The 56477-nt window shown below is 72.7% G+C and carries 56 protein-coding genes and 2 pseudogenes (1 of these 58 running past the window's edge); 31 read left to right on the top strand and 27 right to left on the bottom strand.

The genetic code is table 11. The annotated features are described in order from the left end of the window. Positions 1-767, top strand: the final stretch of a protein-coding gene (locus IE308_RS33660) for a hypothetical protein (protein WP_190220793.1). It extends 868 nt beyond the left edge of the window; 767 of the gene's 1635 nt are visible here — the last part of the coding sequence; the start codon falls outside the window, past its left edge; the stop codon is at positions 765-767. A gap of 495 nt (positions 768-1262) precedes the next feature. On the opposite strand, the gene IE308_RS33655 is transcribed toward IE308_RS33660, so the two are convergent. Further along, the gene (locus tag IE308_RS33655) at positions 1263-1676 is read right to left on the bottom strand and encodes a VOC family protein (RefSeq protein WP_190220792.1); all 414 of its coding nucleotides are present in this window, start codon (positions 1674-1676) and stop codon (positions 1263-1265) included. Positions 1677-1782: 106 nt separating this feature from the next. Then, positions 1783-2670, bottom strand: a complete 888-nt coding sequence (gene ypfJ, locus IE308_RS33650; RefSeq protein WP_190220791.1) for a KPN_02809 family neutral zinc metallopeptidase — start codon at positions 2668-2670, stop codon at positions 1783-1785. 270 nt (positions 2671-2940) lie between these two features. Between ypfJ and IE308_RS33645 the strand changes: the two genes are divergently transcribed. The 3 genes from IE308_RS33645 (at position 2941) to IE308_RS33635 (ending at position 6055) form a co-directional block, all read left to right on the top strand. Then, positions 2941-4539 (top strand): ABC-F family ATP-binding cassette domain-containing protein, encoded by a 1599-nt coding sequence (locus IE308_RS33645; protein WP_190220790.1) that lies wholly within the window; start codon positions 2941-2943, stop codon positions 4537-4539. A gap of 335 nt (positions 4540-4874) precedes the next feature. Continuing rightward, on the top strand, positions 4875-5096 hold the full coding sequence (locus tag IE308_RS33640) for a helix-turn-helix domain-containing protein (protein WP_190220789.1): 222 nt from the start codon (positions 4875-4877) through the stop codon (positions 5094-5096). Positions 5097-5236: 140 nt separating this feature from the next. Further along, positions 5237-6055, top strand: coding sequence for an enoyl-CoA hydratase/isomerase family protein (locus IE308_RS33635; RefSeq protein WP_190220788.1), 819 nt, complete (start codon positions 5237-5239; stop codon positions 6053-6055). A gap of 222 nt (positions 6056-6277) precedes the next feature. Here IE308_RS33635 and IE308_RS37520 read toward each other — a convergent pair whose 3' ends face one another. Then, a complete protein-coding gene (locus IE308_RS37520) occupies positions 6278-7432 on the bottom strand; it encodes a hypothetical protein (protein WP_190220787.1) in 1155 nt (384 codons plus the stop codon). A gap of 104 nt (positions 7433-7536) precedes the next feature. Between IE308_RS37520 and IE308_RS33625 the strand changes: the two genes are divergently transcribed. Genes IE308_RS33625 through amaP form a run of 5 tightly spaced genes read left to right on the top strand, consistent with a single transcriptional unit; the run spans position 7537 to position 9929 of the window. Continuing rightward, the gene (locus IE308_RS33625) at positions 7537-8034 is read left to right on the top strand and encodes an Asp23/Gls24 family envelope stress response protein (RefSeq protein WP_162655465.1); all 498 of its coding nucleotides are present in this window, start codon (positions 7537-7539) and stop codon (positions 8032-8034) included. Positions 8035-8065: 31 nt separating this feature from the next. Further along, entirely contained in the window at positions 8066-8251 is a 186-nt protein-coding gene (locus IE308_RS33620) for a hypothetical protein (protein WP_110627255.1), read from the top strand. Beyond that, positions 8248-8631, top strand: coding sequence for an Asp23/Gls24 family envelope stress response protein (locus IE308_RS33615; protein ID WP_110627254.1), 384 nt, complete (start codon positions 8248-8250; stop codon positions 8629-8631). The genes IE308_RS33620 and IE308_RS33615 overlap by 4 nt, the downstream gene beginning before the upstream one ends. Continuing rightward, entirely contained in the window at positions 8628-9344 is a 717-nt protein-coding gene (locus tag IE308_RS33610; protein WP_110627253.1) for a DUF6286 domain-containing protein, read from the top strand. Before IE308_RS33615 ends, IE308_RS33610 begins: the two co-directional genes overlap by 4 nt. Positions 9345-9350: 6 nt before the next feature. Then, a complete protein-coding gene (amaP, locus tag IE308_RS33605) occupies positions 9351-9929 on the top strand; it encodes an alkaline shock response membrane anchor protein AmaP (RefSeq protein WP_190220786.1) in 579 nt (192 codons plus the stop codon). Positions 9930-9974: 45 nt separating this feature from the next. On the opposite strand, the gene IE308_RS33600 is transcribed toward amaP, so the two are convergent. From IE308_RS33600 to IE308_RS33580, 5 genes are all read right to left on the bottom strand, one after another. After that, complete coding sequence (locus tag IE308_RS33600; protein WP_190220785.1) at positions 9975-10730, bottom strand: SDR family oxidoreductase; 756 nt, start codon at positions 10728-10730, stop codon at positions 9975-9977. Between the two features lie 4 nt (positions 10731-10734). After that, positions 10735-12522, bottom strand: a complete 1788-nt coding sequence (locus IE308_RS33595; protein WP_190220784.1) for a glycoside hydrolase family 15 protein — start codon at positions 12520-12522, stop codon at positions 10735-10737. A gap of 103 nt (positions 12523-12625) precedes the next feature. Further along, a complete protein-coding gene (locus IE308_RS33590) occupies positions 12626-13420 on the bottom strand; it encodes an SURF1 family cytochrome oxidase biogenesis protein (RefSeq protein ID WP_110627249.1) in 795 nt (264 codons plus the stop codon). 85 nt (positions 13421-13505) lie between these two features. Further along, the gene (locus IE308_RS33585; protein ID WP_078947469.1) at positions 13506-13739 is read right to left on the bottom strand and encodes a metallothionein; all 234 of its coding nucleotides are present in this window, start codon (positions 13737-13739) and stop codon (positions 13506-13508) included. Between the two features lie 136 nt (positions 13740-13875). Then, on the bottom strand, positions 13876-14880 hold the full coding sequence (locus IE308_RS33580; RefSeq protein WP_110627248.1) for a DEDDh family exonuclease: 1005 nt from the start codon (positions 14878-14880) through the stop codon (positions 13876-13878). Positions 14881-15035: 155 nt separating this feature from the next. On the opposite strand from IE308_RS33580, the gene IE308_RS33575 reads away from it, so the two are divergent. Next, on the top strand, positions 15036-15758 hold the full coding sequence (locus tag IE308_RS33575) for a VIT1/CCC1 transporter family protein (protein WP_190220783.1): 723 nt from the start codon (positions 15036-15038) through the stop codon (positions 15756-15758). A 128-nt stretch (positions 15759-15886) separates the two neighbouring features. After that, entirely contained in the window at positions 15887-16930 is a 1044-nt protein-coding gene (locus IE308_RS33570; RefSeq protein WP_110627246.1) for a zinc-dependent alcohol dehydrogenase family protein, read from the top strand. 21 nt (positions 16931-16951) lie between these two features. Here IE308_RS33570 and IE308_RS33565 read toward each other — a convergent pair whose 3' ends face one another. The 4 genes and pseudogenes from IE308_RS33565 to IE308_RS33550 form a co-directional block, all read right to left on the bottom strand. Continuing rightward, positions 16952-17962: a CopD family protein gene (locus IE308_RS33565; protein WP_190220782.1), complete on the bottom strand. Its 1011-nt coding sequence runs from the start codon at positions 17960-17962 to the stop codon at positions 16952-16954. A 107-nt stretch (positions 17963-18069) separates the two neighbouring features. Then, positions 18070-19459, bottom strand: a pseudogene (locus IE308_RS33560) (CoA transferase). 61 nt (positions 19460-19520) lie between these two features. After that, a complete protein-coding gene (locus IE308_RS33555; RefSeq protein WP_190220781.1) occupies positions 19521-21038 on the bottom strand; it encodes a S8 family peptidase in 1518 nt (505 codons plus the stop codon). 65 nt (positions 21039-21103) lie between these two features. Then, entirely contained in the window at positions 21104-22630 is a 1527-nt protein-coding gene (locus IE308_RS33550; RefSeq protein ID WP_190220780.1) for a S8 family peptidase, read from the bottom strand. Between the two features lie 255 nt (positions 22631-22885). On the opposite strand from IE308_RS33550, the gene IE308_RS33545 reads away from it, so the two are divergent. From IE308_RS33545 to moaA, 3 genes are all read left to right on the top strand, one after another. Beyond that, positions 22886-23242: a DUF485 domain-containing protein gene (locus IE308_RS33545; RefSeq protein WP_110627241.1), complete on the top strand. Its 357-nt coding sequence runs from the start codon at positions 22886-22888 to the stop codon at positions 23240-23242. Next, positions 23239-24858 (top strand): monocarboxylic acid transporter, encoded by a 1620-nt coding sequence (locus IE308_RS33540; RefSeq protein WP_110627240.1) that lies wholly within the window; start codon positions 23239-23241, stop codon positions 24856-24858. The genes IE308_RS33545 and IE308_RS33540 overlap by 4 nt, the downstream gene beginning before the upstream one ends. A gap of 181 nt (positions 24859-25039) precedes the next feature. Then, positions 25040-26029 (top strand): GTP 3',8-cyclase MoaA, encoded by a 990-nt coding sequence (moaA, locus tag IE308_RS33535; RefSeq protein WP_190220779.1) that lies wholly within the window; start codon positions 25040-25042, stop codon positions 26027-26029. A gap of 224 nt (positions 26030-26253) precedes the next feature. On the opposite strand, the gene IE308_RS33530 is transcribed toward moaA, so the two are convergent. Next, positions 26254-26472 carry a hypothetical protein gene (locus IE308_RS33530; RefSeq protein WP_190220778.1) on the bottom strand — a complete coding sequence of 73 codons (219 nt, stop codon included), beginning with the start codon at positions 26470-26472 and terminating at the stop codon, positions 26254-26256. 234 nt (positions 26473-26706) lie between these two features. Next, positions 26707-27084, bottom strand: coding sequence for a DUF3099 domain-containing protein (locus IE308_RS33525; protein ID WP_110627237.1), 378 nt, complete (start codon positions 27082-27084; stop codon positions 26707-26709). Positions 27085-27329: 245 nt separating this feature from the next. Between IE308_RS33525 and IE308_RS33520 the strand changes: the two genes are divergently transcribed. Then, positions 27330-27608, top strand: a complete 279-nt coding sequence (locus IE308_RS33520) for a GlsB/YeaQ/YmgE family stress response membrane protein (protein ID WP_110627236.1) — start codon at positions 27330-27332, stop codon at positions 27606-27608. Positions 27609-27691: 83 nt separating this feature from the next. Here the strand turns inward: IE308_RS33520 and tyrS are convergent, their stop codons facing one another. From tyrS to IE308_RS33505, 3 genes are all read right to left on the bottom strand, one after another. Further along, complete coding sequence (gene tyrS / locus IE308_RS33515; RefSeq protein ID WP_190220777.1) at positions 27692-28960, bottom strand: tyrosine--tRNA ligase; 1269 nt, start codon at positions 28958-28960, stop codon at positions 27692-27694. Between the two features lie 81 nt (positions 28961-29041). Then, positions 29042-30436 (bottom strand): metallopeptidase TldD-related protein, encoded by a 1395-nt coding sequence (locus tag IE308_RS33510; protein WP_190220776.1) that lies wholly within the window; start codon positions 30434-30436, stop codon positions 29042-29044. Next, entirely contained in the window at positions 30433-31956 is a 1524-nt protein-coding gene (locus IE308_RS33505; protein ID WP_190220775.1) for a TldD/PmbA family protein, read from the bottom strand. Before IE308_RS33505 ends, IE308_RS33510 begins: the two co-directional genes overlap by 4 nt. Before the next feature lie 240 nt (positions 31957-32196). Here IE308_RS33505 and fabG point away from each other — a divergent pair, with 240 nt between their 5' ends. From fabG to IE308_RS33490, 3 genes are all read left to right on the top strand, one after another. Next, positions 32197-32901 carry a 3-oxoacyl-[acyl-carrier-protein] reductase gene (fabG, locus tag IE308_RS33500; protein ID WP_110627232.1) on the top strand — a complete coding sequence of 235 codons (705 nt, stop codon included), beginning with the start codon at positions 32197-32199 and terminating at the stop codon, positions 32899-32901. Positions 32902-32905: 4 nt separating this feature from the next. Next, entirely contained in the window at positions 32906-33673 is a 768-nt protein-coding gene (fabI, locus tag IE308_RS33495) for an enoyl-ACP reductase FabI (protein ID WP_110627231.1), read from the top strand. A 150-nt stretch (positions 33674-33823) separates the two neighbouring features. Continuing rightward, complete coding sequence (locus tag IE308_RS33490; protein WP_110627230.1) at positions 33824-34174, top strand: hypothetical protein; 351 nt, start codon at positions 33824-33826, stop codon at positions 34172-34174. On the opposite strand, the gene IE308_RS33485 is transcribed toward IE308_RS33490, so the two are convergent. Then, positions 34152-34847, bottom strand: a complete 696-nt coding sequence (locus IE308_RS33485; RefSeq protein WP_110627229.1) for a FadR/GntR family transcriptional regulator — start codon at positions 34845-34847, stop codon at positions 34152-34154. The genes IE308_RS33490 and IE308_RS33485 overlap by 23 nt on opposite strands. An 82-nt stretch (positions 34848-34929) precedes the next feature. Here IE308_RS33485 and IE308_RS33480 point away from each other — a divergent pair, with 82 nt between their 5' ends. The 4 genes from IE308_RS33480 (at position 34930) to IE308_RS33470 (ending at position 37465) form a co-directional block, all read left to right on the top strand. Next, positions 34930-36300 carry a CynX/NimT family MFS transporter gene (locus tag IE308_RS33480; RefSeq protein ID WP_229909329.1) on the top strand — a complete coding sequence of 457 codons (1371 nt, stop codon included), beginning with the start codon at positions 34930-34932 and terminating at the stop codon, positions 36298-36300. Positions 36301-36343: 43 nt separating this feature from the next. Next, the gene (locus IE308_RS37285) at positions 36344-36460 is read left to right on the top strand and encodes an SGM_5486 family transporter-associated protein (RefSeq protein WP_268256499.1); all 117 of its coding nucleotides are present in this window, start codon (positions 36344-36346) and stop codon (positions 36458-36460) included. Between the two features lie 221 nt (positions 36461-36681). Beyond that, complete coding sequence (locus tag IE308_RS33475) at positions 36682-36888, top strand: hypothetical protein (protein ID WP_110627226.1); 207 nt, start codon at positions 36682-36684, stop codon at positions 36886-36888. 58 nt (positions 36889-36946) lie between these two features. Further along, positions 36947-37465: a SixA phosphatase family protein gene (locus IE308_RS33470; RefSeq protein ID WP_190220773.1), complete on the top strand. Its 519-nt coding sequence runs from the start codon at positions 36947-36949 to the stop codon at positions 37463-37465. A gap of 109 nt (positions 37466-37574) precedes the next feature. Here IE308_RS33470 and serB read toward each other — a convergent pair whose 3' ends face one another. Together serB and IE308_RS33460 are read right to left on the bottom strand one after the other, a co-directional pair. Further along, on the bottom strand, positions 37575-38795 hold the full coding sequence (serB, locus tag IE308_RS33465; RefSeq protein WP_190220772.1) for a phosphoserine phosphatase SerB: 1221 nt from the start codon (positions 38793-38795) through the stop codon (positions 37575-37577). A 123-nt stretch (positions 38796-38918) separates the two neighbouring features. Then, positions 38919-40871: a streptophobe family protein gene (locus IE308_RS33460; protein ID WP_190220771.1), complete on the bottom strand. Its 1953-nt coding sequence runs from the start codon at positions 40869-40871 to the stop codon at positions 38919-38921. A 239-nt stretch (positions 40872-41110) separates the two neighbouring features. On the opposite strand from IE308_RS33460, the gene IE308_RS33455 reads away from it, so the two are divergent. Continuing rightward, a complete protein-coding gene (locus IE308_RS33455) occupies positions 41111-43690 on the top strand; it encodes an FHA domain-containing protein (protein ID WP_190220770.1) in 2580 nt (859 codons plus the stop codon). 82 nt (positions 43691-43772) lie between these two features. Here the strand turns inward: IE308_RS33455 and IE308_RS33450 are convergent, their stop codons facing one another. From IE308_RS33450 to IE308_RS33440, 3 genes and pseudogenes are all read right to left on the bottom strand, one after another. Further along, a complete protein-coding gene (locus IE308_RS33450; protein ID WP_110627221.1) occupies positions 43773-44558 on the bottom strand; it encodes a transglycosylase SLT domain-containing protein in 786 nt (261 codons plus the stop codon). Between the two features lie 300 nt (positions 44559-44858). Continuing rightward, positions 44859-45973, bottom strand: a pseudogene (locus IE308_RS33445) (S-adenosylmethionine:tRNA ribosyltransferase-isomerase). Beyond that, a complete protein-coding gene (locus tag IE308_RS33440) occupies positions 45970-46668 on the bottom strand; it encodes an SDR family NAD(P)-dependent oxidoreductase (RefSeq protein WP_190220768.1) in 699 nt (232 codons plus the stop codon). Before IE308_RS33440 ends, IE308_RS33445 begins: the two are co-directional and overlap by 4 nt. A 222-nt stretch (positions 46669-46890) precedes the next feature. Here IE308_RS33440 and IE308_RS33435 point away from each other — a divergent pair, with 222 nt between their 5' ends. The 4 genes from IE308_RS33435 to IE308_RS33420 all read left to right on the top strand — a co-directional run bounded on the left by IE308_RS33435 (position 46891) and on the right by IE308_RS33420 (position 49507). After that, a complete protein-coding gene (locus IE308_RS33435; protein ID WP_110627218.1) occupies positions 46891-48036 on the top strand; it encodes a GAF domain-containing sensor histidine kinase in 1146 nt (381 codons plus the stop codon). Beyond that, positions 48029-48670, top strand: coding sequence for a response regulator (locus IE308_RS33430; protein ID WP_190220767.1), 642 nt, complete (start codon positions 48029-48031; stop codon positions 48668-48670). Before IE308_RS33435 ends, IE308_RS33430 begins: the two co-directional genes overlap by 8 nt. Positions 48671-48816: 146 nt before the next feature. Next, positions 48817-49062 carry a chaplin ChpE gene (gene chpE / locus IE308_RS33425; protein ID WP_110627216.1) on the top strand — a complete coding sequence of 82 codons (246 nt, stop codon included), beginning with the start codon at positions 48817-48819 and terminating at the stop codon, positions 49060-49062. Between the two features lie 205 nt (positions 49063-49267). Further along, complete coding sequence (locus IE308_RS33420; protein ID WP_190220766.1) at positions 49268-49507, top strand: chaplin; 240 nt, start codon at positions 49268-49270, stop codon at positions 49505-49507. Between the two features lie 364 nt (positions 49508-49871). On the opposite strand, the gene IE308_RS33415 is transcribed toward IE308_RS33420, so the two are convergent. Beyond that, complete coding sequence (locus IE308_RS33415) at positions 49872-50663, bottom strand: Rv1486c family protein (RefSeq protein ID WP_229909328.1); 792 nt, start codon at positions 50661-50663, stop codon at positions 49872-49874. 161 nt (positions 50664-50824) lie between these two features. Here IE308_RS33415 and IE308_RS33410 point away from each other — a divergent pair, with 161 nt between their 5' ends. From IE308_RS33410 to IE308_RS33400, 3 genes are all read left to right on the top strand, one after another. Then, entirely contained in the window at positions 50825-51622 is a 798-nt protein-coding gene (locus IE308_RS33410; protein ID WP_190220764.1) for an ABC transporter ATP-binding protein, read from the top strand. A gap of 68 nt (positions 51623-51690) precedes the next feature. Next, complete coding sequence (locus IE308_RS33405; RefSeq protein WP_190220763.1) at positions 51691-52122, top strand: NfeD family protein; 432 nt, start codon at positions 51691-51693, stop codon at positions 52120-52122. A 144-nt stretch (positions 52123-52266) separates the two neighbouring features. Then, the gene (locus tag IE308_RS33400; RefSeq protein WP_110627211.1) at positions 52267-53220 is read left to right on the top strand and encodes an SPFH domain-containing protein; all 954 of its coding nucleotides are present in this window, start codon (positions 52267-52269) and stop codon (positions 53218-53220) included. A 114-nt stretch (positions 53221-53334) separates the two neighbouring features. On the opposite strand, the gene IE308_RS33395 is transcribed toward IE308_RS33400, so the two are convergent. From IE308_RS33395 to IE308_RS33385, 3 genes are all read right to left on the bottom strand, one after another. Continuing rightward, the gene (locus IE308_RS33395; RefSeq protein ID WP_110627210.1) at positions 53335-53838 is read right to left on the bottom strand and encodes an HNH endonuclease; all 504 of its coding nucleotides are present in this window, start codon (positions 53836-53838) and stop codon (positions 53335-53337) included. Positions 53839-53995: 157 nt separating this feature from the next. Beyond that, the gene (locus IE308_RS33390; protein ID WP_190220762.1) at positions 53996-54535 is read right to left on the bottom strand and encodes a YbhB/YbcL family Raf kinase inhibitor-like protein; all 540 of its coding nucleotides are present in this window, start codon (positions 54533-54535) and stop codon (positions 53996-53998) included. 40 nt (positions 54536-54575) lie between these two features. Next, positions 54576-55358 (bottom strand): sporulation protein, encoded by a 783-nt coding sequence (locus IE308_RS33385; protein ID WP_110627208.1) that lies wholly within the window; start codon positions 55356-55358, stop codon positions 54576-54578. A 144-nt stretch (positions 55359-55502) separates the two neighbouring features. On the opposite strand from IE308_RS33385, the gene IE308_RS33380 reads away from it, so the two are divergent. Beyond that, the gene (locus IE308_RS33380) at positions 55503-56147 is read left to right on the top strand and encodes a DNA-3-methyladenine glycosylase (RefSeq protein ID WP_190220761.1); all 645 of its coding nucleotides are present in this window, start codon (positions 55503-55505) and stop codon (positions 56145-56147) included. The last annotated feature ends 330 nt before the right edge of the window (positions 56148-56477 follow it).

Below are 56477 nucleotides of genomic sequence, written 5' to 3'. Positions count from 1 at the left end.
AAGCGGTCGCCTCCGCCGCCGCCGACCCGGCGGAGGCCGTGGGCGAGGCCGAGCTGGCGCCGCTGCTGGACTGGGCGCTGCGTGCGCTCGCCTCCGTCGGCGCCCTGACCTACGGCGACGGCCAGGCCACGCTCACGCCGCTGGGCAGCTGGGCGGTCTGGGTCAAGCTGGAGCAGATCTGCGTCGCCGCGCAGAGCCCCGCCGGCAACATCGAGCAGTCGGCCGAGGACATGCTGCGCGGCTGCGCCCAGCTGCGCCCCAACGCCGCCCGCGCCGAGTACCGCGCCTGGCTCGCCGCCCGCCCCGTCGGCAGCGCCGTCACCGAGCTGCTCGAGGCCGCCCGCGGCGACGACGCCCTGCTGCGCGGCCTCGCCTTCGAGGCGCTGCGCGTCGTCGGCGCCCCCGCCGAGCCCGACGTCCGCGCCGTCGTCGACGAGCCGGCGCTGCGGCCGTACGCCCTGCTGTGGCTGGCCGAGCACGACGGGGTCGACCCGGAGGACGCCCACGAGGTGCTCACCCGCGAGGAGGCCACCTGGCTGTGGGTGGACACGGCCGCCGCGGTCGCCGACCACGGGGAGGCGCCGATGCTGGTGCGGCACCTGGAGTCCGCGCTCCAGCCGACCGTCCCCGCACTGCTCGACGAGGTCCGCGCCGTCGGCCACCCGCGCACCGTGCAGGTCCTGGTCGCCCTCGCCGCCGCCCACCCGGACCCGGCCCTGGCGAAGGCCGTACGCCGGGCGGCGTTCCAGGTCCACACGGGAGGCTGACCCGCCCGGGCCCAGGCTGACCCGCCCGGGCCCAGGCCGACCCGCCCGGGCCCAGGCCGACCCGCCCGGGCCCAGGCCGACCCGACCTCGTGCGCCCCGGGCCCGGCCGACCCGATCTCGGGCGCCCGGGATCCCGGATCTCGGATCCCCGGGCCCCAGGCGGCCCCGGGTCCCGGAGTGCCGGTCAGGCCTCAGCGCAGGGCCGGCCAGGGCCTCTCAGGCACCGGTGCGGGGCCGGGGAACGTTCGGGCGACACGCGGTCTACGCGATCGACGCGGCGCCGGCGCCCCCTGGTCACTGCGGCCGGGGCCGGGTAACAGCGCGGTGAGCTGCCTCCGGCACCGGGGTGCGGCCCGCGGTCCGCTGTTCGGGCCCCGACACGCACCGGCGCACCCGCTCCGCCCGGGCACCGCCCGATCCCACCCCGGCCCGGCACCGCCCGTCGCCCCGGCACCACCCCCAGGCCCGCCCCGGCGGCACCCCCGCGCCTCAGCCTCAGCCCGGTATCTCCGGCGCATACGTCCCGAAGCTCCACACATTGCCCTCGGCGTCCCGCGCCATGTAGTCCCGCGAGCCGTAGTCCTGGTCCGTCGGGGGCATCAGGATCTCCGCGCCGTGCTCCACCGCCTGGCGGTGGTGGGCGTCGACGTCGTCCACCACGACGTACACCCCCGTCGTGCCCGCGTCCTTCATCGCCGCGTCGAAGACGCCGCCGCGGCCCTTGGAGCCGAGCATCACCACGCCGTTGCCCTGCGCCAGCTCGGCGTGCAGCACCGAGCCGTCCTCGCCCTCGTACACCGCCAGCTCCGTGAACCCGAAGGCCTCCGTGAGCTGCCGGATCGCCGCCTTGGCGTCCGCGTACAGCAGCGTCGGGAAGACGCTCGGACGTCCGCCGCTCATGCCCGCCATGCCGATCACTCCCTTGTGACCACCGCCGTTCCGGGGGCCGGATCCCGACCCACAGCCAGCATCGCAGCCACCACTGACAACGGCCCGCGGCCGGCGGACCCGCCCCTCACCGGAACGTGTCGCACCGCCCCATGTCCCCGCTGCGGTACCCCGTGTCGAACCACTGCTGCCGCTGCTCCGCCGACCCGTGCGTCCACGTCTCCGGCGTCACCCGGCCCTGGAACCGCTCCTGGATCCGGTCGTCGCCCACGGCCGCCGCCGCGTCCAGCCCGTCACGGATGTCGGCGTCGGTGAGGCTGCTGATCAGGGGCCGCCCGGTCGACTCGTCCGGCGTCGTCGTCGCGTGCCGCGCCCACACCCCGGCGTAGCAGTCGGCCTGCAGCTCCACGCTCACCGAGCCGCTGCCCGTGCCCGTCCGCCCGTCCTGCGCGCGCCCGAGCGTGCCCGTCAGGTCCTGCACATGGTGGCCGTACTCGTGCGCCACCACGTACGCCTGCGCGAACGGGCCCCCGCTCGCCCCGAACGTCGTCCGCAGCTCCTCGAAGAAGTCCAGGTCCAGATAGACCTTCCGGTCCCCGGGGCAGTAGAACGGCCCCACCGCCGAGGTCGCCGTCCCGCACGCCGTCCCCACCCGCTGACTGAAGAAGACCGTAAGGGAGCGGCCGTAACTCCCGCCGCGCCGCGCCAACTCCGCGTCCCAGAAGTCCTGCACGCTGTTGACCACGGCGACCATGCGGCAGTCGTCCCGCGTGTTCGCGTCCCGCCCGCTGTGGCAGCTCTGCCGCACCTCGGCGAACGAGGACGCGGCCGGGGCCGGCTGATCGCCGGAGGACAGCCCGAGCTGGTCCGGGCCGACGCCGAGGAACAGGCCGAGCAGCAGCGCGATCAGCCCCACGACGCCACCGCCGACGGTGGCCCGCCCACCCGGGATCCGGCTGCCGCGCACATCCTGCACCTCGGAGGTGTCCAGACGGGCGTCGTCGTCGAACTGCACCGGTCACCACCCTCTGCGCACGGAATCCTTCGGGGCATCCTCGCCCGCCCGTCCGCCCCCGGCGCCGTGCGCACGGCCGAACGGGCGAACGGGCGAACGGTCGCGACCGCTACCGGATGCCCGGAGCGAGACGAACCGAACACCCGGACACAGAAAAAGTGGTTGCATCGCACCGTTAGACTGGCCGCATGGCCATTCTCCTCGCGCATTAGACAGCGGGTACGACCTCAGCCGCCCACCCGCCCATTCCATTCGCCCTGGAGTCTGTCCGTGATCTCCGCCTCCGGTATCGAGCTGCGTGCCGGTGCCCGCATCCTCATCGAGAACGCCAGTTTCCGCGTCGCCAAGGGCGACCGCATCGGCCTGGTCGGCCGCAACGGCGCCGGCAAGACCACCCTCACCAAGTGCCTGGCCGGTGAGGGCATCCCCGCGGCCGGCACCATCACCCGCTCCGGCGAGGTCGGCTACCTCCCGCAGGACCCCCGCACCGGCGACCTCGACGTCCTCGCTCGCGACCGCATCCTCTCCGCGCGCGGCCTGGACGTCCTGATCCGCAAGATGCGCGAGAACGAGCAGCGCATCGCGGGCGGCCAGGGCGCCACCCGCGAGAAGGCCCTCAAGCAGTACGAGCGCCAGGAGACGGAGTTCCTCACCAAGGGCGGGTACGCCGCCGAGGCCGAGGCCGCCACCATCGCGGCCGCGCTCAACCTGCCCGACCGGGTGCTCGGCCAGCCCCTGCACACGCTCTCCGGCGGTCAGCGCCGCCGCGTCGAGCTGGCCCGGATCCTCTTCTCCGACGCCGACACCCTGCTGCTGGACGAGCCGACCAACCACCTCGACGCCGACTCGATCATCTGGCTGCGCGACTACCTCAAGACCTACCGCGGCGGCTTCATCGTGATCTCCCACGACGTCGACCTGGTCGAGACGGTCGTCAACAAGGTGTTCTACCTGGACGCCAACCGCGCCCAGATCGACATCTACAACATGGGCTGGAAGCTCTACCAGCAGCAGCGCGAGGCCGACGAGAAGCGCCGCAAGCGCGAGCGCGCCAACGCCGAGAAGAAGGCCGCCGCGCTCAACGCGCAGGCCGACAAGATGCGCGCCAAGGCCACCAAGACGGTCGCCGCGCAGAACATGGCCCGCCGCGCCGAGAAGCTCCTGTCCGGTCTGGAGGAGGTCCGCCAGAAGGACAAGGTCGCCAAGCTGCGCTTCCCGGAGCCCGCGCCCTGCGGCAAGACCCCGCTGATGGCCGAGGGCCTGTCGAAGTCGTACGGCTCCCTGGAGATCTTCACCGACGTCGACCTGGCGATCGACAAGGGCTCCCGGGTCGTCATCCTCGGCCTCAACGGCGCCGGCAAGACGACCCTGCTCCGCCTCCTCGCGGGCGTGGAGCAGCCCGACACCGGCGCGGTCGTCCCCGGCCACGGCCTCAAGCTCGGCTACTACGCGCAGGAGCACGAGACCCTCGACCCGGACCGCACGGTCCTGGAGAACATGCGCTCCGCCGCGCCCGACATGGACCTCGTCGAGGTCCGCAAGGTGCTCGGCTCGTTCCTGTTCTCCGGCGACGACGTCGACAAGCCGGCCGGGGTCCTCTCCGGCGGCGAGAAGACGCGGCTGGCGCTGGCGACCCTGGTGGTCTCCTCGGCGAACGTGCTGCTCCTGGACGAGCCCACCAACAACCTCGACCCGGCCAGCCGCGAGGAGATCCTCGGCGCGCTGCGCACCTACACGGGCGCGGTCGTCCTGGTCACCCACGACGAGGGCGCCGTCGAGGCGCTGCAGCCGGAGCGGATCATCCTGCTGCCGGACGGCGTCGAGGACCTGTGGGGCGCGGACTACGCAGATCTCGTCGCCCTGGCTTGATCGAATGGATGATCGCCCGCGTATGGATCATTCGGCCCATCGGTGATCCATCATCTGTGTGAGATCTCCTCGTACCGAGGTGTGTCCTACATTCACCTTCCGGCCGAGCCCTTGTCTCCCAAGGGCTCGGCCGTCCCGCATCCCTGACCTGGCACTTCGCGGAAGAACCCGTTCGGCCGTACGGACACCCGTGTCAGGAATCACAAGTTCCGCTTGTGGGGACGCGCTCCTGTCGTCAAAACCCTCTCGCACCGACCTTGCCGAATGGGTGGCCATCGGGCCGGGAAGGGGTGATCATGAGGGGACCAGAGCGCACTTCCCATGAGGAGGCACGGGTGGCCGAGACTCTGAAGAAGGGCAGCCGGGTGACCGGCGCCGCGCGCGACAAGCTCGCGGCAGACCTGAAGAAGAAGTACGACGCCGGTGCGAGCATCCGGGCGTTGGCCGAGGAGACCGGCCGCTCGTACGGATTCGTGCACCGGATGCTCAGTGAGTCGGGCGTCACGCTCCGAGGGCGTGGCGGGGCGACACGGGGCAAAAAGGCCCAGACGGCCTGACACCCCGGGCGGCCCATCGGCTTCGATGGTGGCCACCCGGTCGGTGTCCTCCGCGGTCCTTCAGGGGCCCGGTGGGACGCCGTACCGACCGGGTGGTTACTGTGCAGTCACTTAGCTGACCGCACCCACCGGAGGCGCACATGGCTTCGCCCGCCCAGCCCGACACGGAACAACACCTCGTTCCCCTGCTCGACAAGGACGGCGTACGGCTCACCGTCGACGACGCGATCGCCACGGTGACGCTGACCAACCCGGCCAAGCGCAACGCGCAGAGCCCCGCCCTGTGGCGGGCGCTCACCGAGGCCGGGCGGCTGCTGCCGGGCTCCGTCCGTGTGGTCGTGCTGCGCGGTGAGGGCAAGTCCTTCTCCGCCGGCCTCGACCGGCAGATGTTCACGCCCGAGGGGATCGAGGGCGAGCCGTCGTTCGTCGACCTCGCGCGCAGCAGCGACGCCGACCTGGACGCGGCGATCGCCTCCTTCCAGGAGGCCTTCACCTGGTGGCGGCGCAGCGACATCGTCTCCATCGCCGCCGTGCAGGGCCATGCGATCGGGGCGGGCTTCCAGCTCGCCCTCGCCTGCGACCTGCGCGTCGTCGCCGACGACGTGCAGTTCGCCATGCGCGAGACCAGCCTCGGCCTCGTACCCGACCTCACGGGCACGCACCCGCTGGTGGGCCTCGTCGGTTACGCCCGCGCGCTGGAGATCTGCGCGACCGGGCGCTTCGTCCTGGCCGAGGAGGCGGTGAACTCCGGCCTGGCCAACCTCGCCGTGCCCGTCGACCAGCTCGACGCGGCCGTCACCGACCTGGCCGCGGCCCTGCTGTCCGCTCCGCGCGACGCCGTCATCGAGACCAAGGCCCTGCTGCGCGGCGCCGTGGACCGCACCTACGACGAACAGCGCGCCGCCGAACGCCAGGCCCAGGCCCGCCGCCTGCGCGACCTGGCGGGCCTCGGCGACTGACGCCCCGCGTCCCGGGCGGCCCGGCCGGTCCGGCGACCGGCCGACGCCCGTGACCGGCCGACGCCCGTGACCGGCCGACGCCCGTGACCGGCCGCGATCAGCTGAGGCCCGGGTCCGGCCGACGCCCGGTGACCGGCCGCGATCGGGGGAATGGCCGGGATCGGGTGAAAGGCCGGGGTCGGCGGTGACAGGCCGGGCCGGCGTGATCGTCGGGCCCGGGGGTCAGCTCACCGACGTCACCAGGACCGCCACCGTCGGACGGTCCTCCAGGGCCTCCGTCACCGCCGCGCGCACCGCCCGGGCCACGTCCACGGCCCGGTGGTCCCCGGCGACGGCGAGCTCCACCCGGACATGCCGGCGCGGCAGGGCGGCGACCGGGTGCGGACCCTCGCCGACATGGACCGCCCGGCCCAGGAACCCGGTCAGCCCGGTCACCCCCGGCACGGCGAGCGCCGCCCGCCGGACCCGGGCCTCGTAGCTGTCAGCACCCTCGGCAGCGGCCTCGGAGCCCGCGCCGCCCTCGGTGCTCCCTGCCTCGCTGCCGCCGGTGCCCTCAGCGCCCGGCCCCGACTCGGCGGTCCGCACCAGTTCCGCCACGGCCTCCGCCACCTCTTCCGCCTGCGGCGCCGCAGGCGGCCCCGATTGCGCCTCCGCGCCGGACTGCGGCCTCGGCCCCCGCGCCGCCTCCGGCCCAGGTGCCGCGCTCGGCCCGGGCGCTGCCTGCCCCGGCCCCGGCCCCGCCACCGGTCCTGGCGCTGCCGGCCCCGGCCCCGCCACCGCCGGGCCTGGCGCCGCCGGACCCGGTGTAGCCGCCTGCCCCCGCCCCGCCACCGCCGGCCCTGGCGCCGCCGACCCCGGCCCCGCCACCGCGCTCGACCCCGGCCCCGCCACCGGTCCTGGCGCCGTCGACCCCGGCCCCGCCACCCCGCTCGGAGCCGTCACCGCTCCCGCCTCCGGCCCCGCCACCCCGCTCGGCTCCTGCTCGGTCTCCAGCAGGTCCGTGACCCGTAGGTCGACCTCCGTGACCGCCAGGCCCAGGTGTTCCGCCGCCCGGGTGAGTGTCACCCGGACGCGGGACGCCGTCAGCGGCAGCGGCTCGGCCGCCGTCGCCGCGAGGTCCGCCGAGACCCGCAGCGCGCCCGGCGGCAGTGCGCTCGGCGGGGGCGGTACGGCGGGCTCGGCCGCCGTCTCCGGATGCGCGAGGGCGAGGCGTACGCGGCCAAGGCGCACGCCGGGCAGCCCGGCCGCGGCCCGCCGCAGCACCGTCTCGGCCGCGTTCTCGGCGAGCCAGGCGCCGTCACCCGGACCGCCCAATGCCACCAGCCTGCCCAGCCCCAGCTGGTGCCGTACCTGCTGTGTCCACCGCTGTGCCGTCATTGCTCCAGCCTGCCGCATCTCGGGCGCGGGATCGCGTAACCCCACTTACGGTGGTCGAAGGACGACACGTGGTCGAACGACGACGACCGAAGGGACGTACGGCGATGACCGACATGACGGCCGGTGGGCGGACCAGCACCGCCGAAGGCGACAACGACGGTCCGGACACCTCCGGAACCCGCAAGACCCAGACGACCCGGCGCGGCGGCGGCGACCCCGGCAGCCGAGGGCGGACCACCATCGCGGACGGGGTCGTGGAGAAGATCGCCGGGCTCGCCGCCCGCGACGTCCCCGGCGTGCACGCCATGGGCAGCGGCATCTCCCGCACCTTCGGCGCCGTGCGCGACCGCGTCCCCGGCGGCTCCAAGTCCGTCACGCGCGGCGTGAAGGCGGAGGTCGGCGAGGTGCAGACCGCGCTCGACCTGGAGATCGTCGTCGAGTACGGCGTGTCGATCTCCGAGGTCTCCCGTGACGTACGGGAGAACGTGATCGCGGCCGTCGAGCGGATGACCGGGCTCGAGGTGGTCGAGGTCAACATCGCGGTGAGCGACGTGAAGCTGCCCGAGGAAGAGGAAGAGGAGCCGGAGCCCCGGATCCAGTGAGCCCGGTGCGACGAGCTGAGGGGAGTGCACCATGAGCATGGCCGTGGTCGGCATGATTGCGGGGATGGCGCTGGCCTTCGCCGGGTACTTCGGCGGATTCGGTGCGTTCCTGCTGGTGGCGGCCCTGGGCGCCGTCGGGTTCGTGGTCGGCCGGTTCCTCGACGGGGACATGGAGCTGGGCGACTTCTTCCGCACGCGTGACGACCGGCGGCGGTGACGCCCGTGACCAGTGGGTCCGCCCAGCTCCGTAGACCCCTGGCCGCCGTCCCGCCGGCCGAGCGGGGTGCGACGCGGATCGCCGACCGGGTGGTGGCGAAGATCGCCGCGCAGGCGGCCCGCGAGGCGGTGGGACCGCTGCCGGCGGACGCCTCGCGCCCGCACGCCACCGTGGTCGTGCGCCACGGCACCGCACGGCTGCGGGTCCATCTGGAACTCGACTACCCGACCGACGTCGGCGCCCGCTGCCACGCGGTGCGTCGCCATGTCACCGAGCGGGTGGGCGCGTTGACGGGCATGGACGTCCCCGAGGTCGCCGTGCAGGTCGAACGCCTGCACCCGGCGGCCCCGTACGGCGCGGCACACGGGAGGACGCGATGAGCGAACCCCGCACCGGCGACGACGGTGAGGGCATCACCCAGCGGCTGCCGGTCCTGGAGAAGGACACCGGCGACGGGACCGCCCCGGCCCCCTCCGCCACGGCCTACGACCCGTCCGCCGCCGGCGGCGAGGACGGCGACGGCGGTCACGGCGACGGCGGACGCGGTGGCCGGGCCGGCCGCTTCTGGTCCGCCCGCCGGGTCCCCGCCGGCATCGTCGCCCTCCTCGGCCTCGCCGTGGCGGGCGTCTTCCTCTACGACATCGCGGCCGTCCGCGCCGGCCGGCCACCGATGCGGTGGCGCCGCAGCCTCGCCCGCGAGCTGGCCGAACGACCGCTCGACGACACGTGGGTGCTGGCCGGCGCCGCCCTCGCCGCGGCCCTCGGCCTGTGGCTGCTCGTGCTGGCCCTCACGCCCGGGCTGCGCAAGGTGCTGCCGATGCGGCGCACCCACCCCGACGTCCGCGCGGGACTGCACCGCGACGCCGCCGCCCTGGTCCTGCGCGACCGGGCCATGGAGGTGGCCGGCGTCCAGGCGGCGCGGGTGCGCATGGGCCGCGCCCGGGCCGACGTACGGGTGGTGGCGCACTTCCGTGAACTGGACGACGTACGCGCCGATCTGGACCAGGTGCTCGCCGACGCGGCCCGCGGACTCGGACTGAGCCGTCCGCCGCGGCTGTCGGTGCACGTCCGGCGGCCCGGCAAGAAGGGGTGAGACGAGGTGCTCAGGACCGTCAACCGGGTGCTGATCGGGGTCGTCGGGCTGGTGCTCCTCGCGCTGGGCGGGGCGGTCCTCGCCGTCGGGCTGGGCGCCTCGCCGCCCTCCTGGTGGATCCACGGCGGCCCGCACGACGTGCTGCTCAGCCGGGCCGAGCGCACCCGCTGGCGGGACGAGGGCTGGTGGTGGCCGGTGGTCATCGCCGTGCTCGCCGTCCTCGTCCTGCTCGCGCTGTGGTGGCTGACCGCCGTCCTGCGCCGCCACCGGCTCGCCGAGATCCTCGTCGACACGGGCGACGGCGCGGGCGCCCAGCTGCGCGGGCGGGCGCTGGAGTCCGCCCTCGCGGACGAGGCGGGCACCCTGGACGGTGTGGAGCGCGCCCGCGTACGGCTCACCGGCCGCCGCAGCGCGCCCGAGACCCGGGTACGGCTGCGGCTGGAGCCGCACGTCGACCCCGGCACCGCCCTGCACGGCCTGACCACCGAGGCCCTGGCGCACGCCCGCGGCTCGGCGGGCCTCGCGGCATTGCCGACGGAGGTCCGCCTGAGAGCCGCCAAGCACCGGGCGAAAAGGGTCAGTTGAGGGCCTCACCCCGGTAAGGGCAAGCCCTGGGGAAGGGGCGCGGCCTCAGAAGCCGTGCCGCATGCCGCCGTCCACCGGAAGCATGATCCCGGTCAGATACGACGCGGCCGGCGACAGCAGGAACGCCGCCGTCCGCCCGAACTCCTGCGGCGTCCCGTACCGGCGCAGCGGGATCCGCGACTCGTTGGCCGCCCGCGTCGCCTCCGGGTCCGCCGACAGCGCGTCCAGCTCGCGGACCCGGTCGGTGTCGATCCGGGCCGGCAGCAGACCCACCACCCGGATGCCGCGCGGCCCCAGCTCGTCGGCGAGCGACTTGGCGAAGCCGGCGAGCCCCGGCCGCAGCCCGTTGGAGATGGTCAGCCCCGGGATCGGCTCGTGCACCGAGCCCGACAGCACGAACCCGATGACACCGCCCTCCGCCAGTTCGGCGGCGGCCGTCCGGGCGAGCCGCACCGCGCCGAGGAACACCGACTCGAACGCGCTCTGCCACTGCTCGTCCGAGTTGTCCGCGACGAAGCCGGGCGGCGGACCACCCACGCTCACGAGGATGCCGTCGAAGCCGCCGAAGTGCTCCCGCGCCGCGGCGACGAGCCGCGCCGGGGCCTCGGGATCGGCGTTGTCGATCGCCACGCCCACCGCGTTCGGGCCCAGTTCGGCCGCCGCCTCCGCGGCCCGCTTCTCGTCCCGTCCGGTGACGACCACCTTCGCGCCGTCGGCGACGAGCTCGCGCGCGGCGGCGTTGCCGAGCCCGCGCGTGGCGCCGGTGACGACGTACACCCGGTCCTTCAGTCCAAGATCCATGGCCCTATCCTGCCCCTTCGTCCCCGAACAGGGCGAGGGCGGTGTTCACCAGGCCGATGTGGCTGAAGGCCTGCGGGAAGTTGCCGAGCTGCCGCTCGCCGACCGGGTCGTACTCCTCGGACAGCAGCCCGACGTCGTTGGCGAGGCCCACCAGCCGTTCGAACAGCTCCCTCGCCTCCTTCGTGCGGCCCGTGGCGTGCAGCGCGTCCGCGAGCCAGAAGGAGCACACCAGGAAGGTGCCCTCGCCGCCGGGCAGCCCGTCGACCGTGGTGTCGTCGGCGGTGTAGCGGCGCAGGAAGCCCCCGTGGCCCAGCTCTGCCCGGACGGCCTCGATGGTGCCGGTCACCCGCGGGTCGTCGTGCGGCAGGAACCCGACGCGCGGGATGAGCAGCAGCGCGGCGTCCAGTTCCCGGGAGCCGTAGGACTGGGTGAACGTGTTGCGGTCGGCGTCGTAGCCCTTCTCGCACACCTCCCGGTGCACCTCGTCGCGCAGCGCCCGCCAGCCGTCGAGGTCGCCCTTGAGCTGCGGGTTCTGCTCCAGCGTGCGGACGGCCCGGTCGGCGGCCACCCACACCATCACCTTGGAGTGCACGAACTGGCGCCGCCCGCCGCGCACCTCCCACAGGCCCTCGTCCGGCTGCCGCCACTCCTCGCGCAGCCAGTCCATCAGCGCCACCTGGATCGACCACATGTGCGGCTTGGTGGGCAGACCCGCCCGGCGGGCCAGCGACAGGGAGTCCATCACCTCGCCGTACACGTCCAGCTGGAGCTGGTTGACCGCGTCGTTGCCGATGCGTACGGGCGTGGAGCGGGCGAACCCGGACAGCCAGGGCAGCTCCGTCTCCTGCAGCCTGCGCTCACCGGCGATGCCGTACATGATCTGCAGGTCGGCCGGGTCGCCGGCGACGGCGCGCAGCAGCCAGTCGCGCCAGGCCTCGGCCTCCTCGTGGTACCCGGCGGCGAGCAGGGCGCCCAGGGTGAGCGTGGAGTCGCGCAGCCAGCTGTAGCGGTAGTCCCAGTTGCGCACCCCGCCGATCTCCTCCGGCAGGGAGGTCGTCGGAGCGGCGACGATGCCGCCGGTGGGCGCGTACGTCAGCGCCTTCAGCGTGATCAGGGAGCGGACCACGGCGTCCCGGTAGGGGCCGTCGTAGCGGCACCGCGACGCCCAGGCGCGCCAGTCCCGGACGCTGCTGCGCAGCGCCTCGTACGGGTCGATCAGCCGGGGGCGCGGCTCGTGCGAGGGGTGCCAGGTGAGCACGAAGGCGACCTTCTCGCCCTCGGCGACGGTGAACTCCGAGCGCGTGGTGTGGTTCTCGCCCCAGGTGCGGACGTCCGGATCAGTGCGCAGCCATACCGAGTCGGGCCCGGCGACGGCGACGCGGTGCCCGTCCGCCCGGCGCACCCAGGGGATGATCGAGCCGTAGTCGAAGCGCAGCCGCAGGGTGCTGCGCACGGTGACCCGTCCGCTCAGCCCCTCGACGATGCGTACGAGGTCGGGGGCGCGGTCCCGTTGGGGCATCAGGTCGGTGACGCGCACCGAACCCTCGGGCGTGTCCCACTCGGTGTCCAGGACGAGCGTGTCTCGGCGGTAGGCGCGGCGGGTACACGGGCCGTCGGCGCCCTTGGGGGCGATCCTCCAGTGTCCGTTGTCCTCGTCGCCCAGCAGCCGCGCGAAGCAGGCCGAGGAGTCGAAGCGGGGCAGGCAGAGCCAGTCGACGGAGCCGTCGCGGCCGACGAGCGCCGCGGTCTGCTCGTCACCGATGAGCGCGTAGTCCTCGATACGGCGATGCACGAGGTGCGGGTTCCCGCGGGATACCGGCCGCAATCAGGGGTTGCGCCCGGGGGAGTGAGAACGCGGCGTGCCGCTGGTCACACCGCCGTCGTACGGCGATGTCTCACACCGTGGCGGGCGCCGACTCCTGCGCGGTCTCCTTGGCCGCCGCCTCCCGGCGGTCCCGTGCCTCGCGGCGGACGAGGACGAACCAGCCGACGGGGACCGCCGCGGAGAACAGCCACCACTGGATGGCGTAGGCGTAGTTGAGCGGCGCGTTCTCCATGCCGGGCTTGCCGACCGGTTCCGGGGTGCCGCCCCGGGGCTCCGGCGCGGTCATGGCGAGGTACCCGCCGAGCACGGACGCGCCGAGGCGCCGCGCCTCCTGCGCGCTGTTGATCAGCATGATCTGCCGGTCCGGCAGGTCCTTGATGTCCTTGATGCCGCTCGCCTCGGTGGTCTCGTCCGGCATCAGCCGGCCGGTGACGGTGACCGTCCCGGCGGGCGGGGCGGGGACCTTCGGGAACGCGGTCTGGCTCGGGCCGTCGGCGGGGATCCAGCCGCGGTTGACCAGCACCACCTTGCCGTCGGTCAGGACGAGGGGGGTGAGGACGTGGAAGCCGACCTCCTCGTCCGCGTTGACCCGGCGCCGGACCACCTGTTCGTGCGCGGTGTCGAAACGGCCCACGGCGGTCACGGAGCGGTACCGCTGGAGCTTGGTCACCGTGTGGCCGGGGGAGGTCAGTGACTCCACGGGCACCGGCTTCGCGTCCAGCGCGTCGGAGACGAGCTGGTTGCGGGCGCTGCGCTCGTCGTAGCGGTGCATCTGCCAGATGCCCAGCCTGATCATCGTGGGGATGAGCAGCAGGGCGACCAGCGTGAGGATCACCCACTGGCGGGACAACAGGAAGCGGTACACCCCACGACGGTACAACTCGGTCGTGGGGTGTCTTCACGGGGGTGGCCGCTCCGGCGCTCCGGGCGGGCTCTCGGGCTCCCGGGGCTCACACCCGGTCGACGATGCCCGCCTTGCCCTCCGCACGGGCGCAGTGGGCGCCGCAGTACCAGTGGCCCTCGACCTCGACGCCCTGGCCGATGATCTGCACCCGGCAGTGCTCGCAGATGGGGGCCATGCGGTGGATCGCACAGGAGAAGCAGTCGAAGACATGGACCGCGCCCTGGGCGTGCACCTCGAAGGTCATTCCGTAGTCATTGCCGCAAACTTCGCATCTCGCCATGCGCCACAGGGTGGGCCGTCGGCGCGAGCGGGGCGAGCGGGCGGCGGGCGAGTCGCGGAGCGTTCACCCGTCCGTACGGGTCACCCGGCCGTGGCCCGGCCCCGTCCCGTCCGCCGTGGCTCGGCCCGCCCCCCGCTCACTCGTCCGCCGGCTCGACGTCCCGCAGCAGCTGCCCGAACGCCGCCTCGTCCAGGACCGGTGTGCCGTACTGCCGGGCCTTGACCACCTTCGACGTGCCCGAGTCGGGGTCGTTGGTCACCAGCAGGCTCGTCAGCCGGGACAGGCTGCCGGACACGTGCAGCCCCGCCTCGGTCGCGCGGTCCTCCAGCAGCTCGCGCTCGACGGAGGTGTCCCCGGAGAACGCCACGCGCATGCCCTGCTTGAGCCGGCCGCCCTCGGTGTACCGACCGGGGTTGGGGTACGGGCAGGCCGGCCGCTTGCGGGACGGACGCCAGCTGCTGCTGCCGCCGCGGTAGCCGCCGTAGCCGCCCGGTCCGTCGGCCTGCCGGCCGATGAGCGGTGCGGGCCGGTCGTAGAACTCGGTCAGCGGCCGGCACTCGTGCAGCGGCAGCCGCAGCCCGCCCGCCGCCGCGGCCCGCAGGCTCGGCCGGAACGCCTCCGCCAGCACGCGCGCGTCGTCGAGCGCGTGGTGCGCCCTCCGCTGTACGACGCCGAAGTGGGCGGCGAGCGTCTCCAGCTTGTGGTTGGGCAGCGGCAGCGCCAGCGCCTTCGACAGGGCGATGGTGCACAGCCGCTGCTTCACCGGGGGCTCGCTGCGTGCCCGCGCGTACTCCCGGGCGATCATCTGCCAGTCGAAGACCGCGTTGTGCGCGACGAGGACCCGGCCGTCCAGCCGGGCCGCGAACTCCTCGGCGATGTCGCCGAAGAGCGGGGCGCCTTCGAGGGCCTCGCTCGTCAGGCCGTGTATCCACACCGGGCCCGGGTCCCGCTCCGGGTTGACGAGGGTGTACCAGTGGTCCTCGACCTCGCCGCGCGCGTCCAGCCGGTACACGGCCGCGGAGATGATCCGGTCGTCCCGGGCCAGGCCGGTGGTCTCCACGTCAACGACCGCGTATCCCTGTGGATACGCGGCCGGCCACTCGGTGGGGGAGGACGCTGCCCTCGTGCGGTCTTCGAGCATGGTCCCTGAGGATACGGGCCGGGACTGACAGCCCGGCCGCACACTGCCCGCACAAGCCCGCCGCAGCGCAGGGGAGTTCGCCCGGGCTGTCCCGATATGGGCCGGAGCGGGCGTCGGTGTCGCCCGGGGAGCCGGGCCGATGCCATCCTCCGTCTGTGACGGAACCTACGGATGACGAGGCGCACGACGAGGCGCTCGGGGGCGCGCTCGGCTCCCGGCTGAACTGGCTGCGCGCCGCCGTGCTCGGCGCCAACGACGGCATCGTCTCCACCGCGGGCCTGGTGGTGGGTGTCGCGGGCGCGACCGACGACCGTGCGGCGCTGCTGACGGCAGGTCTGGCCGGGCTGCTGGCCGGGTCGATGTCGATGGCCGCGGGGGAGTACGTGTCGGTGTCGACGCAGCGCGACTCGGAGAAGGCCGCACTGGCCGCGGAGAAAAGGGAGTTGCGTGAGCGGCCCGAGGCGGAGCTGGCGGAACTGACCCAACTCCTCGAAGAACGCGGCCTGTCGTCTCAGGTGGCGCGGGAGGCGGCCGAGCAGCTGACGGCCCGCGACGCGCTGCGGGCGCACGCGCGCGTGGAGCTGGGCATCGACCCCGACGAGCTGACCGACCCCTGGCACGCGGCGTGGGCGAGCTTCCTGGCCTTCACCGCGGGCGCGCTGCTGCCGCTGCTCGCCATCGTGCTGCCGCCGCCGGGCTGGCGGGTGCCGGTCACCGTGGTCTCCGTGCTGGCCTCCCTCGTGCTCACCGGCTGGAGCAGCGCCCGCCTCGGCGCGGCCCGCCCCGGCCGCGCGGTCGTGCGCAACGTGGCGGGCGGGGCGCTGGCGATGGGGGTGACGTACGCGGTAGGGACGCTGCTGGGGGCGGCGGGGGTGTGACAGGTGGCGCGGCAGGGTGCTCGCGCTCCCGGCGCGCGCCCCGCGCTTGGGGCGGCGTACCGTGAGGGACGCCCGGCGATCCCGGGCACAGGGACGATCGCACCACACCGCACGAGAAGGACCCCACCATGCGCGCCACCACCATCCACGCCCCCTACGACATGCGGGTGGAAGACGTGCCCGAGCCGGCGGTGCAGCGGCCCACGGACGCGGTGGTGCGGGTGCTGCGGGCCTGCATCTGCGGCAGCGACCTGTGGGCGTACCGGGGCGAGGCGGCCCGGCAGCCGGGGCAGCGCATCGGGCACGAGTTCCTCGGCGTCGTCGAGGAGACCGGCGCCGAGGTGGGCACCGTGCGCCGCGGCGATCTGGTCGTGGCGCCCTTCGTGTGGTCCGACGGCGTGTGCGACTACTGCCGGGAGGGCCTGACCACCTCCTGCGAGCACGGCGGTTTCTGGGGCTCGGTCGGCTCCGACGGCGGCCAGGGCGAGGCCGTGCGCGTCCCCTTCGCCGACGGCACCCTCGTACGGCTCCCCAAGGAGGCGGCCTCCGACGACCGGCTGCTGTCGGCGCTGCTGACCCTGTCCGACGTGCTCGGCACCGGTCACCACGCGGCCCTCGGCGCGGGTGCCCGCCCGGGCGCCACGGTCGCCGTCGTCGGTGACGGGGCCGTCGGCCTGTGCGCGGTGCTGGCGGCCAAGCGGCTCGGCGCCGAGCGGATCATCGCGCTGGGCCGGCACGAGGTCCGCACCGGCATCGCGCGCCGCTTCGGCGCCACCGACGTCGTCGCCGCGCGCGGGGAGGAGGCCGTGGAGGCCGTCCGCGCCCTCACCCGCGGCCAGGGCGCCCACGCGGTCGTCGAGGCGGTCGGCACCGAGCAGTCCATGCGGACGGCCGTCGGCATCGCCCGGGACGGCGGGGCGATCGGCTTCGTCGGCGTGCCGCACGGCAGCGGCACCGGGCTCGACCTCAGTGTCATGTTCGACCGGAACATCGCGCTGCGCGGCGGTGTCGCGCCGGTCCGCACCTACATCCCCGAGCTGCTGCCGGACGTCCTGGAGGGCCGCGTCGACCCCTCGCCCGTCTTCGACATGACCGTCGGCCTGGAGGACGTGCCGGCCGGTTACCGGGCGATGGACGAGCGCACCGCGCTCAAGGTGCTCGTCACTACCTGACGTTCACCACGGTCACCCGGTTCACCAGCGGATCGGCAGCGGCAGGGCGGTCAGCAGCCCCGACACCGCGACCACGACGCCCAGCGCGACGATCTCCGCCCGCGCGGGCGAGCAGGCGGTCAGCGGGTCGGCGGCGCGGCCCAGCCGCAGCCGCGCCCACAGCGCCAGCAGGGCGACGGCGGCCACGAGGAGCACCTTGGCGAGCAGGGCGCGGCCGTACGCCGTCGTCGTCAGCTGGTCCAGGATCGTCTCCGCGGGCATGCGGCGCAGCGAACTGCACACGCCGGTCGCGGTGATGGCGGCGAGCAGGAGAACCGCCACGCGCGCGTACCGTCCCAGCAGCGCGGCCCCGGCCGTGCTGCCGCGCCCCCACCGCCGCAGGGTGCGCAGGGCGTACAGCAGGCCGCCCGCCCACAGCGCCGCGCACGTCAGATGGACGACGGTCAGCGCCGAGCCGAGCAGCGGGGTGTGCTCGGCCGGCGGGTGGGCGCGCAGCGCCTCGGCGGCGACGACCGCGGCCAGCGGCCACACCTGCGTGCCGGGCCGGCGGGACGCGGCGCACAGCCCCGCCAGCAGGAACGCGTTGACCTCCAGCAGCGCCAACTTGCCGTCCCGGGAGGCGTACAGGCCCCCGACGTCGATGTCGGCCGGGCTGTGCGGCACCAGGTTGCCCGTCGCCACCACGGACGCGAGCCCCAGCGCGGCGACGAACCCGGCCGCCGCCGCGTACACCGCCCACCCGCGCGGCCGCGCGCCGGGGGCGTCCGGCAGCCGGCGGGCGAGCCGGGCGACGAACAGCTCGCCCACCGGGACGCACAGCGCCGCGAACAGCACCGCGCGCAGCAGGGCGATACCGGCCGTGCCGGGCGCGGCGGCCTCGCCGGTGCCGTGCAGCGCGGCGGACGGGCCGAGCAGCGGGACCAGCGCGCCCAGGGCCACCAGGACCAGGACGGCGACGGCCCGGCCCGGCCCGGCGGGTCTGACGGGGCCGCTCTCGTCGGCCGTCTCGGGAGTCGGTCGTATCAACGTCACCTCACGATCCTCGCCACGCCTCCCGGAAACGGGCAACTCCAGGAAAACGACCGGCGGGACCGCATTCCGCGCATCCGTACGTTTCCGGCCGGGGCCGTGACGCGGGCTCAGGCCCAGCGCGCGGGGGCGGCGCCGAAACGGCCGGGCGGTCGCGGCCAGTCGGCGGGCCCGCCCGCGAAGGAGACCGGCGGCAGCGCGTACCGCAGCCGGCCGAGCGGTCCGCCGGCTTCGGCGAGCCAGGGCAGCGGCGAGTCGTAGGCGGCTGCCGAGACGGACGCCGGCGGACGGCCGCCGCCGGTCAGCCACACCGCCGTCCGGGCCAGCGACAGCCGCACGAGCCGCGAGCCGCCCTCGTACGACTGCTCCGTCAGCGCCCGCAGCACGGCCGCCGCCAGCAGGAATCCCGTGCCGGTGGTCGAGCGCCTGCGCGGGCAGCGCGCCGGGCTGCCCCGGGGAGCCCTCGATCGCCGCGATGCCGGTGGCGGCCTGCACCAGGCTGTCGAAGCCGCGCCGCTGCGCCCAGGGCCCGTGGGCGCCCCAGGCCGACAGCTGCGCCACCACCAGCCCGGGCCGGCGCCCGGCGAGCGCGTCCGGGGCGAGGCCGAAGCGGTCCAGGGCGCCCGGCCGGTATCCGGTGACGACCACGTCGGCCGCCGCGAGCAGTTCCTCGAACCGCGCCCGGTCCACGGCCAGGTCCAGCGTCGCCGAGCGCTTCCCGAAGCCCGTGTCGGTGTGCTGGTCGGGAAGTTCGGGCAGCTCCGGCGCGTCGAGGCGCAGCACGTCCGCGCCGAGCAGCGCGAGCGTGCGGGTGGCGACGGGCCCGGCGATGACCCGGGTGAGGTCCAGCACCCGCAGCCCGGCGGCGGGGAGCAGGGGCTCGGTGCCGTCGAGCGGGGGCAGCACGCGCGCGTGCCCGGCGTCGAGCTTGTGCCGCTCCACCAGGGGCTGTCCGGCCAGCGCGGCGGCCTGGGGGTGCGCGGCCCACTCCTCGGGGGTGCGCAGCGCGACGGCCAGGCCCCCGGCGGCGTACACGGCCTCCTCGGCCGCCTGCGCGGACCGCTCGGCGAGGGCCGCCCCGACCGCGGCCACGGCGGTGGTGTCGTCCGCGCCGGCCGGTACGCCGAGTCCCGCGAGCAGCCGCGCGCGGTGGTGCGGATAGTTGGCGTGGGTGCGCACCCAGCCGTCGGCCGTGCGCCAGAAGCGCGACAGGGGCGCGAAGGCGACCGTCGCGCGCCCGTCGACCCGCAGATGCCGCTCGCTCGTGAACGCCGTGGCCACCGCCCCGTCGTCCACCCGGACCGCGGGCACCTCGGGGAGCCGGGCCCGGCGGGCCGCCAGCTCGGCGGCGGCCAGCGCGCACCCGCCGACACACGCGCGTGCCAGTTCCCGCACGGGAAGGCGCGCGGGCAGCGCGCCCTCCCGTACGACGGGCGTGATCCGGCCGAGGAGGGCGGGGTCACCGCCCAGCGCGGACCATACGGACCTGACATCAGTCATGACTGCACTATGCAGTATTGACTGAGTCAATCTATTGAGCCGGTACCGCTACCGCGACCCTCTACCAGGTCACCGCGTCCAGGGCGTCGGCCGTCCCCCACCCGTAGAACCCGTTCCGGTTCTTCGAGCCCTCGCACACCGCGTCGACCTTGCCGTCGGCGTCGATGTCGTACGGGTCCGTGCACGCCGTGGCGTCGGCCTCGGCGTACAGCAGCGCCTTCACCAGGGCCGGGGAGGCGTTCGGGTGGGTCGACTTGATCAACGCGGCCACGCCCGCGACATGGGGCGTCGCCATCGACGTACCCGCCATGTAGCCCCACTTGCCGCCGGGCAGCGTGCCGAGGATCAGGCCGCTGGTGGCCGGCGGGGCCGGGGTCTGGTAGCGGGTCGAGTCGCCGCCCGGGGCGGCTATGTCGATCACGCCGAGGCCGTGGTTGGAGAACGACGACTTGATGCCCTTGGCGCCCGTGGCCGACACGGTCACCACGCCCGGCAGCTGGGTCGGGATGTCGAAGCACTCCGACGGGTCGATCACCCGGTCCGACGGCGTGGCGTCGTTCGGCGAGACCGGGTCGGTGATGCTGTCGGCCGCGAGGTCGTAGCTCTCGTTGCCGGCCGCCGCCACGTTGACCGCGCCCTTGCGCTCGGCGTAGCGCGACGCGCGCGTGACCGCTTCCACGAGCGCCTTCTGGTCCGGGTCGTCCGTGCAGTTGAAGTACCACGGGTCGGTGTAATAGCTGTTGTTCGTCACGTCGACGCCGTGCTCGGCAGCCCACACGAAACCGCACACCACGGCCTCCGTGTAGAAGTAGCCCGCCGGATTGGCCACCTTGATGCCGGCGACCTTCACCCCGGGCGCGACACCCGTCATGCCGAGGCCGTTCTTCGCGGCGGCGATCTCGCCCGCGACATGCGTGCCGTGCGGGCTCTCCCCGGCGCCCGGCCGCCAGGCGCCGTCGGTGGTGTCCGGCTTGCCCGCCACGCAGTTGACGGACGCGGCCCGGTCGAAGTTCGGCGCCAGGTCGGGGTGCGTGTCGTCGACGCCGGTGTCGAGCACCGCGACGGTGACCTTGTCGCTGCCCAGCGTCTTCTCGTGGGCCTTGTCCGCCTTGATGGCCGGCAGGTCCCACTGGAGCGGCTCCAGCGGGTCCTGCCCGTCGGCGGCCTGCACGGCCGCGGCCTCCTCGGCGCCGAGCACCTTCGGGGTGCCCATGTCGCCGGTGGACTGGGCGGGCAGCGGCGCGTTGCGCGTGGCGCCCGCCGACTGCACGCCCGGCACCTCGCGCAGGGTCTTCGCGAAGTCGGCGTTGGCCGAGTGGACGACGATCACGCCGATCTGGTCGTACGACGTCACGATCGTGCCGCCGGCCTCGGCGATCGCCTTCTTCACGTGGACCGACGGACCGTGTCCGGGGCGCACGTTGACGACGTAGCTGAGGGATCCGGCGTCGGTGGCGGCCGGTGCCGTCTGCGGGGCCGCGGTGGCCGTCACGTTCGGCAGGAACGCCAGAGCGGTGGCCAGGGCCATGCCGGCCGGGATCGCCAGTGCGCGGCGGGAGCGCGAGTGAGGCGCTGTCATGGTGTCAGTGTCTCCAGTTCGTTCGCGAAATGCGGGCGGGCGGTGCGGGAACCCACCTCGTGGACCTACTTGACCGCGCGCAGCGCGTTGACGATGCCGAAGCCGTAGAAGCCGTTGACCCGGGGTCCGCCCTCGCAGGTCGCGTCCTGCGTGCCGTCGCCGTCCTGGTCGTAGGAGGCCGGGCAGCCCGGGTTGTCCGCCTGCGCCTTCAGCAGCGCCTGCAGGGCCTGCGGGCCCGCCCACGGGTGCGTGGACTTCAGCAGCGCGGCGACGCCCGCGGCGTGCGGCGAGGCCATCGAGGTGCCCTGGAGGAAGCCGTAGGAGTTGTTCGGCATGGTGGACAGGATGCGGCCGTTCTGCGACGGCGTGTCCGGGATCTGGTACTTGCGGTCGCCGCCCGGCGCCGCGATGTCGACGACCCCGTTGCCGTACGAGGAGTAGTACGACTTGACGTTGTTCACGCCCGTCGCGCTGACCGTCACTACACCCGGCAGCTGGGTCGGCACGTCGAAGCACTCGTGCGGGTCGATCGTCCGGGTCACCGGCGTGGCGTCGTCCGGGCTCGTCTCGTCCACGATCGCGTCGGCGTCCAGGTCGTGGTTGGAGTTGCCGGCCGAGGCCAGGTTGAGGATGCCCTTGCCCTGCGCGTACAGCTGGGCCCTGTTGACCGCGTCGACGATGGCCCGCTGATCGGGATCGTCCATGCAGTTGTACAGCCACGGGTCGACGTAGTAGCTGTTGTTCGTGATCTCGACGCCGTGGTCGGCGGCGAACACGAAGGCGCACACGACGTTCTCCGGGTAGAACAGACCGTCGTTCGGGTCGCTCACCTTGATCCCGGCGACCTTCACGCCCGGCGCGACACCGGCCACACCGACGCCGTTGCGGGCCGCGGCGATCTCACCTGCGACATGCGTGCCGTGGTAGTCCTCGTCCGGGTTGTACGGCCGCCAGGCGCCCGGCGTGGTGTCCGCGACACCGCCGACACAGTTCGCCGACTGGGCCGCGGAGAAGTTCGGGGCGAGGTCGGGGTGGGTGTCGTCGACACCGGTGTCGATGACCGCGACGGTCACGTTCCGGCTACCCGGGTTGATCTTCGCGGCCTTGTCCGCGCCGATCGCCCGCAGATCCCACTGGTCGGCCTCCAGCGGCTCCTGGCCGTCCGCCGCCTCCCGGGTGACCTTCGCCGCCTCCTCCTTGGTGAGGAGCTGCACGGCGCCCTCGTCCGTGGTGCCCGCGGCCTTCAGCGGCGCGGTGCGCGTGGCGCCCGCCGAGTGCACCCCGCGGACCGCGCGTATCTCCTTGCCGAAGTCCGGGTTGGCGGAGTGGACGACGATCACGCCGATCTTCTCGTACGTCGTCACGATCGTGCCGCCGTGCGCGACGACCGCGCGCTTCACCGACTCCAGGGTGCGGTGGTCGACGGAGGTGTTGACGACGTACGCCAGCGTGCCGGCCTCGGCCGCCTCGGCGGTGCTCGCGGCGCGCGGCGCGGCCGAGGCCGCCGCCGGCAGGAAGCCGAGCGAGGCGGTCAGCGACAGGGCGACGGGCACGGCGAGGGCCAGGCGGCGTCTGGAAGGCAGATGAGCCATGGGGTCTCCACATCATCCGGAAAACGACACCGGCCCGAGACACAGGTGGTCCTCGGGCAGGTACATGACGGGTGGTGCAGGGCGAAGCTATCCCGCGATCTCCGTGGCCAGCAATGACTCATCGCGCACGACTTCGGAAAGAACGACATGGGGTTGAACCCGTCCTCGCGTGGCGCCGTGACGTTGAACAGGGAACGCGAGGACACTCGCTACCCGCCCTCTGTCACAACCGCATCCGCACCGCGAGGAGACTCCGTGGCTACCGAGACACCGCCCCCTTCGAAATCCCCCACCCGGTTGCCCTCCGCCGAGGAGTTCACCGAGGTGCAGGAGAGCGCGGAGTTCGGTGAACTGCGCCGCTCCTACCGCTCCTTCGCCTTCCCGCTCACCGTCGCCTTCATCGCCTGGTACCTGCTGTACGTCCTGCTCTCCAACTACGCGGGCGACTTCATGGGCACCAAGGTGTTCGGCAACATCAACGTGGCCCTCCTCCTCGGCCTCGCCCAGTTCCTCACCACGTTCCTCATCGCCTGGTGGTACGCGCGGCACGCCGCCGCCAAGCTCGACCCCAAGGCAGAGGCCATCAAGTCCCGGATGGAGGGCGGCGCATGAGCCCCGCGATCACCCTTGCGGCCGGAGAGGCCAGTGAGCACCGCGGCCTGATCATCAGCCTGTTCGCGGTGTTCGTCGTCGCGACCCTGGTCATCACCGTCTGGGCCGGCCGGCAGACCAAGGACGCCGCCGACTTCTACGCCGGCGGCCGCCAGTTCACCGGCTTCCAGAACGGCCTCGCCGTCTCCGGCGACTACATGTCCGCCGCGTCCTTCCTCGGCATCGCCGGCGCCATCGCCCTCTTCGGCTACGACGGCTTCCTCTACTCCATCGGATTCCTCGTCGCCTGGCTGGTCGCCCTGCTGCTGGTCGCCGAACCGCTGCGGAACTCCGGCCGCTACACCATGGGCGACGTCCTGGCGTACCGCATGCGCCAGCGGCCCGTCCGCACGGCGGCCGGCACCTCCACCATCGTCGTGTCCATCTTCTACCTGCTCGCCCAGATGGCGGGCGCCGGCGTCCTCGTCTCGCTGCTCCTCGGCATCACCAGCGACGGCGGCAAGATCGGCATCGTCGCCCTGGTCGGCGTCCTGATGATCGTCTACGTCACCATCGGCGGCATGAAGGGCACCACCTGGGTGCAGATGGTCAAGGCGGTCCTGCTCATCGTGGGCGCCCTGCTGCTGACCTTCCTGGTGCTGCTGAAGTTCGACTTCAACGTCTCCGACCTGCTCGGCTCGGCCGCCGACAACAGCGGCAAGGGCGCCGCCTTCCTGGAGCCCGGCCTGAAGTACGGCGCCACCGGCACCACCAAGCTCGACTTCCTCTCCCTCGGCATCGCCCTGGTCCTCGGCACGGCGGGCCTGCCGCACATCCTCATCCGCTTCTACACCGTGCCCACCGCCAAGGCCGCCCGGAAGTCCGTGATCTGGGCGATCGGCCTGATCGGCGCCTTCTACCTGATGACCCTCGCCCTCGGCTTCGGCGCCGCCGCCCTGATCAAGCCGGACGAGATCATCGCCTCCAACAAGGCCGGCAACACCGCCGCCCCGCTGCTCGCCCTGCACCTCGGCGGCGTCGACTCCAGCTGGGGCGCCATCCTCCTCGCCACGATCTCCGCGGTCGCCTTCGCCACGATCCTCGCGGTCGTCGCGGGCCTGACCCTGGCGTCCTCCTCGTCCTTCGCGCACGACATCTACGCCAACGTCATCAAGAAGGGCCAGGCCACCGAGAAGCAGGAGCTCGGCGCCGCCCGCTGGGCCACCGTCGGCATCGGCGCCGTCTCCATCGTCCTCGGCGCCCTCGCCCGCGACCTCAACGTCGCCGGCCTGGTCGCCCTGGCGTTCGCCGTCGCCGCCTCCGCCAACCTGCCCACGATCGTCTACAGCCTGTTCTGGAAGCGGTTCACCACCGCCGGAGCCCTGTGGTCGATCTACGGCGGCCTCGTCACCGCGGTCGGCCTGGTGCTGTTCTCGCCGGTCGTCTCCGGCAAGCCGACCTCGATGTTCCCCGACGTCGACTTCCACTGGTTCCCGCTGGAGAACCCCGGCCTCATCTCCATCCCCGTCGGCTTCCTGCTGGGCGTCATCGGCACCTACCTGTCCAAGGAGAAGCCGGACCCCGCCAAGTACGCCGAGCTGGAGGTGCGGTCGCTGACCGGCACCGGAGCGCACTAGGCACGGCTTGGGAGACGACCCCGGCGGATCGTCCGAGCGGCCGGGTCGCGGGTGCCTGGTAGGTACCTACGACCCGGCCGCGTCTTACGTCGTGGGATCGGGCTGGTGTCACTGTCAGTGCCGTCACGTAGGCTCGCAAGCAAGGGCAGACTGCCGATCCGCGACGAGGGAGGGGGCCCACGTGCTCATCGACACCTACGGCCGGGTGGCCACCGACCTGAGGGTCTCGCTGACCGACCGGTGCAACCTGCGCTGCACCTACTGCATGCCCGAGGAGGGCCTGCAGTGGCTCGCCAAGCCCGACCTGCTCACGGACGACGAGATCGTCCGCCTGATCGACATCGCGGTCCGCACCCTCGGCATCACCGAGGTCCGCTTCACCGGCGGCGAGCCCCTGCTGCGCCCCGGCCTGGTGGGCATCGTCGAGCGCGTCGCCGCCCTGGAGCCCCGCCCGCAGATGTCGCTGACCACCAACGGCATCGGCCTCAAGCGCACCGCCGCCGCCCTGAAGGCCGCCGGCCTGGACCGGGTCAACGTCTCCCTCGACACCCTGCGCCCCGACGTCTTCAAGACCCTCACCCGCCGCGACCGCCACAAGGACGTCATCGAGGGCCTGGACGCGGCCCGCGAGGCCGGCCTCACCCCGGTGAAGGTCAACTCGGTCCTGATGCCCGGGCTCAACGACGACGAGGCCCCCGACCTGCTGGCCTGGGCCGTCGAGCACGACTACGAACTGCGCTTCATCGAGCAGATGCCCCTCGACGCCCAGCACGGCTGGAAGCGCGACGGCATGATCACCGCCGGGGACATCCTCGCCTCCCTGCGCACCCGCTTCGAGCTGACCCCGGAAGGCGAGGAGAAGCGCGGCTCGGCCCCCGCCGAGCGCTGGCTCGTCGACGGCGGCCCGCACGTCGTCGGCGTCATCGCCTCCGTGACCCGCCCGTTCTGCGCGGCCTGCGACCGCACCCGCCTCACCGCCGACGGGCAGATACGGACGTGTCTGTTCGCCACCGAGGAGACCGATCTGCGCGCAGCCCTGCGCTCCGGCGCACCCGACGAGGAGATCGCCCGCATCTGGCGGCTGGCGATGTGGGGCAAGAAGGCGGGAGCGGGCCTGGACGACCCGGCGTTCGTCCAGCCGGACCGCCCGATGTCCGCGATCGGCGGCTGAGGCCGCGATCGGCGGCTGAGCCCACGCGGGTACGTCCGCGGCAAGCCCTAGGGCGTGTCCGCAAAGTCCCGTCTGCCGCCCGACGCCCGGCACGCCCTCTCGCCGCACCGGCCGGTCTCCCGCGTACAACCAGTACGCGGGCGCCCGTCCGGCACGGCGAGAGCACGCACCGGACGCCGCTCGGCCCGCCCTCCGGGCGGACGACGCGACTTTGCGGACACGCCCTAGGCCCCCTCGGGGGCCTGCCACTCCTCGAACTTCACCACGTCCTTCAGGAACCCGCGCACGCCCAGGAACTGCGACAGATGCTCGCGGTGCTCCTCGCACGCCAGCCAGGTCTTGCGCCGCTCCGGCGTGTGGAGCTTCGGGTTGTTCCAGGCCAGCACCCACACCGCGGCGGCACGGCAGCCCTTGGCGCTGCACACAGGGGTCTCGTCAGTCACAGGTCCGTCTCACAGGGACAGGGCGCACCGAGCCGCACAAAAGGCGACGCCGAGCAGCCACGGGGGGAGCTGCCCGGCGTCGGTCCGTCGCTCCGACGGGGGATGCGGAGCGCGTAGGAAGTATGTCACGACCGGACCGCCACAGGGCAGCCGAACTACATGATTGATCTGAGCTTTTCTTGAGGTTCGAGATGAGCTTCCGCGGAGCCCCGCACCGGGCTCCGCGCGGCCGGCTCAGGGCTGCCGCTCGGGCGGCTCCTTGGCGGCGTCCTCCGGGACGGATTCCGCGAACGGCTCGTCCACCGGCGACGGCGCGATCATCGGCCGCATCGGCGCGGTCACGAAGGTCGAGGGGAGCGACGGCGCGTTCTCCCGGCCGGCATTGGCGATCACCACCGCGATGTACGGCAGCACCGCGCCCAGCACCAGCGCCACGATCGCGACGTGCCGTTCCACGTTCCACAGGGTGGCCGCGAGGATCACCGACACCGTGCGGATCGTCATGGAGATGACGTACCGCCGCTGCCGGCCGCGCACGTCCTCCTGGAGACCCGTACGGGCTCCGGTGATCCGGACCACCTCGGTGTGGCCGCGGCCGTGCAGCTTCCGCATCACATTCCACCATTCGCCCGCATCGGACTCTCCCCGGCCCGTTCACGTGTCCGCACCCGTCGGGAACCAGGGTCCCGAACAGCTCCACGGTACGCCTCGCCTGCGCCGCCCACGAGACCGGGTCACCCCACGGCCTGCGGGAACGGGCTGCGCCGTAGCGCGTACGGCGGTACCCGGCATGCGTCGTACCGATCGGGGCACCAGACTCGTCGCAAGGCTCGCTAGTGCCGTTCGAGGAGGCAGCCATGGGCTGGTTGTGGGCGATCATCGTCGGATTCGTGCTGGGACTCATCGCCAAGGCGATCATCCCCGGCAAACAGCACAGCCCGCTGTGGCTGACGACGATCTTCGGCATGCTCGGCGCGATCGTGGGCAACGCGATCGCCCGCGGCTTCGGTGTCGAGGAGACGTCCGGCATCGACTGGAGCCGGCACGCCTTCCAGCTCGTCGCCGCGATCGTGATCGTCTTCCTCGGCGACATGCTCTACATGGCGACGCTGGGCAGGCGCAAGCAGCGGGCCTGAGCGGCCGGTCCGCCGGCAGGCCCGCACGGACGCCGAAGGGGCGGTCTCCCCGCACGGGAGACCGCCCCTTCGCGTTGCGCTCGTCAGCCGCCGACGACCTCGACGGCCGCCAGGTTCTTCTTGCCGCGCCGCAGCACCAGCCAGCGGCCGTGCAGCAGCTCCTCCTTCGCGGGGACGGCGTCCTCGGCGGTCACCTTGACGTTGTTCACGTAGGCGCCGCCCTCCTTCACCGTCCGGCGCGCGGCCGACTTGCTGGGCACCAGGCCGACCTCGGCGAACAGGTCGACGACCGGAGCGGGCTCGGAGACCCGCACGTGCGGCACCTCGGACAGGGCGGCCGACAGGGTCCGCTCGTCCAGCTCGGCCAGCTCGCCCTGCCCGAACAGGGCCTTGGACGCGGCGATCACCGCGGCCGTCTGGTCGGCGCCGTGCACCAGCGTCGTCAGCTCCTCCGCCAGCGCCCGCTGGGCGGTCCGGGCCTGCGGCCGCTCCTCGGTCTGCCGCTCCAACTCCTCCAGCTCCTCGCGGGACCTGAACGACAGGATGCGCAGGTACCGGGAGATGTCCCGGTCGTCCACGTTCAGCCAGAACTGGTAGAACGCGTACGGCGTCGTCATCTCCGGGTCGAGCCAGACGGCGCCGCCCTCGGTCTTGCCGAACTTGGTGCCGTCCGCCTTCGTCATCAGCGGCGTCGCCAGCGCGTGCACGTCGGCGTGCGGCTCCAGCTTGTGGATCAGGTCCAGGCCGGCCGTGAGGTTGCCCCACTGGTCGCTGCCGCCCTGCTGGAGCGTGCAGCCGTACCGCCGGTAGAGCTGGAGGAAGTCCATGCCCTGGAGGATCTGGTAGCTGAACTCCGTGTAGCTGATGCCCTGGTCGGACTCCAGACGGCGGGCGACCGAGTCCTTCGTCAGCATCTTGTTGACGCGGAAGTGCTTGCCGATGTCCCGCAGGAACTCGATCGCGGACAGGCCCTGCGTCCAGTCCAGGTTGTTCACCATGACCGCGGCGTTCTCGCCCTCGAAGGACAGGAACGGCTCGATCTGGTGGCGCAGCCTGTCCACCCAGCCGGCGACCGTCTCCGGGTCGTTCAGCGTGCGCTCCGCGGTCGGGCGCGGGTCGCCGATCAGGCCGGTCGCGCCGCCGACCAGCGCCAGCGGCCGGTGACCGGCCTGCTGGAGCCGGCGCACGGTGAGCACCTGCACCAGGTGCCCCACGTGCAGGGACGGCGCGGTCGGGTCGAAGCCGCAATAGAACGTGACGGGACCGTCCGCGAGCGCCTTGCGCAAAGCGTCCTCGTCAGTGGACAGGGCGAACAGCCCGCGCCACTTCAGCTCGTCGACGATGTCCGTCACGGTCGTCTGTCTCCTTGAGAGGTACGAAAAGGTTCCCCCAAGTCTAGGGGGGACCACTGACAGCCATGGGCCCGGAGAGGCTCAGACGCCCTGGCTGACCGAGCTCATGTTGAAGTCGGGCACCCTGAGCGCCGGCATCGCCGCCCTGGTGAACCAGTCGCTCCATTCCCTGGGCAGCGTCTTCTCCGTGCGGCCCGCCTCGGTGGCCCGGCCCAGCAGGCCGACCGGCGACTCGTTGAACCGGAAGTTGTTCACCTCGCCGGTCACCTCGCCGTTCTCCACCAGGTACACGCCGTCCCGGGTCAGGCCGGTGAGCAGCAGCGTCGCCGGATCCACCTCGCGGATGTACCACAGGCAGGTGAGCAGCAGCCCGCGCTCGGTGCTCGCGACCATCTCCTGAAGCGAGCGGTCCTCGCCGCCGTCGAGGATCAGGTTGCCCAGCGCCGGCGCCACCGGCAGGCCGGTCAGGCCCGCGCTGTGCCGGGTGGTCGTCAGCCGGTTCAGCACACCGGCGCTGACCCACTCGGTCGCCGGGGCGGGCAGCCCGTTGTCGAACACCGACTGGTCGCCGCCGGAGGAGTGCGCGATCACGAACGGCGCGCACTCCAGGCCCGGCTCGTCGGGGTCGCTGCGCAGCGTCAGCGGCAGGTCGGTCAGCTTCTCGCCGACCCGGGTGCCGCCGCCCGGCTTGGAGAACACCGTGCGCCCCTCGGCCGCGTCCCGGCCCGACGCCGACCACAGCTGGTAGATCAGCAGGTCGGCCACGGCGGTCGGCGGCAGCAGCGTCTCGTACCGCCCGGCGGGCAGCTCGATACGCCGCTCCGCCCAGCCGAGCCGTACGGCCAGCTCCGCGTCGAGCGCCGCCGGGTCGACGTCCTTGAAGTCCCGGGTGGCGCGTCCCGCCCAGGCCGAGCGGGTGCGGTCGGGCGACTTGGCGTTCAGCTCCAGCGTCCCGTTGGGCTGGTCGTACCGCAGGCGCAGCCCCGTGGAGGTGCCCAGGTACGTCGACACCAGCTCGTGGTTGGCGAAGCCGTACAGCTCACGGCCGCCCGCACGCGCGCGTGCGAACGCCTCGCCGAGCGCCGGCGCGAAGTCCGCGAAGACGGCGGAGGAGGTCTCGGCGGGCGCGTCCGTGAAGTCGGGAGAGGTGGGTACGCTGCTGACCAGCGGCTGCGCGTCCTCGGCGGGCCCGGCGCCGCGCGCGGCGGCCTCGGCGGCCCGCACCAGCGGCTCCAGCTCGTCCGTGGTCACCGCCGACCGGGAGACGACACCGGAGGCGGTGCCCTCCTTGCCGTCGACGGTCGCGATCACCGTGAGGGTACGGCCGCGGGTGACGCCGTTGGTGGTCAGGGCGTTGCCCGCCCAGCGCAGGTTGGCGGTCGAGTGCTCGTCGGCGATGACGACACAGCCGTCGGCGGTGGACAGGCCGAGGGCGCGCTCGACGATCTCGTGCGGCTTGCTGGCGGGGGCGCTCATCGACCGGCCTCCTGCGTGGTGTTGAGGATGTTGACGCCCTTGAACAGGGCCGAGGGGCAACCGTGGGAGACCGCGGCGACCTGCCCGGGCTGGGCCTTTCCGCAGTTGAAGGCGCCGCCGAGGACATACGTCTGCGGGCCTCCGACGGCGGCCATGGACCCCCAGAAGTCGGTGGTCGTGGCCTGGTAGGCGACGTCCCGCAGCTGCCCGGCGAGGCGCCCGTTCTCGATCCGGTAGAAGCGCTGCCCGGTGAACTGGAAGTTGTACCGCTGCATGTCGATCGACCAGGACCGGTCCCCAACGACATAGATCCCGCGGTCCACGGACCCGATGAGGTCCTCCGTCGACATCCCCGCCGGGTCGGGCTGGAGCGACACGTTGGCCATGCGCTGCACCGGCACATGCGCGGGGGAGTCGGCGAAGGCGCACCCGTTGGACCGCTCGAACCCGGTCAGCTTCGCGATGCGCCGGTCCAGCTGGTAGCCGACGAGGACGCCGTCCTTGACCAGGTCCCAGGACTGCCCCTGCACGCCCTCGTCGTCGTAGCCGACGGTGGCGAGTCCGTGCTCGGCGGTGCGGTCACCGGTGACGTTCATCAGCTCCGAGCCGTAGCGGAGCTTGCCCAGCTGGTCGAAGGTGGCGAAGGAGGTCCCGGCGTACGCGGCCTCGTAGCCGAGCGCCCGGTCCAGTTCGGTCGCGTGCCCGATCGACTCGTGGATGGTCAGCCACAGGTTGGACGGGTCGACGACCAGGTCGTACAGGCCCGGCTCGACGCTCGGCGCGCGCATCTTCTCCGCGAGCAGCTCCGGGATCTCCGCCAGCTCCTTGTCCCAGTCCCAGCCGGTGCCCGTCAGGTACTCCCAGCCGCGCCCCACGGGCGGCGCCAGGGTCCGCATCGAGTCGAACTCGCCGCTGGAGTCGTCGACGGACACCGCGTTCAGCACCGGATGCAGCCGCACCCGCTGCTGCGTCGTGACCGTGCCCGCGGTGTCGGCGTAGAACTTGTTCTCGTGGACGGTGAGCAGCGAGGCGTCGACGTGGTCGACCCCGTCGGCGTTCAGCAGCCGCAGGCTCCACTCCCGCAGCAGCCCGGTCTTCTCCTCGTCCGGCACCGTGAAGGGATCGATCTCGTACGACGAGATCCACGTCCTGTCGGCATGCACCGGCTCGTCGGCCAGCTCCACCCGCTCGTCGGACCCGGCGGCCTTGATGACCTGCGCGGACAGCTTCGCCATGGCCACCGCCTGCGAGGCCACGCGCGCGGCCGCGTCCATCGTCAGGTCCACGCCCGAGGCGAACCCCCACGTCCCCCCGTGCACCACCCGCACCGCGTACCCGAGGTCGGTGGTGTCCGACGACCCGGCGGGCCTGGCGTCCCGCAGCCGCCAGGACGCGCTGCGCACCCGCTCCAGCCGGAAGTCGGCATGCTCGGCCCCGAGCGCACGCGCGCGTGCGAGAGCGGCGTCGGCGAGGGCGCGTAGGGGAAGTGCCGTGAAGGCTTCGTCGATCGTATGAGGCACCGAGGTCTCCCTGCTGTCGTGACCTGTGGGCTCCGATCATGTCGCGCCCCCCGGCCGTCGGACCACACCTTTCCGTACAAGGTCCGCATCTTTCTGTAGGGACCCCACAGTGACTGTCCTGCGCCACTGTCGGTGCCCGAATGTTCCCGGCCCCGGCGCGACCGATAGGTTTCTGACGAAGCCGCCTGTCATCCAGGTGTTCGGGCGGGTGTGTCAGACCGCTATCGAAAGGGTGATCCGTTGAGCCGCTCGGTTCTCGTCACCGGAGGCAACCGGGGCATCGGCCTCGCCATCGCCCGCGCGTTCGCCGACGCCGGCGACAAGGTCGCCATCACGTACCGCTCGGGGGAGGCGCCGTCCGGCTTCCTCGCCGTGAAGTGCGACATCACCGACCCCGAGCAGGTGGAGCAGGCCTACAAGGAGATCGAGGCCGAGCACGGCCCGGTCGAGGTCCTCATCGCCAACGCCGGCGTCACCAAGGACACGCTCCTGATGCGCATGTCCGAGGAGGACTTCACCTCGGTCATCGACACCAACCTCACCGGCACCTTCCGCGTGGTCAAGCGCGCCAACCGCGGCATGCTGCGGGCCAAGAAGGGCCGCGTCGTCCTGATCTCCTCGGTCGTCGGTCTCCTCGGCTCCGCCGGACAGGCCAACTACGCCGCCTCCAAGGCCGCCCTGGTCGGCTTCGCGCGCTCCCTCGCCCGAGAGCTGGGCTCGCGCAACATCACTTTCAACGTCGTCGCGCCCGGCTTTGTCGACACCGACATGACCAAGGCGCTCACCGACGAGCAGCGCGAGAACATCGTCTCGCAGGTGCCGCTCGGCCGGTACGCGCAGCCGGAGGAGATCGCCGCGACGGTGCGGTTCCTCGCCTCGGACGACGCCTCGTACATCACTGGAGCCGTCATCCCCGTTGACGGCGGACTGGGAATGGGTCACTGATCACATGAGCGGAATTCTCGAGGGCAAGCGCGTCCTGATCACCGGAGTGCTGATGGAGTCCTCCATCGCCTTCCACGCCGCGAAGCTGGCCCAGGAGCAGGGTGCCGAGATCATCCTGACCGCGTTCCCGCGGCCCACGCTGACCGAGCGCATCGCCAAGAAGCTGCCGAAGCCCACCAAGGTCATCGAGCTGGACGTCACCAACGACGAGCACCTCGGCCGGCTGGCCGACGTGGTCGGCGAGGAGCTGGGCGGCCTGGACGGCGTCGTCCACTCCATCGGCTTCGCGCCGCAGGACGCCCTCGGCGGCAACTTCCTGAACACGCCGTTCGAGTCGGTCGCCACGGCCATGCACGTCTCCGCGTACTCCCTGAAGTCGCTGACGATGGCCTGCCTGCCGCTGATGCAGAACGGCGGCTCGGTCGTCGGCCTGACCTTCGACGCCCAGTTCGCCTGGCCGCAGTACGACTGGATGGGCCCGGCCAAGGCCGCCCTGGAGGCCACGAGCCGCTACCTCGCGCGTGACCTGGGCAAGCAGAACATCCGCTGCAACCTCATCTCCGCGGGTCCGATCGGCTCCATGGCCGCCAAGTCCATCCCGGGCTTCGCCGACCTCGCCTCCGTCTGGGACAGCCGCTCCCCGCTGGAGTGGGACCTGAAGGACCCGGAGCCGGCCGGCCGCGGCATCGTCGCCCTGCTGAGCGACTGGTTCCCGAAGACCACCGGCGAGATCATCCACGTGGACGGCGGCCTGCACGCCATCGGCGCCTGATCCCCACCGGTCTCCAGGGCCCGCGTCCCCTCCGGGGTGCGGGCCCTCGCCGTGTCACCCGTTCGGCTCACCGGCCGGGCGGGGTACGGCGGTCCGCGCGCACTCTGGAGAGGCACCGCCCCGCAGCCGTATGGCCGAGGAGGTCCCCTTGTGCGCCTGTCCCGCAGCCTGGCCTCAGTGACCGTCGCGGCCGCTCTCGTGCTCGCCCTGCCGTACGACGCTTCCCCGCACGCGCGCGTGCCGGAGACGGGGACGGCCGACCCGCAGCCGTTCGGCGCCGAGTGCCGCGTCCGCGTCACCGGCTCCCACGTCGTGGCCCACTGCCACAACCCCTACGTCGGCACCGACCGCGTCCGCCTGCACATCGAGTGCGCGCGCTGGTGGGACATCGACACCGACAGCGCCCCGGTCGACACCGGCCCCGCGACCACCGTGCGGCTCACCGGCCGCTGCTGGAAGGAGGTCGGCGCGGCCTGGGTCAGCCATCAGCGCGAGGACTGACCCAGCGCTCCGGGCGGCACAGGAACGGATAGCCCGCCGCCTCCGCCGCCGCGGCCTCCGCGTCGCCCGCGCGGATGGCGTCCACCAGCCGCGTGTGGTCCATGTGCGTCTCCGGGGTCAGTTCCCCGCCGACGTCCTCGCGCAGCCAGTCCCGCAGCACCTCGCCCAGGTCCGCGTACATCGCCGTCATGACGTCGTTGTGGGAGGCCGACACCACCGCCAGGTGGAAGGTCGCGTCCGCCGTCACGAACGCCTCCGCGTCACCGGACTCCCAGGCCTCCTCGCGCCGCAGCAGCAGCGCGTCCAGCTGCTTGAGGTCCTTCTCCGTGCGCCGCTCCGCGGCCAGCTTCGCCGCCCCCGACTCCAGCGTGGACCGCAGCTCGGCGATGTGCCGGGGGTCCGCGTCGGCGAACCGGCGGTGCATCACGCCGGCCAGCTCGCTCGTCGCCACCACGTAGGTGCCCGACCCCTGCCGGATGTCCAGCAGGCCGTTATGCGCGAGCGCCCGCACGGCCTCGCGGACCGTGTTGCGGGCCACGCCGAGCTGCTCGACCAGCTCGGGCTCGGTCGGGATGCGCGCGCCGACCGGCCACTCGCCCGAGGTGATCTGGGCGCGCAGTGCGGCGATGACCTGCTCGGACAGCGCCGAGCGACGGGGATGGCTCAGAGGCATGGCTCACCTTCGCACGGCGGGGGCGGGGTCGCGGCACCCGGAAATGGACAACCAATCATCCCATGATTCTATGATGGAGGGCATGACTGGCGAGGAAACCCGGACCACGACGTCCACGACCGAACGCACCCCGGCCGCGGCCGCCCCCCGGGACCCCGGCGGCACCCCCACGCGCGCGTGGGCCACCCGCCTGGTCGTCGTCGGCATCGTCCTGTCGGCGCTGAACCTGCGCCCCGCCATCACGAGCCTCGGCGCCCTCCTGGAGGAGGTCCGCGACGGACTCGGCATGAGCGGCGGCGTGGCCGGACTGCTCACCTCCGTACCGCCCCTGTGCTTCGCCGTCTTCGGCGTCATGGCCCCGCGCCTGGCCCGCCGCTTCGGCCCCGCCGCCGTCGTCTGCGCGGGCATGGCCGCCATCACCACGGGCCTGCTGATACGGCCGTACGCCGGGGGCACGGCCGGCTTCCTGGCCGCCAGCGCCCTCGCCCTGATGGGCATCGCGGTCAGCAACGTGCTCATGCCGGTCATCGTCAAGCGCTGGTTCCCCGACCGGGTCGGTTCCATGACCGGCCTGTACTCGATGGCCCTCGCCGCCGGCACCTCCGTGGCCGCCGCGGCCACGGTCCCCCTGACCGACGCCCTCGGCGGCAGCTGGCAGTCGGGCCTCACGGTCTGGGCGGCGCTCGCGGCGGCGGCCGTGCTGCCGTGGCTGCCGCTCGTGCGGGAGCGGGGCGGCGCGTCCACGCCGGCCACCGGTACGGCCGCGCAGGCCACCGGTACGGCCGCGGAGGCCACCGGTACGGCCGCGGATGCCGCCGAGCGTGCCGGGGAGCGGCCCACGCCGACGGAGCGGACGCAGCCGCCCGCGCTGCGGATCACCCGCAGCCGTACCGCCTGGGCGCTCGCCGTCTTCTTCGGGCTCCAGGCCACCGCCGCCTACATCACGATGGGCTGGATGGCCCAGATCTTCCGGGACGCGGGCGTCCCGGCCGGCACCGCCGGGCTGCTCCTGGCCGTCACCATGGTGATGGGCGTGCCCCTGGCCTTCGTCATCCCGCGCCTGGCGACCCGGCTGCCGAACCAGGGCCCGATCGTGGTCGCCCTCGGCGTCTGCGGCCTCGCCGGATACGCGGGGCTGTACTTCGCGCCGGCCGGCGGCGCCTGGGCCTGGGCGCTGCTGCTGGGCGTCTCCAACTGCGCCTTCCCGCTGGCGCTGACCATGGTCGGCATGCGCGCCCGCAGCGGCGCGGGCGTCGCCCAACTGTCGGCGTTCGCGCAGAGCACCGGTTACCTGATCTCCATCCCCGGCCCGCTGCTGGTGGGCGTGCTCTACGAGAGCAGCGGCGGCTGGGGCGTGCCGATCGCCCTGATGGCCGCGCTGATGGTGCCGCAGATGGTGGTCGGCGTCCTGGCGGGCCGCGACCGCACGGTGGAGGAGGAGGCGGCGGCCTGACCCCGGGGGCCTGGCCGGTGGGCGCGGGTGGGAGACTTGCCGTATGCCAGTGCTCGACCCGAACCCCCAGAACGGCCAGAAGAAGATGCTGCTGGTCTTCGGCGCGTTTCTCGCCATCTTCGTGATCATCGCCGTCGTGGCGACGATCGCCTCCCCGTGAGCCCCGCCCGCGGGTGACGGTGCCGGGCGCCCGGCCCGACCGGAGGCCGCCGCGTGCCGAGGGTGGGGTTAACCCCCCTGTCCCCTAGGGGGCGAGGGTCAGGGTCAAGTGGGTGGATCACCGGATGGGACGGCGGCCGCGCATTCCGTAGCTTCGAGGTGTGACCGCGACACCGCGGTCGGCGGATCACTCGACACCGGCGGAGACCAGCGGAGGCACCCATGTCGGCCCCTACGCACACCCGGCCCCACCCGGCGACCACGGGCGGCGTCGGCACCCGGCTGCCCTGGTGGGCCCTGGCCCTGCCGACGCTCGCCTTCATCACGCTGCTCGTGCTGATACTCAACCCGTCCGACGCCCACGCGGCCGGCGGCGACCCGGCGATCACGCACCTCCTGGAGCGGGTCCAGCAGCTGGTCGGCGGGTGAGGAAGCCGCATGTCAACTCCCTGCGACGCATGGCCTGTTTCGTGCGAAGCTGGGTGACATGAGCGTCGCAGAACCCCGCAGGATCGTCCTCTTCCGGCATGCGAAAGCCGACTGGCCACAGGTGACCGACCACGAGCGGCCGCTCGCCGAACGGGGCCGCTTGGACGCCGCCGAGGCCGGACGGCGGTTGGTCGACACCGGCATCTCCTTCGACCTGACCCTCTGCTCCACCGCGGTCCGGACCCGCGAGACCTGGAAGCTCGCCGTCCATGAGTTCCCGCACCGGCCGAAGACCGTCTACGAGGAGCGGATCTACGAGGCCTCACCGGGCGAGCTGATCGCCCTGCTCAACGAGACCCCGGACGACGCGCGGAACGTCCTGCTGATCGGCCACAACCCCGGCGTGCAGGGCCTCGCCGACATCCTGTCCGGCGGTGCCGAGGGCGACGCCCTCGCCCGGATGCACCGCCGCGGCTTCCCGGCCGCGGCCTTCGCCGTACTGCACTTCGACGGCCCCTGGAAGTCCCTGGAGCCCGGCACCGCCCGGCTGGCCGACTACTGGGCGCCCAGCGAGTGATCCGCTCCCCGGGCGCGGTCCCGTGACGGCGAAGGGCCCGGCACCACGAAGGTGCCGGGCCCTCCTCCGTAAGGGTGGCCGTCCTGACCTGCCGCTCAGCTACTGATGCTCAGCCGTCGAGCGTGTCCGCCGCCTCGACCTCTTCCCGGGTCACGCCCAGCAGGTACAGCACGGTGTCCAGGAAGGGCACGTTCACCGCGGTGTGCGCGGCCTCGCGCACCACCGGCTTGGCATTGAAGGCCACGCCGAGGCCGGCCGCGTTCAGCATGTCGAGGTCGTTGGCGCCGTCGCCGATCGCCACCGTCTGCGACAGCGGGACGCCCGCCTCCGCGGCGAAGCGGCGCAGCAGCCGCGCCTTGCCCGCCCGGTCCACGATCTCGCCGGTGACCCGGCCGGTCAGCTTCCCGTCGACGATCTCCAGCGTGTTGGCCTGGGCGAAGTCCAGCCCCAGCCGCTCCTTCAGATCGTCGGTGACCTGGGTGAAACCGCCGGAGACGACGCCGACCTGGTAGCCGAGTCGTTTCAGCGTGCGGATCAGCGTGCGCGCGCCCGGCGTCAGCCGCACCTCGCTGCGCACCTTCTCCACCACCGACGCGTCCAGCCCCGCCAGCAGCGCCACCCGCGCGTGCAGCGACTGCTCGAAGTCCAGCTCGCCGCGCATCGCCGCCGCCGTCACCTCGGCGACCTTGTCCTCGCAGCCGGCGTGCGCCGCGAACAGCTCGATGACCTCGTCCTGGATGAGCGTGGAGTCCACGTCCATGACGACGAGCCGCTGGGCCCGCCGGTGCAGCCCCGCCGCGACGACCGCCACGTCCACGCCGAGCGCGGCGGCGTCCGTCACCAGCGCGGTGCGCAGCGGCTCGGTCTCCACACCCGACACCGCGAACTCCACGGCCGTCACCGGGTACTTCGCCAGCCGGAAGATACGGTCGATGTTGCCGCCGGCCTTGGTGATCCGCCCGGCGATGGCCGCCGTGGCCTCCGAGGTGAGCGGATGGCCCAGCACGGTGACCAGGGACCGGCCGAGGCCCCGGGGCCGGTTGTCGCCGATGCCGGAGATGATCTCCGCCTGCATCTTCATCGACTCGGCCCAGCTGTGCACGGTCGCCCTCAGGTCGCCCTCCAGGCCGTGCTGCGGCTCGGTCACGAGCGCGCACAGCACCATCCGGCCACGGGTGACGACCTGCTCGATATCGACCACGTCGACGGAGTAGGCGGCGAGGGTGTCGAAGAGACCCGCGGTGATGCCCGGCCTGTCCTTGCCGAAGATCTTGACGAGGAGGGTGGGGACGTCAGAGGTCTCAGGGATCGAGGTCTGCGAAGCGCTCATGGTGCTCCCACCGTATCCGGCACCCAGTGCCTTCCGCCCCTGAGGTCCGCCTGACGGACACGGAACAATGGACGGCACGGGGGTGGCCTTCACCTTACGCCCCGGCGAACGGGACCGCCCAGGTCAGCGCGGCCCCTTCGGACGCCGGGGCGGAGGCGGGGAGACCGGCGGGGGAGGAGGCGGCGGAGGCGGCCCGTCCGTACCGCCGGCAGCCCCTGTCCTCCGTCCGCCGGGCGGGCGCCGCGGGGCGGGCGAGCCGAACGGACGGGCCACGGTGGGCGCCCCGTACACATCGCCCGGTCCCGGCGCCCCGCCGCCACCCTCGGCCGTCTCCTCGCGCCGGTCGTCCCCCGGCCGCGCGTCCTCCGGCGTCCGCAGCCCGTCCGGGACTCGCAGATACGGGTTCGTGTCCGGGTTCGGAGGCCGGTACGGCACACCCGGCGCGTACGGCCCACTCGCGCTGCCGCTGCCGCTGCCGCTGCCGCTCACGCCCTCGGCCCCGGAGCCGTACGTCCCGCCCGGCCCGGCGTGCCCACCGGCCGCCCCGTCACCCAGTGCCAGCGGCGCGGCCCGTCGCCCGGCGGTGCCGCAGGCATGGGCCAGCAGCGCGCCCGCGCCCCCCGCGCCCGCCCCCCACACGGCACCGAGGAGCAGAGCCATGCCGAGCCGCCCGTGCAGCTCGATCCCCGCGCCGAAGGCGTCGAAGCCCAGCACGGACAGGGACGCCCCGACCGAGACGTCCGTCAGCCAGGCGAGCAGAGGCAGCGCCAGCGCCGTGGCCACCCCCAGCCGCAGCGCACACCGCCCGGCGAAACCGAGGACACCCGAGGCCGCCGCCCCCGCGCCGTGCGCCGACGGCACCGACCCCGCATCCGGTGCCCCCGGCGGGGAGGGAGCGCCTCCCGCCCCCAGCGCAGCGGAAGGACCCCTCGCGCCCGGGGCAGAAGCAGCACCTGTCACCCTCCGCACCCCCACCGGCGTCCGCACCGCCACCAATACCCCCGCCAGCAGCATCAACACCGCCGCCCCCACGCCCAGCAGCCACACCCGGCCGTCGAGTTCGGCGAGGCGGGACAGTGTCACCGGCCGGTCGGTGTGGAGGGCGAGCAAGTCGTCCAGGGGGTCGGGCAGGAGACGGGCCAGTTCGCCCGTCGCCGTGCCGTCCCACGGCACGAACAAGCCGATCGGCAGGCCCAGCCACACCCCGTTCGGCGTGCCGAGGAGCGCCGCGCCGGCGATGCGCGCGGGGTGGTCGTCGCCGATCGCGGCGTACGCCGCCGCGGCGAGCCCCGCCGCCACCGCGACGAGCACCACGGTGACCAGCGCGGACACCGCAGGCCGCACCACCCGGTGCACGGCCTCGAAGCCGCGCGGCAGGGGCGTGCGGCGCGAGGCCAGCAGCGCGACCAGCAGCACGCCGGCCGCCCAGCCGAGCCCGCCGAACAGCGTCGGTCCGGTGTCGACGGTGAACCCGACCGCCGCCCGCGCGTCGACGAGGTCGCCGAGCCGGTCAGGCAGCAGCCCGCCGATGTTCCCGAGCCCGGGCACCTCGATCCCGCCGGCCCCGCCCGCGCCGCCTCCCGGCAGGTCGTCCAGGCCGAGCGAGCCGCCGTCGAGGGTGATGACGTCGTGCCCGGCCCAGGCCAGCCCGCCGAGGACCGCCGCGAACACCACGAGCACCGCCCCCGCGCGGGCGAGGAGTTCGGCGGGTGCGATCACAACTCCGGCCGCCCGCAGGGACCGTAGGAAGAACCATGACAAAAGGAGCGCACCGACCAGACTCACGCCCAGTGGCGTGATCTCGATGGCCGTCTCGGCCTCGGCGCCGGTGAGGCCGAACGCGGACACGTCCCCGGACGGTGTCACCGAACCACCCGCCCCGAGCGCCACAACCGCCGCCGTCATCGTCCCCAACGAGCCCTGCGCATCGGCCCGCAGGAGATGCAGACCGAGCGCGGCGGTCCCGGCCATGCCGATCAACGCCCAGCTCACGGCCGCCACCGCGGTCATCACGACGTCCCCCCACGGCACGCGTGTGCCGCGCTTCGTCGTCGCCCACGCCGTCACCGAGTCCATGGCAGACCCCCCGATCCGCGGCGCGGCGTCCGCCGCGCTTGTCCCCCCTCGCGGGGATTACCACTCTCCGGTCCGGTTTCCACCCCGTCAACGGCACCGGCCGAAGCGTCCCTTCGCGGACTTCACAAGGCCCGACTTTCGGTCAGGGGGCCGCTCCTGAAATAGTTCCCCCCGATGTTCGACATCCCTAGACTCCCTGCGACGGGGGTAACTCGGGGGACAACTCAGTGGGGCATGGAGTGCCGGAACTCGTACTGGAATCAAACGGACGTACCTGGACGCTCGATCCGTCCAGGTCATACACCCTCGGACGTGATCCGCAGGGCGACGTCGTCTTCGACGACGCCAGGGTCTCCTGGCGTCACGCCACGATCAGCTTCAACGGCCGCAGTTGGGTCATCGAGGACCACGGCAGCACCAACGGCACCTTCGTGCAGGGCCAGCGGATCCACCACCTGGAGCTGGGGCCCGGCACGGCGGTCAACCTCGGCAACGCCACCGACGGCCCGCGGCTGAACCTCTCCGGTGCCGCTGCCGCCGTCGCGACACCGCAGGCGCAGCCGCAGCAGCCGTACGCCGCACAGCAGGCCGACCCGGGCTGGGCCCAGGCGCCCCAGCAGCAGGCGCCCCACCAGCAGGTCCAGCAGCAGGCGGCCCCGCATCAGGTGCCGCAGCAGCAGGTGCCTCCGCAGCAGGCCGGCTGGCAGCAGGGCGCGCCCGGCATCCCGCAGCAGAGCCCGGCCGAGGGCTACGCGCAGCAGGTTCCCGGCGTCGGCGCGGGGGCGCCGCCGGTGTACGGCGACCGCAGCCCCACCACGTTCCACCAGTTCTCCCTCGGCCGTGTGATGCGCATCGGCCGTGCCCTGGAGAACGACCTGGTCGTCTCCGACCTCCAGGTCTCCCGGCACCACGCCGAGTTCCACTCCACGCCCGACGGGCGCATGGAGATCCGCGACCTCGGCTCGCACAACGGCACGTACGTCAACGGCCAGCCGATCGCCAAGGGCGGCTCGCAGCTGCTCGGCCCGACCGACATCGTCGGCGTCGGCCACTCGACGTTCCGCATCGTCGGCGACCGCCTCGAGGAGTTCGTCGACACCGGTGAGGTCTCCTTCTCGGCCCGCCACCTGACCGTCACGGTCGACGGCGGCAAGCAGATCCTGAAGGACGTCTCCTTCGGCGTGCCCGAGAAGTCGCTCATCGCGGTCATCGGCCCGTCCGGTTCCGGCAAGTCCACCCTGCTCAAGGCGCTCACCGGCTACCGGCCCGCCAACCAGGGCGAGGTCCTCTACGACAACCGGAACCTGTACAAGCAGTTCGCCGAGCTGCGCCAGCGCATCGGTCTGGTCCCGCAGGACGACATCCTGCACAAGGAGCTGACCGTCAAGAAGGCCCTGAAGTACGCGGCCAAGCTGCGCTTCCCCGCCGACACCACGGCCGCCGAGCGCCAGTCCCGCATCGACGAGGTGCTGCGCGAGCTCAAGCTCGACATCCACAAGGACAAGAAGGTCACCTCCCTCTCCGGCGGCCAGCGCAAGCGCGTCTCCGTCGCCCTGGAGCTGCTGACCAAGCCGTCGCTGATCTTCCTGGACGAGCCCACCTCGGGCCTCGACCCGGGCATGGACCGCGACGTGATGCAGCTGCTGCGCGGCCTCGCCGACGACGGCCGCACGGTCCTCGTCGTCACCCACTCGGTGGCCGAGCTGGCGCTGTGCGACAAGCTGCTGGTGATGGCGCCGGGCGGCGCGGTCGCCTACTTCGGCCCGCCGGAGGAGGCGCTGAACTTCTTCGGCTACGACACCTGGGCCGACGTCTTCTCCGCCTTCGAGAACTACCGCGACTACGACTGGGCGGGCCGCTGGAAGGGCTCGCAGCACTACCAGATGTACGCCGCGGACATCGACGCGGTGGCCCCGCAGGCCGTACAGATGCCGGCCCTGCAGGCGATGAAGCCGCCCAAGCCGCAGGGCTGGGGCTCGCAGCTGGTGACGCTGGTCCGCCGGTACGCGTCGGTCATCGCCTCCGACAAGGGCTTCATCGCCCTGATGTTCGCCCTCCCGGCGGTCATCGGCGTGGTCAGCGCCCTGATCCCGGCCGACTACGGCCTCGGTCTCGGACCGGCCAAGGGCAAGCCGCCCTTCTCCAACCGGGACGGCAGCACGATCCTGCTCATCCTCGCCGTGGGCGCCTGCTTCGCCGGCGCGGCGAACTCGGTGCGTGAGCTGATCAAGGAACGGGTGATCTACGAACGGGAGCGGGCGACCGGTCTGTCCCGCTCGGCGTACCTGATGTCCAAGGTGATCGTGCTCGGCGTGATCACGGCGGTGCAGGGCGGGCTGCTGGGCGCGATCGGCCTGCTCTACCGCGGCGACAAGATGCCGAAGGAGGGGCTGCTGCTGACGGGCTCGCCCGTCCTGGAGCTCACCCTGCCCATCATGGCGCTCGGCTTCACCTCGATGATGTTCGGCCTGATCATCTCCTCGCTGGTGAAGACCGCCGAGAAGACCATGCCGCTGCTGGTGATGTTCGCGATCGTCCAGGTCGTCTTCACCGGCTGCCTCTTCCAGCTGCACGACAAGATCGGCGTCGAGCAGATCGCCTGGCTGATGCCGGCCCGCTGGGCGGTGTCCGCCGCGGGGACGACGGCCCAGCTGAACGTGCTGCTGCCGTGGGATCCGGCCAACCCGGACCCGCTGTGGGAGCACGAGCTGAGCCAGTGGTGCGTCGACATGGGCGTGCTGCTCGCGCTGGGCGTGGCGTGCGGCTTCGTCGTGGCCCGCTTCCTGCGCCGCCACGAGCCGGAGGTCATGCGCAAGTAACGCGCCGTAGGACGCCGAAGGGCGGCACCCCTGTCAGGTGGGTGCCGCCCTTCAGCTTTACGTAGTGAGGCCCGCGCCTGCCTCAGTACGCGCTGTTGACGTTGTCCATGGAGCCGTACCGGTCGGCCGCGTAGTTGCACGCGGCGGTGATGTTGGCGACCGGGTCGTAGATGTTCCAGGACGTGCCGGGGACGTGGTAGGCCTTGAAGGTGGGCGGGATCACCTGGAGCAGGCCCTTGGACGGGATGCCGTTGATCGCGTTGATGTCCCAGTTGTTGATCGCCATCGGGTTGCCGGACGACTCCCGCATGATGTTGCGGTGGATGCCGTTGTAGGTGCCCGGGATGCCGTGCTTCTTCATGATGGCGAGCGACTCGCGGATCCAGCCGTCGAGGTTGTTCGGGTACTTCTTGACGGCGGCCTTCTTGAGCGCGGCGCGCTTGGCGGCGCGGCTGGCGGCCTCCTTGGCCTTGCGGGCGGCCTCGGCCTTCTTCGCGGCGGCCGCGGCGGCGGCCTTCTTCGCGGCGGCCTGCTTCGCGGCGGCGGCCTTGGCGGCGGCCTGCTTGGCGGCGGCGGCCTTCGCCTGGGCCTCGGCCTCGGCCTTCTGCTGGGCCGCGATGGCCTGGGCCTTCACGCTCGCGGCGGCCAGCTGGTCGGTGAGGCTGGTCTTGACGTTCTCGATCTTCCCGCTGCCGGCGACGACCTGCTGGGTGGACGCGGCGACCTCGCTGGTGGTGGTCTCGGCGCTGCTGGGGACCGCGGAGAAGGCGATGGCGGCGGCACCCAGGGCGCTGACACCGGCGATCGCGATCTTGTGGTGCTTGGTCAGGCGACGACTGTGACCACGAAGGATGGGGTTCTTGGGCATGGCGAAAGGACCTCTTCGAATAGCGCGGAGGTCGCTCATGTCCGGCAGCGGACAACGGGTACTTCCCACACGAACGCCGCGGGGTTCGAACCCGCGGCGCTGAGCGACGGAGCAATTCTTAGCGGCCGCAAAATTCTGTGGCAAAGGTGTGACGTACGATCCCCCATAGTGGATCAGGGAATGGCAAAACGGGACAGACTGGACCGTCTGCCCCGTTCATACCGGGACCCTATGTCTCCTATTTCGGGTCGTACGTGACCTGCGCCCTATGCGCGGGCTCACATCGGGCCGGTCGCGGTCTCACCGCCAGTTGCTGGAGCAATGCTCTGTGTGAGGGCCTCCTCGGGGAGGACGAGATGCACGTCCCCGAACTCGTGCCACAAGTAGCGCCCGCGCAGCGCCTCCTCGTACGCGCGGCGCACCGCCGCCGCCCCCGCCACCGCCTCCAGCATCAGCAGATGCGAGGCCTCCGGCTCGTGCAGCCCGGTCAGCAGCCCGTCCACCACCCGCACCCCCCGCTCCGGCGTCACCACCAGATCCGTCCAGCCCGCACGCGCGCGTACGACCCCGTCCGCGCCGGCCGCCGACTCCACCGCCCGCACCGCGGTCGTCCCCACGGCGACGACCCGCCCGCCCCCGGCCCGCGCCGCGTTCACCGCCCGCGCCGACGCCTCCGGCACCGCGAACCGCTCCGGATACGGCGGCTCGTGCGCCTCCGCCGACGCCACCCCCGTGTGCAGCGTGACCGGCGCGAACTGCACCCCCCGGCGCACCAGCTCCAGCACCGTCCGCGCGGTGAAGGGCCGCCCCGCACTCGGCATCTCCGCACTCCCCGCCCCGTCCGGCGACGGCACCGCGAACACCGTCTGGTACACCGGCAGCGGCTGATCGCGCTCCGTGTAGGAGTACCGGATGGGCCGCCCGTACTCCCGCAGCAGCCCCGGCACCGCCCGCCCGGCCGCCTCCGCTGCGCCCGCGGCCCCACCGGACACCCGCGCCCACCACAGCCGCCCGCTGCCCGCGCTCACCGGCTCCTGAAGCACCAGCCGGAGCCGGCCGGGCAGGCGTACCTCCTCACCCGCGTACGTTCCCGCACGCGCGCGCGTAGTGCCCCGGCCGTCCGGCTCCCGCAGCTCCACCGCCCAGCGCCCGTCGTCCCCGCGCGTGGAGAAATGCACCACCACGCACGCGTGCCCCAGCCACCCGTCCACCGCCGCGGCCAGCGTCGGCGAGGTGTCCACCACCAGTACGTCCCCGGCCCGCAGCAGCGCCGGCAGCTCCAGGAAGGCGTGGTGCGCCACCTCGGTGCCCCGCGACACCAGCAGCCGTACGGCGTCCCGGTCCAGCCCCGGCCCGCGCTGCTCGGCCGGCACCCGCGCCGACAGCTGCTCCGGGACGCGCAGCGCGAGGGTCACCGCTCCTCCAGCAGGGCCGACGCCGTGTACCGGCCGCTCGCCGGCCGCTCGTCCAGCAGCCGCAGGAACGCGGGCGCGACCTCCTCCGGCGCCGGCGTCCTCGTCAGGTCCTCGCCGGGCTCGGCAGCGGCCAGCATCCGCGTGCGCATCCCGCCCGGATCCACCCACCACACCCGCAGCCGGGGCTCCTCCACCGCCAGCACCGCCGACAGCAGGTCCACACCCGCCTTCGTCGCCCCGTACGCCCCCCACGTCCGGTACGCCGTCACCGCCGCGTCCGAGCTCACGTTGACGACGGCACCCGCCGCCGACCGCCGCAGCTGCGGCAGCGCCTCCTGGAGCAGCCCCAGCGGAGCCACCAGATTGGCCTCCAGCGCCGCCCGGAACCCCTCCAGCGGCTGCTCGGCGAGCGGCACCAGCAGCTCGGCGCCCAGCATCCCCGCGTTGTTCACCAGCAGATCCACCCCGCCCAGCCGCCCGGCCGCGGCCACCAGCTCCGCCCGGTGCCCCGCGTCCGTCACATCCCCGGCCGTCGCCTCCACGCGCGTGCCGTGTTCCGCGAGCCCGGCCGCCACCTCCTTCAGCGCCCCCGCGTGCCGCGCGTCCAGCACCAGGTCCCAGCCCCGCGCCGCCAGCGCCCCGGCGAGCGCACGCCCCAGCCCCCGCGAAGCGCCCGTGATGATCGCCACCGCCATGAACCCCGCCTCCTCGTCCCTCGGCCACCGCTCCTGCGGCGACGACCTCACCGTAGGAACGCCGCCCCCGCCCCGGCCTCGGCCGCGAGCAGCAAAGCGGCGGGGCACTTCGGCCTAGGCCCGGCTGCTCCGGACGCCGTGCACGACCTAGGCCCCGGGACTTAGGCGGCGGCCGTCAGAGGTCGGATCCGCGGTGTCACACCCCGCCGGTACCGTGAGGACATGAGCCACGGTCCACGGTCCGGCCTCGCCGCGGTCAGTTCCGCGCTGCTGGCCATGAGCAGGCACCTAGAGGTCCGCGACGTCCTGAAGACGATCGTCGCCTCGGCCCGCGAACTCCTCGACGCGCAGTACGCCGCGCTCGGCGTCCCCGACGACCACGGCGGCTTCGCCCAGTTCGTGGTGGACGGCGTCAGCGACGAGCAGTGGCGGGCCATCGGCCCCCTGCCCCGCCAGCACGGCATCCTCGCCGCCATGCTCCAGGAGGCCAGGGTCGAGCGCCTCGCCGACGTCCGCAAGGACCCCCGCTTCGAGGGCTGGCCCTCCGCCCACCCCGACATGTCCGACTTCCTGGGCCTGCCCATCCGCGACGGCGACGAGGTCATCGGCGCCCTCTTCCTGGCCAACAAGAACTGCCCCAAGAGGGAAGGCAGTTGCGGCTTCACCGCGGAGGACGAGGAACTGCTCGGCATCCTCGCCCAGCACGCCGCGATCGCCCTCACCAACGCCCGCCTGTACGAGCGCAGCCGCGAACTCACCATCGCCGAGGAGCGCTCCCGCCTCGCCCACGAACTGCACGACGCGGTGAGCCAGAAGCTGTTCTCCCTGCGCCTGACCGCCCAGGCCGCCGCCCGCCTCGTCGACCGCGACCCCGCCCGCGCCAAGGGCGAGTTGCACCAGGTGGCCGTGCTCGCCGCCGAGGCCGCCGACGAACTGCGTGCCGCCGTCGTGGAGTTGCGCCCCGCCGCCCTCGACGAGGACGGCCTCGTCGCCACCCTGCGCACCCAGATACAGGTCCTCGACCGCGCCCACAGCGCCCGCGTCACCTTCGCGGCCCGCGGCATCCGCGCCCTGCCCGCCGCCCAGGAGGAAGCCGTACTGCGCGTCGCCCAGGAGGCCCTGCACAACGCCCTGCGCCACTCCGGCGCCGACCACGTCGACGTGACCCTGGACCGCAGCGGCACCGGCGCCGTCCTGCGCGTCACCGACGACGGCCGCGGCTTCGACCCCCGGGCGGTGCGCCGCGCCGGACGCCATCTGGGCCTGGTGTCCATGCGGGACCGGGCGAGCGGCGTCGGCGGCCGGCTCACGGTGGAATCGGCGCCCGGCAAGGGCACCGCGATCGAGATGGAGGTCCCCGGTGGCTGACGCAATCAGGGTGCTGCTCGTCGACGACCACCAGGTCGTCCGCCGGGGCCTGCGCACCTTCCTGGAGGTACAGGACGACATAGAGGTCGTCGGCGAGGCCGCCGACGGCGCCGAGGGCATCGCCCGCGCCGAGGAACTGAAGCCCGACGTCCTCCTCATGGACGTCAAGATGCCGGGCATGGACGGCGTCGAGGCCCTGCGCAAGCTGCGCGAACTCGGCAACCCCGCGCGCGTGCTGATCGTCACCAGCTTCACCGAGCAGCGCACGGTCGTCCCCGCCCTGCGCGCGGGAGCCGCCGGGTACGTCTACAAGGACGTCGACCCCGACGCGCTGGCCGGCGCCATCCGCTCCGTCCACGCCGGCCACGTCCTGCTCCAGCCGGAGGTGGCGGTCGCCCTGCTCTCCCAGGAGGAAGCCGGCTCCGGACAGGGCCGCGGGGGCTCGCTCACCGAACGGGAACGCGAGGTGCTGGGCCTGATAGCGGACGGCCGCTCCAACCGGGAGATCGCCCGTGCGCTGGTCCTCTCCGAGAAGACGGTCAAGACCCACGTCTCGAACATCCTCATGAAGCTCGACCTGGCGGACCGCACCCAGGCCGCCCTCTGGGCCGTTCGTCACGGTCTGTCCGGATGATCGGCAACTCGGAGGGTTCCCTTCCGGGCTGAGATTCATACCGTCGTGGGAATGTCCCCCGAATGGCGCATCCTGCGTCCGCCCCGGGCCGTTCTCCAGTGCGTGCTGCGGCGACTGCCGCGGCGATCGCAAGGAGGGCTTTGAAAGTGAAGAACCTGAAGAAGGCAGCGGCCGTGACGATGGTGGCCGGCGGACTGATGGCCGCCGGTGCCGGCATGGCCTCCGCCACCACCGGCTCGCACGCCGACGGCCAGGCCGTGGGCTCGCCGGGTGTCGTCTCGGGCAACGTCATCCAGGCCCCGGTGCACGTCCCGGTCAACGTGGTCGGCAACAGCGTCAACGTCATCGGTGTGCTGAACCCGGCGTTCGGCAACCTGGGCGTCAACCACTGACATCCGCCGTACCACCGACGGCGAGGGACGGCTCCCGGCTCCCAGCGGGAGCCGTCCCGCTTGTCATCTAGTCCCCTAGTCCCCGCAATGACCCGAACGGGCAGTCCGACCGGCGGCCCGCGTGCCGTCCGGGACCACCTCCGCGTTGATCAGCACACGATCCGCATGCCGGGTCGGACACGCACACGCAGGAGGAACGCTTCCCATGAACATCGCCAAGAAGGCCGCCGTGGCCCTCGCCGTCGCCGGTGCCGCCACCGGCGCGACCGCCGGTGCCGCCCACGCGAGCGCGGGTGCCGACGCCGCGGCCGTGAAGTCGCCCGGCGTCGCCTCGGGCAACGCCGTCCAGGTCCCGGTCCACATCCCGGTCAACGTCGTCGGCAACACGGCGAACCTCATCGGCGCCCTGAACCCGGCCTTCGGCAACACGGGCATCAACGGCTGACGCACCCCGTACAGGCCCCCCGAGCAACCACACCCCGGGGGGCCTCGGCACACCTACCGCCGCGGCCGCGAGCAGCCTTCCGACTTAACTGCGGGGCGACCGCACCCCCAAAGCGCCCTCTGGCGTAGCTGCGGGCAGCCACCCCGCTGGGCTGGCGCCCACCCGGCAGCGGCGGCCTGCCCGCCGTAGCAGCGGGTCGACTTAGCTGCGGGCAGTCGTGCCGCTGGGGCGGCACGGGTGGGCGCAGCGGCACCCCGCAAGCGCCGGGCGGCGCGACCCACCCCCGGCCCGCACCAACGCCGGCACCCCAGAGACCCACGTCCACCGCACCCCCTCCCCGCGCCCAAGCTCAGCGCACCCAAGCTCAGCGCACCCCCCGCTCCCGCTCCTCCACAACGGAGTTGTACGCCGCGACCCGGGCCCGCCGTGCCACCCGCTCCACCGGCCGCAACGCCTCCCCCCGCGCCACCATCTCCGCAGCGCTCACCGCACCCCCGTGCCCGTTGGACGAGGCCAGCGACACCAGCAGCCCCACCCGCCGAGCCAGCTCCAGCACCCGCACCGCCCGCGCCGGATACCCCGGCGCCAGCACCTCCGCCCCCCGCTCGGCCCGCGCCCGGTACGCCTCGATCGCCGCCTCCGCCACCGGCCCCGACCCCGCCACATCCAGCCGCGTCAGGACCTCCGTCGCCTCCCGCAGCGCCTCCGCCAGCTCCCGCTCGGCCTCACCCAGCGACGGCACGTCCGCCGGCGGAGCCTCCCGCACCGGCAGCACGTGCCACACCACCTCGACGTGCACATCACCCGCCGGCCCGGCCTCGTCCACCTCGGGCACCAACCCGAGCCCGCCGCCTCCGTGGCAGATCACCGCTTCCTCCGCCTCCAGAGCCCGCTTGTTGAACTCCGGCGGCCCGCTCAGCCCCAGCGGATGCCCCGGCACCGGCAGCGCCACCCGCAGCCCGGTCACCCCGAGCGCCCGCAGCCGCCCCAGCGCCAGCGCCAGCCCGACGGGCCCCGGCTCACCCGGCAGCCCCTCCACCCGGTGCACGGCGTCCTCGCCCACGACGGCGAGCACAGCGTCGTCCGGCGAGACAAGTCCGGCAAGAAGGGCATTTCCCCAAGCGGCAAGGCGTCCAGAACGCGGTTCGAGGTCCATACCCCCACCCTAAGGAAGCCCAAGGACGGGACCGATGGAACTGCCCGGCCGACCAGTGGCGTAGATTTCCTTGAGGGCTGCGCCCACCGGCGCGGCCGCCCGAGCCACAGGCGTACGCGACAGCCGAGACCGGCCACACTGCAAGGGGAGACAACGCGCTCATGAGCGATGTTCTGGAGCTTCAGGACGTATCCGTGGTCCGCGAGGGCCGGGCTCTGGTGGACCAGGTCTCCTGGTCGGTCAAGGAAGGCGAGCGCTGGGTCATCCTCGGCCCGAACGGCGCCGGCAAGACCACCCTCCTGAACGTCGCGTCCAGCTACATCTACCCCAGCAAGGGCACCGCCACCATCCTCGGCGAGACCCTGGGCCGGCCCGGCACCGACGTCTTCGAGCTGCGCCCCCGCATCGGCGTGGCCGGCATCGCCCTCGCCGACAAGCTCCCCAAGCGCCAGACCGTCCTGGACACCGTCCTGACCGCCGCGTACGGCATGACGGCCACCTGGCAGGAGGACTACGACGAGATCGACGAGCAGCGCGCCCGCGCCTTCCTCGACCGCCTCGGCATGAGCGACTTCCTCGACCGGAAGTTCGGCACCCTCTCCGAGGGCGAGCGCAAGCGCACCCTCATCGCCCGCGCCCTGATGACCGACCCCGAGCTGCTCCTCCTCGACGAGCCCGCCGCCGGCCTCGACCTCGGCGGCCGCGAGGACCTCGTACGCCGCCTCGGCCGCCTCGCCCGCGACCCCATCGCCCCCTCGATGATCATGGTCACGCACCACGTCGAGGAGATCCCGCCGGGCTTCACCCACGTCCTCATGATCCGCCAGGGCAAGGTCCTCACCGCCGGCCCGATCGAGCTCGAACTCAGCTCCCGCAACCTCTCCCACTGCTTCGGCCTCCCGCTCGTCGTCGAGCAGATGGGCGACCGCTGGACCGCGCAGGGCCTGCCGCTCTCCTGACCCGAGACCCGGTCGCTCTCCGATCGGCGCCCTGTCGGCGGCACGACCCACGGCCCTACCATGGCCGTGTGAACGACATCGACGCATGGGTGTGGTGGCTCGTCGGCGCGGCAGCGCTCGGAATCCCGCTCGTGGTGACCGCGATGCCGGAGTTCGGCATGCTCGCCGTGGGTGCCGTCGCCGCCGCCGTCGTCGCGGGGTTCGGCTTCGACGCCGTCGTCCAGGTGCTCTCGTTCGTCGTCGTGTCGGTCGCCCTCATCGCGGTCGTACGGCCCGTCGCGGCCCGCCACCGCAACCAGCGCCCCCAACTCGCCACCGGCGTCGACGCCCTGAAAGGCAGACAGGCGGTCGTCCTGGAACGGGTCGACGGCTCCGGCGGCCGTATCAAGCTCGCCGGAGAAGTCTGGTCCGCGCGCGCCCTCGACGCCGGCAGCGCCTACGAAGTCGGCCAGGAAGTGGATGTCGTGGACATCGAGGGGGCCACGGCGATCGTCATGTGACCTCGCACGACGCGCCCTTGACCGAACTGCACCGAACACCCCACGAGCCACACGACGGTCTGTCAGACTCGTCCAGCAAGATCTTGAACAGCCCATAAGATCTTCCGAAAGCGCCGAGGCGGAGAAGGGTACGGGGAGCCGACGATGGAACCGGTCATCATCGTCCTGATCATTCTGGTGGTGTTGGTCTTCATCGCCCTGATCAAGACCATCCAAGTCATCCCTCAGGCCAGCGCCGCGATCGTGGAGCGCTTCGGCCGCTACACGCGGACGCTCAACGCGGGCCTCAACATCGTCGTCCCGTTCATCGACACCATCCGCAACCGCATCGACCTGCGTGAACAGGTCGTGCCGTTCCCGCCGCAGCCGGTGATCACCCAGGACAACCTGGTCGTCAACATCGACACGGTCATCTACTACCAGGTCACCGACGCCCGCGCGGCCACCTACGAGGTCGCCAGCTACATCCAGGCCATCGAACAGCTGACGGTCACCACGCTGCGCAACATCATCGGCGGCATGGACCTGGAGCGCACCCTGACCTCCCGCGAGGAGATCAACGCCGCCCTGCGCGGCGTCCTCGACGAGGCCACCGGCAAGTGGGGCATCCGCGTCAACCGCGTCGAGCTGAAGGCGATCGAGCCGCCCACCTCCATCCAGGACTCGATGGAGAAGCAGATGCGCGCCGACCGTGACAAGCGCGCCGCGATCCTCCAGGCCGAGGGTGTCCGGCAGTCCGAGATCCTGCGCGCCGAGGGTGAGAAGCAGTCCCAGATCCTGCGCGCCGAAGGTGAGGCCAAGGCGGCGGCGCTCCGCGCGGAAGGCGAGGCCCAGGCCGTCCGCACGGTCTTCGAGGCCATCCACGCCGGCGACCCCGACCAGAAGCTCCTCAGCTACCAGTACCTCCAGATGCTCCCGAAGATCGCCGAGGGCGACGCCAACAAGCTCTGGATCGTCCCCAGCGAGATCGGCGACGCCCTCAAGGGCCTCTCCGGCGCGGTCGGCAACTTCGGCGCGATGGGCGGCGGCTCGGGCAACAACGGCTCGAACAGCGGCAACTCCGGCACTGAACGCCGAGAGAAGCCGAACCTCGACTGACCTCCGCCGAACACACCGGTTCCCCGCACCCACCTGAAGGGGCGCGGGGAACCGCGCGACAAGCCACAACGCACCGCAAGCCACACGACGAACAGCAAGCCTTACGGCGAGAGGTCAGGCGGCCTCCGGCGCCAACCACTCAGGCAGCTCGGCAAGATCCCCGCCCAGCGCCAGCAGCATCGCGTCCGCAGGCGTCGGCTCGAACGGCTCCCGCAGCAGCCGCATCCCGGCCTCCTCCGGCGTCCGGTCGGCCTTGCGGTGATTGTCCTCCGCGCACGCCGCCACCGTGTTGAGCCACGTGTCCTGCCCGCCCCGCGACCGCGGCACCACGTGGTCCACCGTCGTGGCCCTGCGGCCGCAGTAGCCGCACCGGTGCCGGTCCCGCACCAGCACACCCCGCCGCGACCACGGCGCTTGTCTTCGGAAGGGCACCCGTACGTACCTGCACAGCCGGATCACACGGGGTGCCGGTATGTCGAGCGCCGCTCCGCGCATTCGCAGTTCGGGGTGGGCCTGCTCGACGACGGCCTTGTCCTGGAGCACCAGAACGACGGCTCGGTTCATGGTCACCGTCGACAGCGGCTCGAAGCTCGCGTTCAGTACCAGCGTGTCCCGCATTACCAGCCCACCTCCCGTGTGCACCTGCCCACCCCCCGGCGGGCTTGGATCAACTCTGGACGGGCACGCCGTGATGGACAACGCAATAAAAAGTGCCCGCCTCCGATCACTTCCATGACCGGAGGCGGGCAAACGTTCAGTGAACGCCGGGCTGGGTTCAGCCCTGCTCGGGGTTCTCGTACTCCCCGATCAGCTGCGCCCGCGCGAGCGTGTGGAACCGCAGGTTGAAGCCGACGACGGCGGGAGAGGCGTCGGAGTCCACCCCGAGCTTCTCCTGGTCCACGGCGTACACCGTGAACACGTACCGGTGCGGCCCGTCACCGGGAGGCGGCGCGGCACCGCCGAAGTCCTGGCTGCCGTAGTCGTTGCGCGCGTGGACCGCACCCTCGGGCAGCCCCTCGAACTTGCCGCTGCCCGCACCCGCCGGCAGCTCCGTCACCGAGGCCGGGATGTCGAACAGCACCCAGTGCCAGAACCCGCTGCCCGTCGGGGCGTCCGGGTCGTAGCAGGTCACGGCGAAGCTCTTGGTCTCCGGCGGGAAGCCCTCCCACCGCAGCTGCGGCGAGGTGTTCCCCTCGGCGTGGACCTGAGCACCCTTGAGCGTCGCGCCCTCCCGCACGTCCTCGCTCGTGACCGTGAACGACGGCACGGGCGGATGGAAGTCGTGGGGCAGCGGCCGCCTCTTGAGCTCGGTCACCTCGGTACCTCCTGATCGCTTGCGTTCAGTGGAACCGAGCCTAGAACCAGTTCCGCCGGCTGCCGACCTCGGACAGCCACTGGTTGAGGTACGCCGCCCAGTCGGTCCCCTGGAAGTCGCTCAGCCCCACCTGGAAGGAGCGGTAGGTGTCGCTGCCCTCGCTGAACAGCCCGGGCTTCTTGTCCATCTCCAGCACGACGTCCATGGCGTGCTCGTCGGCGACGAAGCTCAGCTCGACCTGGTTCAGACCGCGGTACTGCGACGGCGGGAAGAACTCGATCTCCTGGTAGAACGGCAGCTTCTGCCGCGTACCGCGGATGTGCCCGCGCTCCATGTCCGCGTTCTTGAAGCGGAAGCCCAGCTGGATGAACGCGTCCAGGATCGCCTTCTGCGCCGGCAGCGGGTGCACGTTCACCGGGTCGAGGTCGCTGGAGTCCACCGCACGCGCGATCGCCAGCTCCGTCGTCACACCGATGTGCATCCCGCGCAGCGCCTGCCCGTCGATCATGGTGATCGGCGTCTCCCACGGGATGTCGATCCCGAACGGCACCGCGTGCACGGCGTTCGCCTGCAGCTCGAAGGCGCCACCGAGCCGCACCTTGGTGAACTCGATGTCCTGCTTGTACTCGGAGTCGCCGCTCTCCACTTCCACCCGGGCCTGGAGCCCCACGGACAGACCCTCGATGTCCTGGTTCACGGACCCGCCCTGGATCCGCACCTCGCCCTGGACGACCCCACCCGGCACCACGTTGACCTCGGTGAGCACCGTCTCGACCGAAGCACCGCCGGCCCCCAGACTCGCGAGCAGCTTCTTGAACGCCATGACTCTCCTCTGTACCTCTGCGCGTGCGTCCTTGATCCCTGTTAACGCGATCCGGCGGCAGCCGGTTCCGCGCCCTCACCCTGGCAAGCCGCACGCCGCCTGACCACCCCGCCGTGGGTACCGTCTGCACTACGCTCGGACGGCATGATCGCGACCCCCGACCGTACGCCCCTCCCGCGGGAGTTCTTCGACCGGCCCGTCCTCGAGGTCGCCCCCGACCTCCTCGGCCGCCTCCTCGTCCGCAGCACACCGGAAGGTCCGATCACCCTCCGCCTGACCGAGGTCGAGGCCTACGACGGCCAGAACGACCCCGGCTCCCACGCCTACCGCGGCCGCACCCCGCGCAACGACGTGATGTTCGGCCCGCCCGGACACGTGTACGTCTACTTCACCTACGGCATGTGGCACTGCATGAACCTGGTGTGCGGCCCGCCCGGCAAGGCCAGCGCCGTCCTGCTGCGCGCCGGCGAGATCATCGAGGGCGCGGAACTCGCCCGTACCCGCCGCCTCTCCGCCAGGAACGACAAGGAGCTGGCCAAGGGTCCCGCCCGCCTGGCCACGGCCCTGGACATCGACCGCGCCCTCGACGGCACGGACGCGTGCGCGAAGGGGGAGACACCACTGCGCATCCTGACCGGCACACCTGTCCCACCCGACGAGGTACGCAACGGCCCGCGCACCGGTGTCTCCGGCGAGGGAGGCGTCCATCCCTGGCGCTTCTGGCAGGCCGGCGACCCCACGGTCAGCCCCTACCGAGCCCATGTCCCCAGGCGGCGGCGCCGAAGTTGACGCACGCGGACAAGGTGCGTAATGTGGCCCGAGCCGCTGAACCGGGTACGGCGATCGCCTGCAGCCGGAGCGGCCAACCCACTACCTACGCAACACCCCTCCGCGGGGTCGGTTCAGGCGTGCCCGCACGCCCGAATTCGAAATCGCGAGGCCGATTATGAAGTCGGCCGGGGAATCCGCTAACGTAGTGAATGTCGAAAGGCCGACGGGCGAAAGCCCAAAGGCCCGAGGCAATCCCGCCGACAGGGATCAGACGCCGAAAGGATCTGATAGAGTCGGAAACGCAAGACCGAAGGGAAGCCCGGAGGAAAGCCCGAGAGGGTGAGTACA

Source organism: Streptomyces griseosporeus, assembly GCF_014656055.1.
GTDB lineage: Bacteria > Actinomycetota > Actinomycetes > Streptomycetales > Streptomycetaceae > Streptomyces > Streptomyces griseosporeus.
Note: the sequence above shows the minus strand (reverse complement) of the source record. Positions and strands in the feature narration are given on the sequence as shown.

Coding starts and splice junctions, on each gene's coding strand:
- IE308_RS33655 (WP_190220792.1), bottom strand. CDS start 1,676: ATGGCGGGCATGAGCGGCGGACGTCCGAGCGTCTTCCCGACGCTGCTG.
- IE308_RS33635 (WP_190220788.1), top strand. CDS start 5,237: ATGGCTTCGCCCGCCCAGCCCGACACGGAACAACACCTCGTTCCCCTG.
- IE308_RS37520 (WP_190220787.1), bottom strand. CDS start 7,432: ATGACGGCACAGCGGTGGACACAGCAGGTACGGCACCAGCTGGGGCTG.
- IE308_RS33625 (WP_162655465.1), top strand. CDS start 7,537: ATGACCGACATGACGGCCGGTGGGCGGACCAGCACCGCCGAAGGCGAC.
- IE308_RS33620 (WP_110627255.1), top strand. CDS start 8,066: ATGAGCATGGCCGTGGTCGGCATGATTGCGGGGATGGCGCTGGCCTTC.
- IE308_RS33610 (WP_110627253.1), top strand. CDS start 8,628: ATGAGCGAACCCCGCACCGGCGACGACGGTGAGGGCATCACCCAGCGG.
- IE308_RS33600 (WP_190220785.1), bottom strand. CDS start 10,730: ATGGATCTTGGACTGAAGGACCGGGTGTACGTCGTCACCGGCGCCACG.
- IE308_RS33585 (WP_078947469.1), bottom strand. CDS start 13,739: ATGGCGAGATGCGAAGTTTGCGGCAATGACTACGGAATGACCTTCGAG.
- IE308_RS33580 (WP_110627248.1), bottom strand. CDS start 14,880: ATGCTCGAAGACCGCACGAGGGCAGCGTCCTCCCCCACCGAGTGGCCG.
- IE308_RS33570 (WP_110627246.1), top strand. CDS start 15,887: ATGCGCGCCACCACCATCCACGCCCCCTACGACATGCGGGTGGAAGAC.
- IE308_RS33555 (WP_190220781.1), bottom strand. CDS start 21,038: ATGACAGCGCCTCACTCGCGCTCCCGCCGCGCACTGGCGATCCCGGCC.
- IE308_RS33550 (WP_190220780.1), bottom strand. CDS start 22,630: ATGGCTCATCTGCCTTCCAGACGCCGCCTGGCCCTCGCCGTGCCCGTC.
- IE308_RS33540 (WP_110627240.1), top strand. CDS start 23,239: ATGAGCCCCGCGATCACCCTTGCGGCCGGAGAGGCCAGTGAGCACCGC.
- IE308_RS33525 (WP_110627237.1), bottom strand. CDS start 27,084: ATGCGGAAGCTGCACGGCCGCGGCCACACCGAGGTGGTCCGGATCACC.
- IE308_RS33520 (WP_110627236.1), top strand. CDS start 27,330: ATGGGCTGGTTGTGGGCGATCATCGTCGGATTCGTGCTGGGACTCATC.
- IE308_RS33510 (WP_190220776.1), bottom strand. CDS start 30,436: ATGAGCGCCCCCGCCAGCAAGCCGCACGAGATCGTCGAGCGCGCCCTC.
- fabI (WP_110627231.1), top strand. CDS start 32,906: ATGAGCGGAATTCTCGAGGGCAAGCGCGTCCTGATCACCGGAGTGCTG.
- IE308_RS33485 (WP_110627229.1), bottom strand. CDS start 34,847: ATGCCTCTGAGCCATCCCCGTCGCTCGGCGCTGTCCGAGCAGGTCATC.
- IE308_RS33480 (WP_229909329.1), top strand. CDS start 34,930: ATGACTGGCGAGGAAACCCGGACCACGACGTCCACGACCGAACGCACC.
- IE308_RS37285 (WP_268256499.1), top strand. CDS start 36,344: ATGCCAGTGCTCGACCCGAACCCCCAGAACGGCCAGAAGAAGATGCTG.
- IE308_RS33475 (WP_110627226.1), top strand. CDS start 36,682: ATGTCGGCCCCTACGCACACCCGGCCCCACCCGGCGACCACGGGCGGC.
- IE308_RS33470 (WP_190220773.1), top strand. CDS start 36,947: ATGAGCGTCGCAGAACCCCGCAGGATCGTCCTCTTCCGGCATGCGAAA.
- serB (WP_190220772.1), bottom strand. CDS start 38,795: ATGAGCGCTTCGCAGACCTCGATCCCTGAGACCTCTGACGTCCCCACC.
- IE308_RS33460 (WP_190220771.1), bottom strand. CDS start 40,871: ATGGACTCGGTGACGGCGTGGGCGACGACGAAGCGCGGCACACGCGTG.
- IE308_RS33450 (WP_110627221.1), bottom strand. CDS start 44,558: ATGCCCAAGAACCCCATCCTTCGTGGTCACAGTCGTCGCCTGACCAAG.
- IE308_RS33440 (WP_190220768.1), bottom strand. CDS start 46,668: ATGGCGGTGGCGATCATCACGGGCGCTTCGCGGGGGCTGGGGCGTGCG.
- IE308_RS33435 (WP_110627218.1), top strand. CDS start 46,891: ATGAGCCACGGTCCACGGTCCGGCCTCGCCGCGGTCAGTTCCGCGCTG.
- IE308_RS33420 (WP_190220766.1), top strand. CDS start 49,268: ATGAACATCGCCAAGAAGGCCGCCGTGGCCCTCGCCGTCGCCGGTGCC.
- IE308_RS33415 (WP_229909328.1), bottom strand. CDS start 50,663: ATGGACCTCGAACCGCGTTCTGGACGCCTTGCCGCTTGGGGAAATGCC.
- IE308_RS33410 (WP_190220764.1), top strand. CDS start 50,825: ATGAGCGATGTTCTGGAGCTTCAGGACGTATCCGTGGTCCGCGAGGGC.
- IE308_RS33400 (WP_110627211.1), top strand. CDS start 52,267: ATGGAACCGGTCATCATCGTCCTGATCATTCTGGTGGTGTTGGTCTTC.
- IE308_RS33395 (WP_110627210.1), bottom strand. CDS start 53,838: ATGCGGGACACGCTGGTACTGAACGCGAGCTTCGAGCCGCTGTCGACG.
- IE308_RS33385 (WP_110627208.1), bottom strand. CDS start 55,358: ATGGCGTTCAAGAAGCTGCTCGCGAGTCTGGGGGCCGGCGGTGCTTCG.
- IE308_RS33380 (WP_190220761.1), top strand. CDS start 55,503: ATGATCGCGACCCCCGACCGTACGCCCCTCCCGCGGGAGTTCTTCGAC.